Origin of the sequence: Pseudonocardia sp. ICBG162 (assembly GCF_020496225.1) — a bacterium.
Classification (GTDB): domain Bacteria; phylum Actinomycetota; class Actinomycetes; order Mycobacteriales; family Pseudonocardiaceae; genus Pseudonocardia; species Pseudonocardia alni.
Genome location: NZ_JAHLJD010000031.1, coordinates 795,213 through 852,883, shown reverse-complemented (window position 1 = coordinate 852,883; position 57,671 = coordinate 795,213). Strand labels below are relative to the sequence as shown.

Here is a 57,671-nt window from a genome sequence, read left to right as displayed (position 1 = left end):
CGGCCGACGCGACGGCGTCGATCGAGCGGAACTACCCGGCCGACATCGTCGTGTTCGCCGGCGACGACGGTCAGGACGCGACGCTCGCGACCCGGCTCGACGCCGCACCCGAGCTGACCGCGCGGCCGTCCGACGGCATGGTGCTCGTCGACCCGGCGCCGGGGGCCGACCCGGTCGCGGTGCGCACCGCGGTGGTGCGGGCCGCGGGCGAGGCACCCGTCACCTTCACCGCGGAGCTGCGCGAGCAGACCGAGGTCGCGGTCGGCGCCGTCCGCTGGGTCGGGCTGGGGCTGGTGGGGATCACGCTGCTCGTCGCCGTCGTGGGGGTCGGGGTGACCCTCGCACTGTCGGTCAGCGAGCGGACCCGGGAGATCGCGCTGCTGCGCACGCTCGGCCTGTCCCGGGCCGCGGCCCGGCGGGCGGTGGCGTTCGAGGCGGCACTCGCCGGTGCGGTCGCGGCGGTGCTCGGCGTGGTGCTGGGGGGTGTGTACGGCCTGCTGGCGCTGAGGGCGACCGGCATCGGGGCGCTCACGGCGCTGCCGCTGGGCCAGCTCGCCGGGCTGGCCGCGGTGGTGGTCGGTGTCGCGGTGGTCGCCTCGGTGGGGCCGATGCGCCGCGCCGGACGGGTCGAGCCCGCGCACGGCGTCGCCGCCGCCTGAGGGCCGCCCGCGTGCCCGGTTCGGACCGGGCACGCGGGCGCCGGGCTCAGCTCGCGGGCTCCAGCACGAACACCGGGATGACCCGGGAGGTCTTCTGCTGGTACTCGGCGTAGGGCGGGTAGGCCTCGACGGAGCGGTCCCACCACTCCTGGCGCTCGTCGCCGGTGACCTCGCGGGCGACGAAGGTGCCGGTCTGCGTGCCGTCCTGCACCTGGACCTGCGGGTTCGCGACCACGTTGTGGTACCAGGCCGGGTGCTCCGGGGTGCCGCCCTTTGACGCGATCATCGCGTAGGAGCCGCCGTGCTCGACGCGCATCACCGGCACGTAGCGCTGCTTGCCGGACTTCGCGCCGGTCGTCGTGACCAGGATGATCGGACGGTCCATGACCGTGACGCCCTCGGTGGTGCCGTTCTCGAGGATCTTCTCGGTCTGCTCGCGGACCCAGTCGGTCGGGGAGAGCTCAGCGTTCTGCGTCATAACGGTGGGGAACCCGATACCACCGGTGATCATTCCTCGCAGCCGGGTGAGGGGCTGGTGCGCGTCGCCGGACGGTGCCTACGGTGCGGGTGCACGACCAACTGAACACGCGGGAGCTCCGTCGCGCGGGGCTGAGAGGGCGACTCGCCGGTCGCCGACCGCAGAACCGGCCGGGTAATGCCGGCCAGGGAGGACCGTCATGACAACGGCACCAGTGCGTCCGCAGCAGGTCACCACCGGCCCGATCCAGGGGTCGGCCAAGGCCTGGATCGAAGGACCCGACGGCATCACCGTCCCGGTCCGGCGGATCGCCCTCTCCAACGGTGAGCACCACGACGTCTACGACACCTCCGGCCCGTACACCGACTCCCACGCGACCGTCGACCTGCACACCGGGCTGCCCCGGCTGCGGGAGCCGTGGGTCGGGTCACGGGAGCCGGGGACCCAGATGTCCTGGGCGCGGGCCGGGACCGTCACCCCCGAGATGGCCTACATCGCCGTCCGTGAGCGGTGCGACGCGGAGCTCGTCCGCTCCGAGGTCGCCCGCGGCCGGGCCGTGATCCCGGCCAACGTGAACCACCCCGAGTGCGAGCCGATGATCATCGGCAAGCGGTTCCTCACCAAGGTCAACGCCAACATCGGCAACTCCGCGGTGACCTCCTCGATCGCCGAGGAGGTCGAGAAGATGGTGTGGGCGACGCGGTGGGGCGCCGACACGGTCATGGACCTGTCCACCGGGCGCGACATCCACGAGACCCGCGAGTGGATCCTGCGCAACTCGCCGGTCCCGATCGGCACCGTGCCGATCTACCAGGCGCTGGAGAAGGTGGACGGCGACCCGTCCCGGCTGAGCTGGGAGGTCTACCGCGACACCGTGCTCGAGCAGTGCGAGCAGGGCGTCGACTACATGACCGTGCACGCCGGGGTGCTGCTGCGCCACGTGCCGCTCACCGCGAAGCGGGTCACCGGGATCGTCTCCCGCGGCGGGTCGATCATGGCCGCGTGGTGCCTGGCCCACCACGCCGAGTCGTTCCTGTACACCCACTTCGACGAGCTCTGCGCGATCCTGCGCCGCTACGACGTCACCTTCTCCCTCGGCGACGGGCTGCGGCCCGGCTCCATCGCCGACGCGAACGACGAGGCGCAGCTGGCCGAGCTCGCCACGCTCGGCGAGCTGACCCGCATCGCCCGCGGCCACGACGTCCAGGTGATGATCGAGGGCCCCGGCCACGTCCCGATGGACAAGATCGTCGAGAACGTGCGGCTGGAGGAGGAGTGGTGCGACGAGGCGCCGTTCTACACCCTCGGTCCGCTGGCCACCGACATCGCGCCCGGCTACGACCACATCACCTCCGCGATCGGCGCGGCGCGGATCGCCGAGGCCGGCACCGCGATGCTCTGCTACGTCACGCCGAAGGAGCACCTGGGCCTGCCGAACCGCGACGACGTCAAGGTCGGCGTGATCAGCTACAAGATCGCCGCGCACGCCGCGGACCTGGCCAAGGGGCACCCGCACGCCCAGGCCCGCGACGACGCGCTCTCGCAGGCCCGGTTCGAGTTCCGCTGGCGTGACCAGTTCGCGCTGTCGCTCGACCCGGACACCGCGACCGCCTACCACGACGAGACCCTGCCGGCCGAGCCCGCGAAGACCGCGCACTTCTGCTCCATGTGCGGGCCGAGGTTCTGCTCGATGAAGATCACCCAGGACGTCCGGGACTACGCCGAGGCGCACGGGCTGACCAGCGTCGAGGCGATCGAGGCCGGGATGGCGGAGAAGTCCGGGGAGTTCCGTGACGAGGGCGGCCGGGTGTACCTGCCGATCGCGGCGACGGAGTAGCGGCACGACGCCGGGTGCCGCGGGTGGCGTCGCCCGCGGCACCCGGCCCGCCGGTGACGTGGCCGGCGCCGCGCCGGCACGGGCTACCGTCTCCGGCGACACGCACGACGCGGGAGCTCGCGGAGCGAGCGGGCTGAGAGGGCGGCTGGGTCCCACCGGGACCGGCGCCGCCGACCGCGGACCGGCCGGGTAATGCCGGCCAGGGAGGACACGTCCATGGAACCCACCGTCGGCACCACACCCCCGCGGGTCATGACGATCGCCGGCACCGACTCCGGCGGCGGCGCGGGCATCGCCGCGGACCTGCGCACCTTCGCCGCCTGCGGGGTGCACGGCTGCCTCGCCGTCTGCGCGGTGACCGTGCAGAACTCGGTGGGCGTCACCGGCGTCCACACGGTCCCGGTCGACACGATCGCCGGCCAGATCGCCACGGTCGCCTCCGACATCGGGCTGCAGGCCGCGAAGACCGGGATGCTCGCGAACGCCGAGATCATCGAGACCGTCGCGCGGGCCTGCGACGAGAACGGCATCGGCGCGGGTCTGGCGACGCCGTTCGTCGTCGACCCGGTGGCGGCCTCGATGCACGGGGACCCGCTGCTGGCCGCCGAGGCGCTCGACGCCTACCGGCACACGCTGTTCCCGCGGGCCACGCTGGTCACCCCGAACCTCGACGAGATCCGGCTGCTCGTCGAGCACGACGTCCACGACCGCGCGGGCCAGTACGCCGCGGCGAAGGCGCTGCACGCGCTCGGCCCGCGCGCGGTCCTGGTGAAGGGCGGCCACCTCGCCGAGGACACCGAAGGCTGCCTGGACCTGCTCTACGACGGCGAGACCGCCGTCGAGCTGCCCGGCCCGCGCTTCGACACCGGCCACACCCACGGCGGCGGGGACTCCCTGGCCGCCGCGATCGCGTCCGGGCTCGCCCGCGGGATGGAGCTGGAGGCGGCGGTCCGGTTCGGGAAGCGCTACATCGTCGAGGCGGTCCGCCACGCCTACCCGCTGGGCGCCGGGCACGGCCCGGTCTCGGCGCTGTGGGCCGTACGGCCGTGGTGGGACGAACGCGACTGACCCTCGCCGTTCCTTGGATACGAGATGGATGCGATCTCAACAGATCCGAGGTCGGGGACGACCGGCCCCCGGCGTGCCGCAGATGCGGCGATCCGCCGGCGCGTCGCTCCGCGAAGGGTGCCCTGACCTGGGGATCGGGCGCTGTGGTCTGCATCGCACAGGTCGGTGGAGATGTATACGCTCGCGTCCGATGAGCATCTTGGGCACCCGCGTCGTCCGCACCGAGGATCCGGTCTTCCTCACGCGCGGCGCGACCTACACCGACGACCTGACCGAGGAGCGGCTGACCGGGGCGTTGCACCTGACGCTCGTCCGCTCCCCGCTCGCCCACGCGACGATCACGTCGATCGACACCTCGGCGGCGCTCGCGTCGCCCGGCGTAGTCGCCGTCGTCACCGGGGCCGACCTCGACATCGCACCGGCACTGCTGTTCCCGGGCGCGAACAAGGCCATGACCCGCCCGTTCCTCGCGACCGACCGCGTGCGGTTCGTCGGCGAGCCGGTCGCCGCGGTCCTCACCGAGGAGTTCTACCAGGGTGAGGACGCGGCCGAGCTGGTCGACGTCGAGTACGAGCCCCTGGACGTGGTGATCGACCCGCTGGCCGCCGCCCGCGACGAGACGCTGCTGTTCCCCGAGGCCGGGACCAACACCGCGGCCGCCTACGGGCACGACGAGGAGCAGGACGCCTCGTTCTTCGACGGCTGCGAGGTCGTCGTCACCCGGGACCTGGTGAACCAGCGCCTGGCCGCGGCCCCGCTGGAGACGCGTGCCGCGAGCGCCTTCTGGGAGGGCGACCACCTCACCGTCTACATGTCCAACCAGAACGCCCAGGGCGGCCGCGACGAGATCGCCGGCTGGCTGGGCCTGGACAAGGACAAGGTGCGGGTCGTCCTGCCCGACGTCGGCGGCGGCTTCGGCGCGAAGATCGGCTCGGACCCCGAGTTCGGGCTCGTCGCCTGGCTCGCGCGCCGGCAGGGCCGTCCGGTCCGCTGGAACGAGTCCCGCTCCGAGAACATGACCGGCATGGTGCAGGGCCGCGCCCAGCGTCAGACCGTCACGATCGGCGGCACCCGCGAGGGCCGGGTCACCCACTACCGGATCGACGTCGTGCAGGACCTGGGCGCCTACCCGCGCCTGGGCACCTTCCTGCCGATGTTCACCCGCATGATGGCGCCCGGCACCTACGACATCGCGAACGTCGACTCCCGGGCGCGCACCGTCGTCACCAACACGACCTCGATCGCCGCCTACCGCGGCGCCGGGCGTCCGGAGGCGACCGCCGCGATCGAGCGGGCGATGGACCTGTTCGCCGCCGAGATCGGCAAGGACCCGGCCGAGGTCCGCAGGATGAACGTCGTCTCGCCGGACAAGTTCCCGTTCCAGACCAAGGGCGGCGTCGAGTACGACTCCGGCGAGTACGCCAAGGCCATCGACCTGGCCCTGGAGAAGTCCGACTACGCCGGGCTGCGCGCCGAGCAGAAGGCCCGCCGCGAGCGCGGCGACGCCCGTCAGCTCGGCATCGGCGTCTCCTCCTACGTCGAGATCACCGGCGGCGGCGCGTACGCCGAGGACGCCTCGGTGGAGGTCCACCCGGACGGCTCGGTGACCGTGCTGACCGGCACCTCCCCGCACAGGCAGGGCCACGCGACGGCGTGGGCGATGCTCGCGTCCGACCAGCTGGGCGTCCCGATCGAGAAGATCACCGTCAAGCACGGCGACACCGACCTCGTCCCGCGCGGCGGCGGCACCATGGGGTCGCGGTCGCTGCAGACCGGCGGCGTCGCGGTGCACCAGGCCTCGGCCGAGCTGATCGACCTGGCCAAGCAGCGCGCGGCCGACCTGCTCGAGGCGAGCGTCGAGGACCTGGAGCTCGACCCGGCGAACGCCGCGATCACCGTCAAGGGCGTCCCCGGCGCGAAGTCGGTGACCCTGGCGGAGCTGGCGGCCGCCGAGCAGCTCAAGGTCGACACCACCTGGGACGGCAAGAAGCCGACCTTCCCGTTCGGCTCGCACGTCTGCGTCGTCGAGGTCGACACCGACTCCGGCAAGGTGACGGTCGAGAAGATCGTCGCCGTCGACGACGCGGGTCCCATCCTCAACCCGCTGCTCTGCGACGGGCAGCGGCACGGCGGGATCGCCCAGGGCATCGCGCAGGCGCTGCTCGAGGAGGTCATCTACGACGAGGAGGGCCAGCCCCTCACCGGCACCTTCGCCGACTACGGCATCCCGTCGGCGGCGGAGCTGCCCAGCTTCGACCTGGTCGAGATGACGACCCCGACGCCGGTCAACCCGATGGGCTACAAGGGCATCGGCGAGGCCGGGACGATCGGCTCCACCCCCGCCACCCAGAGCGCGGTCATCGACGCCCTGTCCCACCTCGGCGTCACGCACATCGACATGCCCCTGACCCCGATGCGGGTCTGGGAAGCCATTCAGGAGGCCTCCAAGTGAAGGTCGAGATCACCGTCAACGGTGAGCCCACCAGCGCCGACGTGGAGCCCCGCCAGCTGCTCGCGCACTACCTGCGGGAGACCGTCGGGCTGAAGGCCACCAACATCGGCTGCGACACCACGTCCTGCGGCGCGTGCACCGTGCTGCTCGACGGCGACGCGGTCAAGTCGTGCACCGTGCTCTCGGTGCAGGCCGACCAGCAGTCGGTCACCACCATGGAGGGGCTCGACGGCGCGTCCGAGGGCCGCCCCGAGCACCCGGTCACCGCGGCGTTCCGGTCCGAGCACGGGCTGCAGTGCGGCTTCTGCACCCCGGGCATGGTCATGTCCGCGGTGTCGCTGATCAGCCACGACGACGACCTGGACGAGCGGAAGGTCCGCGAGGGCCTGGAGGGCAACCTCTGCCGCTGCACCGGCTACCACAACATCGTGCGCGCGGTGCTCGTCGCCGCGGGCAAGGACCCGGACGCCGCGCAGAAGGCCGAGGCCGAGTCCGACGCGCTGCGCACCGCGCCCGCCTTCTCCCGTGGGGAGGCCGGCGCATGATCCCCCTCGCGTTCGACTACGCCCGTCCCGACACCCTCGACGACGCCATCGCGCTGCTCGCCGAGAAGGGTGAGGACGCCAGCGTCCTGGCCGGCGGGCACTCGCTGATCCCGGTCATGAAGGTGCGCCTCGGCGCGCCGGAGTTCCTGATCGACATCGGCCGGCTGCCGGAGCTGAGCTACATCCGCGTCGAGGGCGACGAGCTCGCCGTCGGTGCGGCGACCAAGCACCGCGACGTGGTCGACTCGGCCGAGGTCGCGAAGGAGGTCCCGCTGCTCGGGGCCGTCGCCCGCACCGTCGGCGACCCGCAGATCCGGGCCCGGGGCACGCTGGGCGGCACCGTCGCCCACGCCGACCCGGCCGCGGACCTGCCCGCCGCGCTGCTCGCGCTGGACGCCACCGTCGTCCTGCAGGGGCCGCGCGGGAAGCGGACCGTGCCGATCGGCGAGTTCTACACCGGCGTGTTCACCACGGTCCGCGAGCCCGACGAGCTGATCGTCGAGATCCGGATCCCGCGCTGCGGGGACAAGGGCTGGGCGTACGAGAAGTTCACCCGTCGCAGCAACGACTGGGCGATCGTCGCCGTCGCCGTGTCCGACGACCGGATCGGCCTGGTCAACATGGGATCGACGTCGCTGCGGGCGTCCGCGACGGAGCAGGCGCTGAAGGACGGGAAGTCGGTCGCCGAGGCGGCCGCGCTGGCCGCCGAGGGCGCCGAGCCGCCTGCCGACACCCACGGGTCGGTCGCCTACCGCACCCACCTGGTGCAGGTGCTGACCCGGCGCGCGCTCGAGACGGCGCGCGGCCAGGGCTGAGCCGGCACGCCGAGCCACCTCCGGGGGGCCGGGCTCACACGAGCCCGGCCTCCTGGGCGGCGATCGCGGCCTGGGTGCGGGAACGCAGGCCCAGCTTCGCCAGCACCCGGGAGACGTGCGTCTTCGTCGTCCCTTCCGAGATCACCAGCTCCGCGGACAGCTCCGCGTTCGAGAGCCCGCGGCCCAGCCCGGCGAGCACGTCGGTCTCGCGTGCGGTGAGCCTCTCCAGCCCCGGCACCGACGACGGCCGCGGCGCCCCCGCGTAGCGGCGGATCACCCGCCGGGTCACCTCCGGCGCCAGCACGCCCTCGCCGCGGGCGACCGCCCGGACCCCGTCGGTGAGCCGGGTCGCGTCGACCGACTTGAGCAGGAACCCGCCTGCGCCCGCCGCGAGCGCGCCGTCGACGAGCTCGTCGAGGTCGAACGTGGTCAGCACCAGGACCTGCGCAGACCCCTCCGTGAGGATCCGCCGGGTGGCCTCGATGCCGTCGATGCCGGGCATCCGGATGTCCATCAGCACCACGTCGGGCCGGTGCTCGGCGGCGGCCCGCACCGCGGCGAGCCCGTCGGCGACCTCGGCGACGACGTCGATGTCCGGTGCCGAGCCGAGGATCAGCACGAGCCCGGTGCGGACGGCCTCCTGGTCGTCGGCGACGACCACCCGGATGCTCATCGCTCCACCTCCGCCGGGATCTCGGGGCCGAGGGGCAGGTCGGCCCGGACCAGCCAGCCGTCGTCGTCGGGGCCCGCGTGCAGGGTGCCGCCGACGGCCCGGGCGCGCTCGCGCAGGCCGTCGAGCCCGGTGCCGCCGTGCAGCCCCGGGCCCGCCGCGGGACGCCGGCCGGGACCGTTGCGCACCTCGACGAGCAGCCGGTCGTCGACATCGGGGGTGAGAGCGAGGCGCACCGTCACGTCCGAGCCGGGCGCGTGCTTCGCCGCGTTGGTCAGCGACTCCTGCACGATCCGGTACCCGGCGAGGTCGACCGGGGCGGGCAGCGGGGCCGCGCCGCGCCCGTCGCGCAGGACGGGGGACAGGCCGGCGGCGCGGGCCTCGTCGAGCAGGGCGTCGACCTCGGACAGCCGGGCGGGCGCCCCGGGCGGGTCGGCGGTGTCGCCGTCGCGCAGCAGCCCGATCATCGTGCGCATCTCCCCGAGCGCGGCGACGCCGGAGGACCGCACCGTCCCCAGCACCCGCCGGACCAGCGCCGGGTCGGCGCCGGGCTGCAGTGCCGCCTCGGACTGCAGCGCGATCGCCGACAGCCGCCCGGCGACGACTTCGTGCAGGTCGCGGGCCATCCGGGCACGCTCGGCGGCGACGGCGGCGTCCCGCTCCCGGGCCGCCGTCCGCTCCACCGCGACGGCCCGCTCCCGCTCGACGGCCGCCAGGTCCCGGAACCGGCGCACCTCCAGCCCCCAGACCAGCGGGAGCCCGACCACCAGCGTCAGGTTGAGCACGGCGTAGGTGCCGGTGCGGGTGCCCGCCACGAGCAGCGCCGTGACACCGAGGACGGTGGCGACCCCACCGGCGGCGACGGCGACCGCCCGCGCGGTGCGCCGCGGCGGGAACACCACGGCGCAGTAGAGCAGGTCGGTGAACACGAGCACGGTCCCGATCTCGGTGCGGCCGCCCAGGACGGGGCCCGCGACCAGGGCCGCCGTGCCGACCAGCAGCCCGGCGGGCACCGCGATCCGGCGCACGGTCGACGCGGCGCAGCCCAGCCCCATGACCAGCAGCGACGCCGCCGTCGCCCCGGTGTCCGCGCCCCACCAGGTGATCCCCGCGTCGGGCAGTGCCCAGATCAGCAGCAGCCCGACCACGAACCACACCACGCCGGTACCGGCGTCCCGCAGCACCGAGGGTGCGCCGCCGTCGCGGTTCACCAGGTACGTGATCACACCCCATCCCAGCACGCCCGGCGCCCGCGCGGCGTCCGTCGAAGGTGGTATGCGCGGATCGGTCGCACGCCGGACGCGTCGCCGCGGCCGGGTCGGCACGATCACCGGCCATGGGGGAGTCGTTGTTCGCCGAGCCGCTGCTGTGGCTGATCGTCGGTGCCGAGATCGGGTTCTGGGTGTTCCTGCTGGCCGGGCTGGGGGCGCGCTACGTGCTGCGCCGCCGGGGCCTGGGGGCGGTGCTGCTGCTGGGGGTGCCGCTGATGGACCTCGTGCTGGTCACCGCCTCGACGGTGGACCTGGCGACGGGCGGCGCACCGTCGCGGGTGCACGGGCTGGCCGCGCTCTACCTCGGGATCACCGTCGCGTTCGGGCACTCGCTGGTGCGCTGGGCCGACGTCCGGGTCGCCCACCGCTTCGCGGGCGGCCCGGCACCGGTGCGCCCGCCGCGGGGCGGGGTCGCCCGGACGCGGTACGAGTGGCGCGAGTACGGCAAGGTCGTCGCCGCCTGGGTGGTCACGGCGGCGGTGCTGGTCCTGCTGTCGGTGGCCGGCGGCCGCGCGTTCCCGGCGCCTGGTGCCTGGCCGGAGGACCCGATGTGGTCCTGGCTCGCGACGGCGTCGCTGGTCGCCGGGATCTGGTTCGTCGTGGGGCCGCTGTGGGCGACCGTCTTCCCCGGCACCGGGGACCGGGAGCGCACCGGTGTCCGGTGACCGCCTCGCCGCCCCGGACGTGCTGCGCGGCCTCGCGATCGCCGGGACCTTCGCGACGAACGTCTGGGTGTTCGCCGACCCGCGCGGGCCGGGCGCGGTGTTCGCCGGGTTCGCCGGGGGCTGGTGGCTCGACACCGCGCTCCGCGCCGTCGCGAACGGGAAGTTCCTCGCACTGCTCACGCTGCTGTTCGGGATCGGGATGGAGCTGCAGTACCGCTCCGCGGTGCGCCGCGGGCTGCGGTGGCCGGGCCGGTACCTCGCCCGCGCCGCGATCCTGTTCACCGAGGGACTGCTGCACTACGTGCTGGTCTTCGAGTTCGACGTGCTGATGGGCTACGCGATCGCCTCGGTGCTCGTCGCATGGCTGGTGGGGCGGTCGGCGCGGGTGCGGGTGGCGGCCGCCTGCGTCGCCGGGGTGGTCACGGTGCTGCTGGTGGGCGGTGCGACCGCCGCGACGGCCGGGAGCACCGGCGCCGACGTGCCGCTCCCGCCGTACCCGGCGACCTGGACCGGGCAGGTGGCCGCACGGCTGGCCGACCCGCTGCTGTACCGGGTCGAGCTGGTGCTGATCGTCCCGTCGGCGGTGGTGCTGTTCCTGGCCGGATCCGCGCTGCTCCGCGCCGGCCTGTTCGACGCCGGCGCCGTCACCCTGCGCCGACGGCTGATCGGCACCGGGGTGGCCGGGGCGGTGCTCACCGTGCTCACCACGCTCGGCGGCGGCCCGTGGTTCCTCGTCGAGCGCTACCTGGTGGCCCCGCTGGTCGCGCTGGGGCTGCTCGGCCTGGTCCCGGAGGTCCTGGCCCGGCTGCGCGGTCCGGCCGGCCCGGTGCGGCGCGGGCTCACCGCGCTCGGCCGGACCGCGATGACCTGCTACGTCGGCCAGAACGTCGTGGCCGCGGTGCTGTTCGGCGCCTGGGGGCTCGGCCTGGCCGGGGCGCTCGCCGGTGTCGCGGCGCCGCTGCGGACCGGGGCGGTGGTCGGGGTGTGGGCCCTCGTCGTCGCCGGGTCCGCCGCGACGGCGGGGTGGTGGCTGCGCCGCCACGACCGCGGGCCGCTGGAGGCGCTCACCCACGCCCTGCTCAGAGGTCGATCACCAGCCAGCCGCCGTGGTGCTCGGACACCGTGAACGGATGGCCGGTGCGCTCCCCGATCCGGGTCAGGACGCGCTCGTCGAAGACCCGGACGTGACCCCAGGCGGGGTTCGGCTCGTCCTCGAACGGGACGGCGACGACCACCCGTCGCCGGGCCAGGCGCAGCATCTCGCCGACGACCTCGTCGCCGTCGGACTCGGACAGGTGCTCGACGAGGTGCACGGCGAACACGGTGTCCGCGCAGCCGTCGGGCAGGGCGACGGCACGCGCGTCGGCGACGTGGGTCTCGACATCGGCGCCGAGCTGTGGCGCCATCCGGGTCAGCAGCTCGACGGTGCCGCCGGTCAGGTCGGTGGCGGTGACGCGGTGGCCGTCGCGGGCCAGCTGCAGCGACAGGAAGCCGAAGCAGCAGCCGAGCTCCAGCACCTCCTCGCCCAGCACGAGGGAGCGGGCGCGGGCGTGCACCGGCGCCATCTCGGCGTTGGTGCCGCCCGGCTCGGGCTCACCGGCCAGCGCGTCGAGGGTGTTGCGGTAGAAGGCGAGCCACGCGTCGTCCGGGAGGTCGGGGTCCTTCGCGGCGCTCGCGACGCAGGCGACGAACGCCTCCTCGAAACGCTCGGCCGGCAGGATCCCGGGCTGCACCAGGGTGCGGTCCAGCCAGCCGGCGAGGTCGTTGGAGAGCCGGTCGGTTCCGATCATGGATCGCTCCTGTGCGTGCGGGGGCCCGTTCCACGCTAGGCGGTCACGGGCACGCCGCACCACGTCCGACGGCCGGGGCCCTCCCCGTCCGGACGGTGGGGGTGGGCTCCGGTGCCGGCCGGGATGCTCAGGCGCCCTGGGCGGCGAGCAGCCGGGCCTTCAGCGCGGCGTCCTTGTTGACCGGGTCGTGGGCGCCGTCCGGGACGGTCCCCGCGGCGACGGCGATCGCGTTCATGGTGCCGACCATCCGGCACAGGTGGGCGATGCGGCGCTCGTCGGCGTCGACGGGCGGGGCGCCGTCGAGCATGGCCAGGGTGCGGTCCACCCAGATCACCTCGGCGTGCATCCCGGCCTCCTCGAGCACACCGCGCAGCCGCAGCCCGATCTCGCGGCGGGACAGCCCGTTCCAGCTCGCCAGGGTGCGGGCGTCGAGCGGGAACAGCAGGTCCCGGTCGCGCAGGTGGATCAGCTCCAGGGCGTGTGCGCGACCGTAGGCGCAGTACGTGCACCCGTTCACCAGGGAGATCGTGAGCCCGGCGAGGTGGGTGCGCACGGGGCCCAGCACGCGCAGGGTGACCAGGAAGCGCGGGAAGTTGGACGCGAACCAGCGCAACGCGGGCCCGCTGCCCATCGTGGCGACCATCGCCGGGATCACGCCCGGCGTGTAGCCCCACAGCGCGGTGCACACGCGGCCGACGATCCGGAGGACCGCTCCGCCACCGTCCGACATCCGGCCCTCCTTCCCGAAGGGGACGCCCGATCGTACTCCGGGCGGCCCCCGCGGCGGCACGAAATCGGCCGATCGGCCCAGCCGGGGTCGTCGGTGCGGCGGGCGGCGGCCCGGTGGCGCGGATAGCGTCCGGTCATGGCTTCCGTACCCGCCGTCGTGGCGCCCCGGCCGCTGCCCGTCGACGACCCCGAGTGCCTCGTCGACGCCGAGATCGAGGTCGGTGCGCCTGGCCCGCACGACCTGCTCGTCGACGTCCGCGCCGTCTCGGTGAACCCGGTGGACGGCAAGGTCCGGTCGTCGTTCGACCCGGCCGACGGGCCGAAGGTCCTCGGCTTCGACGCCGCGGGCGTCGTCGTCGAGGTGGGCGACCGGGTGCAGGGGTACGTCCCCGGCGACGAGGTCTACTACGCCGGAGCGATCGACCGGCCCGGCAGCAACGCCCACCGCCAGCTCGTCGACTCCCGCATCGTCGGGCGCAAGCCGTCGACCCTGGACTTCGCCGCCGCGGCCGCGCTGCCGCTGACCTCGATCACCGCGTGGGAGTGCCTGCACGACCACCTGCGCGTCACCGCCGACACCACCGGGACGCTGCTCGTCGTGTCCGCCGCGGGCGGGGTCGGGTCGATGGTCCTGCAGCTCGCCCGGCGGACCGGGCTGACGCTGGTCGGCACCGCCTCCCGCACGGAGTCCGCGGACTGGGCGCGGCAGATGGGTGCGCACGAAGTCGCCGACCACCACGACCTCGTCGGCACGGTGCGCGAGGTCGCCCCGGACGGCGTGCAGTACGTGTTCTCGCCGGTGTCGGCGGGCAACGTCGAGGCCTACGCGGAGCTGATGACCCCGCGCGGGATCGTCGTCGCCATCGACGAGCCGGAGGGCCTGGACACGCTCCCGCTGAAGACGAAGTCGCAGGCCTGGCACTGGGAGCTGATGTTCACCCGGCCGCTGTCGGAGCCGGGCTCGACGGTGCAGCGGGAGATCCTGGACGAGGTGTCCCGGCTCGTCGACGCCGGGGAGCTGCGGACCACCGAGACGCGGCGCCTGCAGGGGCTGACCGCGGCGTCGCTGCGGGCGGCGCACCGGCTCGTCGAGTCCGGCGGCACCGTCGGGAAGATCGTGGTCGAGCGGTAGGCGGACCCCCGGTGGGTGGCCCCGGTGCGGACACCGGCACCACCCACCGGCGGGGTCAGCGGCCGATCAGCTCGCCGGCCATCTCGTTCGTGGTCGCCTCGAAACCGGACAGGTCCCGGACCACGCGGACGCGGTCGCAGTACTCGGCGTAGGCGGGCAGGTCGCAGCGGCCCAGCCCCCACGAGTACCGCGGCTCCGGGGTGAGCCAGATCGTCTCCCGGGCCCGCCGGGTGATCTCGACGAACGCCTCCATGTTGGGGTCGTTGCCGTTCCCGCGGCCGTCGCCGAGCACCAGCACCGTCGTCCGGCGGGTGACCGCCGAGCCGTGGTCCTCCAGGAACTGGCCGAAGGCCAGGCCGTAGTTGGAGTTGGCGTCGACGTCGAGCTGGTCGCCGCCGAAGATCAGCCCGAGGGCGTGCTCGACGGGGTGGTCGGCGAACAGGTCGGTCACCTCGACCAGGTCGGCCACGAACGCGAACGAGCGCACCTGGCCGAACAGGTCCTGCAGACCGTGCACCAGGTGCAGGGTGAACCGCGCGGTGGCCCGGACCGACAGCGACACGTCGGCCAGCACCACCAGGCGCGGCTTGTCCTCCTGACGCTGCACGGTGACCGGGGAGAACGGGACGCCGTCGTAGCGCATGTTCTTGCGCATGGTGCGGGCCGAGTCGATCCGGCCCCGCGGCGAGACCCGCCTGCGGTGGGTCAGCGCGCCGTGCAGCGACTTCGCGAGCCGCCGCAACGAGTCCTCCAGCTGCATGCGCTCGGTCTCGCTGGCCCGGTCGACCTCGGCGACCCGCTCCGCGTCGTCGTGGCCCTCGACGATCCGCTGCTCGATCGCGAGCAGCTTCTCCAGGTGGGCCTTGAGCAGCTCGGGGAGGTTGTCGAGCACCCCGGTGAGACGCCGGCGCAGCGCGGCGGCGTCGTCCTCGGTGCCCTGCTCCTCCTCCGAGAGCCGGTCCTCCTCGGAGTTCAGCCAGCCCAGCAGCGCGTCCTGCTGGGCGACCGAGAGGTCGGCGTCGACCTTGGTGCCCTGCTGCTGGGAGATGTCCCCGGGCTGACCGCCGCCGGAGAACCGGTCGGTCTCGATCTGCACGCGCTGGCCGTCGGTGACGTCGTTGGATTGCTCCTTCGAGAGCACGATCTCGTCCGTCATCGAGGCCATGTCGATCTTGTTGGCCTCCTGGTGCAGGTTGTACTGCTCGGCCAGGTCCTCGGGATCGAAGAACTCCTTGATGTCGACCGGGGAGCCGTGGTCGTGCCCCTCCTGCGGGGTCTCCGACGGCTCCTCGGACAGCGTGAAGTTCTCCAGCGGGGTGTCGTCGCTCAGGTCCCCGTGCCCGTGGCCGTGCCCGTGGCCGGTGTCGGCCTCGCCCACCCTGACCAGGGAGAAGAACAGGTCGAAGACCTCGTCGTAGGTCGCCTCGTCGCGGCGGTCCTTGACCAGCGCGATGCGCAGCGCCTCCTTCAGCACCGACTTGTCGGACAGCACCCCGGGCTGGGCGGCGCAGGCCATCGCGTCGAGCGCCTCGGAGACCGAGATGCGCACCGACCGGATCCGCAGGAGCCGGACGAAGCGGTGGATGCTCGCTTCCACGCCGACGCCCCGATCAGACCGGGCGCTTGCGGGAGCCGCCGAAGGAACGGGCGCCCTGGCCCGGACTCACGGTGCGCACCTTCTGCGCCGCGTTGGGGTTGCCGGCCGCGGCCTTGTTGCCGTAGCCGTCGTGGTGGCGGCCCGCGTTGTCCTTGCCGGTCCGCTTCCCGCGGCCGTCCACGTCACCGTCGTCGGGATCCGTGGTGTCGTGCCGGGTGGAGCGCGCCGCGGGCTCGTCGTGGCTGTGGTCGCCGTCGTGCCCGTGTCCGTGGCCGTGTCCGTGTCCGTGGCCCTGCTCGGCGACGACCGCGTTCGGGTCGACCAGGTTCGGCAGCGCGTCCAGCGCCTTCTTGACGTCCTTGTCGTACTTGACGACGACCGAGACGGTGTCGGACAGGATCTGCGAGCTCAGCTCGTCGACCCCCAGGACGGCCAGCGTGCGCGCCCAGTCGATGGTCTCCGAGATCGAGGGCGACTTGCGCAGCTCCAGCTCGCGCAGCCCGCGCACGACGTTGACGAGCTCCTCGGCCAGCTGGTCCGACAGCCCGGTCTTCTTCGACTTCACGATCTCCAGCTCGCGCGAGGCCGACGGGTAGTCGAGGAACAGGTGCAGGCAGCGGCGCTTGAGCGCGGCGGCGAGGTCACGGGTGTTGTTCGAGGTCAGCAGCACGTACGGGCGCTGCTCGGCGACGAAGGTGCCGATCTCGGGCACGGAGATCTGGAACTCGCCCAAGGTCTCCAGCAGCACGGCCTCCAGGGCCTCGTCGGCGCGGTCGACCTCGTCGATCAGCAGCACGACGGGCTGTTCGGAGCGGATGGCCTCCAGCAGCGGGCGCGGCGCGAGGAAGCGCTCGGAGAAGAACACGCTCTCCTGGGACCCGATGCGGTCGACCGCGGAGGCGAGGTCGGGGGCGTCCTCGACGAGCTGCCCGATCTTCTCGCGGAGGATCTGGGTGTACATGAGCTGCTTGCCGTAGTCCCACTCGTACAGGGCCTTGGTCTCGTCCTGGCCCTCGTAGCACTGCAGACGCAGCAGCCGGCGTCCGGTGGCGACGGCGAGCATCTTCGCCAGCTCGGTCTTGCCGACCCCGGCGGGCCCTTCCAGCAGCAGCGGCTTGTCCAGCCGGGTCAGCAGGAACACCGTCGTGGCCAGGCGGGTGTCGGCGATGTAGCCCTGCTCCCGCAGGGTCTCGATCACCTGGTCGACGGACTCGAACGGACCGGTCGAGGCGACGGCGTCCGCCGCCTCGGTCACAGTGGGGACGACAGCCTCGGACACGCGGGTATCTCCTTCGCGGGCCGCACCGGCTCTGGTGCGGAGAAGAGCGGGACCGCAGCCAGCGGGCCCACCCATCCGAGTATCACCTCGGATGGCTGGGCCCGCTGGTGCGACGGTGGACGTCCTGACCTGCGGATCAGGTCAGCAGGTCGTCCAGGTCACCGTTGATGGAGTGGTCGACGACCGGGCGGACGGTCTCGAACGTGCACTCCTTCGGGTTGCCCGGGGTGCAGGCGTCGCCGAGGACGTGGTTGGTGATCCGGTCGACGTCGGCCGCGTCACCGATGATGGTCGGCGCGTTCTCGTAGAACTTGGTCGGGCCGATGCCCAGCCGGTTCTTCGAGTAGGTGTCCTGCTTGACGTCGGCGAACTTCTCCGGGATGCCCACGTCGCGCAGCAGCCGGATGGAGGCGGCGAGCGCGGCGTCGGCGGCCTGCGGCTTGGTCATGCCGCGGGTGTCGACACCCATCGCCTCGGCGATGTCGGCGAAGCGCTCGTAGACGACCGGCATGTTGAACGCCCACACGCGGGGCAGCGCGATGGCGTTGTTCAGGCCGTGGTGGGTGTCGTAGAACGCCGACACCGCGTGGCTGATCGAGTGGATGATGCCGAGGCCACCGGAGTTGAACGCCTGGGCGGCGATGTACTGCGCGTACATCATGCCCTCGCGGCCGGAGAGCTCCTGGCCGTTCCAGACGGCCTTGCGCAGGTTCTGCGAGGTCAGCTTGATGGCGTGCAGGGCGTTGCCCAGCGACGGCTGGAAGTCCAGACGCGAGACGTAGGGCTCCGAGGCGTGCGCGAGCACGTCGAACCCGCACTGCGCGGTGTAGTCGATCGGGCAGTCGTAGTACAGCACCGGGTCGTCGATCGCGAGGGTGGTGACCGACTGGTCGTCGAACGCGACGTACTTGTGCGGGTTGTCGGGGTCGGTCGTGGTGTCGGTGATGACGTAGGCCCACGAGGTCTCCGAGCCGGTGCCGGCCGTGGTGGAGACCGCGATGTGCGGCGGGTTGGACGGGTTCTCGGACTTGTTGAAGCCCTCGAACTCGTTGACGTTGCGGCCGTCGTGCGCGACCGAGATGCGCGCGCCCTTGCAGGCGTCGTGCGAGGAGCCGCCGCCGATGGAGACGAAGGAGTCGCAGTTGTTCTGCTGGTAGAGGCCCACAGCGTCCATGACGTTGTAGTCCTTGGGGTTCGACTCGACCTTGTCGTACAGCACGACCTCGAGGCCGTGGTACTTCATCGACTCGACGATCTTGTTGACGATGTCGGTGCCGCGCAGGCCCGACGTCATGACCAGGGTCTTCTTGAAGCCCAGCTTCAGGGCCTCCGGGCCGATGAGCTCGTGCGACCCCGGACCCATGAGCGCACGGGGGAACGGGTGGAACTCCTTGATGGGGAACGGCTTGAGCAGCTCGTCTACCTGCATGTCAGCCCTTTCTGAGGCAGGTGGATGGGTCGAGACCGCACGCTATGACCCCTGTGGCCGCGGGCACAGGGGTGATCGCCATTACCCCTCGGGAGACCGGGCAGGTTCCCCCTCCGAACGGAGGGGCGCAGGGTGAGGTCGCCCTCGACCCGGGTGACGGGGAGGGTGTGAAAGTAATGCCAAGCTATGGCAACAAGGATCATTCGGCAACAGTTCGGCCGTCGGGCCCGGGGTAGTGTCGGGTCGCCGACGGTTCGTGCCGGCCCGGGAACGGGGCGTCACGAGGCAAGAGGGAACCCGGTGGGAATCCGGGACTGCCCCGCAGCGGTGAACGGGAACGACCGCCGTCAACAGCACTGGGAGCCATCCCGGGAAGCGACGGCCAGTAGGTCTGAGCAGTGTGCCCGTGAGTCCGAAGACCTGCCGCCGGTGCGTGCGCCGTCCGGCGTGCGCGGATCCGTGGCCTCGCGGGAGGGCCGGGCGGACGACCGGGCACCGTCGTGCCCGGCGGTCGCAGGCGCCCCGTGCCGGCGACGGGTCCTCCACCGCACTCGCGAGGAGAGAGGGCCGTGAGCATTCCTTCCAGCAGCACCATCGGCAGCACCGTCCTGGGGTACCCCAGGATCGGACCGGACCGGGAGCTCAAGCGGGCGACCGAGTCGTACTGGGCCGGGCGGACCGACGCGTCCGCACTGCACGACGTCGCCGCCGGGCTGCGCCGCGACACCTGGACCGGGCTGCGTGACGCCGGGCTCGGCTCGGTGCCGGGCAACACGTTCTCGTTCTACGACCACGTCCTGGACACCGCGCTGGCGGTCGGGGCGGTGCCGGAGCGCTTCGCCGGCGTCACCGACCCGCTGGAGCGGCTGTTCGCGATGGCCCGCGGCCGCACCGGCGCCCCGGCCTGCGAGATGACCAAGTGGTTCGACACGAACTACCACTACCTGGTCCCCGAGGTCGGCCCGGACACCCGGCTCGCGCCGGGCAGCCGCAAGGCCCTCGACGAGTTCCGCGAGGCCCTGCGCAGCGGGATCACCACCCGCCCGGTGCTGGTCGGGCCGGTGACCTTCCTGCTGCTGTCCAAGCCGGCCGACGGCGCACCGGAGGGCTTCCGCCCGCTGGACCTGCTCGGGCCGCTCGTCGAGGTCTACCGCGACCTGCTCGCCGAGCTCGCCGAGGCGGGTGCGGAGTGGGTGCAGCTCGACGAGCCCGCCTTCGCCGCCGACCGGACGCCCGAGGAGGTCGCGGCGCTGCGCCGGGCCTACGACCGGCTCGCCTCGGCGACCCGGCGGCCCAAGATCCTCGTCGCGTCGTACTTCGGGGAGCTGGGACCCGCCCTGCCCGCGCTCGCCGCCACGGCCGTCGAGGGGCTGGCGCTCGACCTCGTCGCGGGGGCCGCCGACCTCGACGCCCTCGACTCCGGAGGCCCGGTGGTCCCGGGGCTGGACCGGAAGGTGGTGCTGGCCGGCGTCGTCGACGGGCGCAACGTGTGGCGCACCGACCTGGACCGGGCGCTGGCGACGGCGCAGCGGCTGGTCGGCGCCGCGGGGCGGGTCGAGGTCTCGACGTCGTGCTCGCTGCTGCACGTCCCCTACGACCTGGCCGCCGAGACGGCCCTGCCCGGCGACGTCGTCGACATGCTGGCGTTCGCCCGGCAGAAGGTCACCGAGGTCGTGCTGCTCGGACGCGCCCTGCACGAGGGACCCGACGCGGTCGCGGCGGAGCTCGACGCCGCACGGGCCACCCGGGAGCGGGTCGCCGCCACCGCGCGCCGCGACGAGCGGGTGCGGTCCCGGCTCGACGCGCTCGGCCCCGACCACTACCGGCGCAGCCACGGCGACGTCCGGGCGAAGGTCCAGCGCGAGGCGCTCGGCCTGCCCGTCGTCCCCACGACGACGATCGGCTCGTTCCCGCAGACCGCGCAGATCCGGCGCGACCGGGCCGCGCACCGCTCCGGCACGATCGACACCGGCACCTACACCGAGCGGATGCGCCAGGAGATCGTCCGGGTGGTGCGGCTGCAGGAGGACATCGGGCTCGACGTCCTGGTGCACGGTGAGCCCGAGCGCAACGACATGGTCCAGTACTTCGCCGAGAACCTCGACGGCTTCGCCACCACCGACCACGGCTGGGTGCAGTCCTACGGCTCGCGGTGCGTGCGCCCGCCGATCCTGCACTCGGACGTGTCCCGGCCCCGGCCGATCACGGTGGAGTGGGCGCGGTTCGCCCAATCGCTGTCCGACGCGCTGGTCAAGGGGATGCTGACCGGCCCGGTGACGATCCTGGCCTGGTCGTTCGTGCGTGACGACCAGCCGCTGGGCGACACCGCCCGGCAGGTGGGGCTGGCCCTGCGCGACGAGGTACTCGACCTGGAGGCCGCCGGGATCCGGATCATCCAGGTCGACGAGCCCGCACTGCGCGAGCTGCTGCCCCTGCACGAGCGGGACCGGCCCGCGTACCTGGACTGGGCGGTGGACGCGTTCCGGCTGGCCGTCGGGGCCGTCACCGACGCCACCCAGATCCACACCCACCTCTGCTACTCCGAGTTCGGCGAGGTGGTGGGGGCGATCGACGGGCTCGACGCCGACGTCACCACCGTCGAGGCGGCCCGGTCGCGGATGGAGGTGCTGGCCGACCTCGGGCCGGGGGTCCCGCGCGGGCTCGGCCCGGGCGTCTACGACGTCCACTCGCCCGAGGTGCCCGGCACCGACGAGCTGGTCGAGCAGCTCGGCGCGGCCCTGCGCCACATCGGACCGGACCGGCTGTGGGCCAACCCGGACTGCGGGCTGAAGACCCGCGGTGAGACCGAGACGGTGGCGGCCCTGACCAACCTGGTCGCCGCCGCCCGCCGGGTCCGGGACTCGGCGACGACCGGCTGAGCCCGTGTCGCGACGCCCCGCGGCTCCCGGCCGCGGGGCGTTGCTCACGCTCCATTGAATGAACAGGTGGTCAGATGTAGTCATATGGGGTGATCGCACGAAAGATGGCCGCGCTGCTCGCGGCCGCCGCCCTGGTGCTGACCGGCTGTGGAGCCGGCGGTGGCGGCACCGGGACCCCGGACCCGGCCGGTGAGCTGACCGTGGCCCTGCAGTTCCCGCCGCGCGCCGACTACGCCTTCGACGCCGACGACGGCGCCCGGCTGCAGTCCCTCGGCGTCGCCGAGACCCTGACCACGGTCGACGCCGACGCCCGCCCGGCGCCGATGCTCGCGACGGCCTGGGAGCAGCAGGGCAACGCCTGGCGGGTCACCCTGCGCCAGGGCGTGCGATTCCACGACGGCACCCCGCTCACCCCGGACGCCGTCGTCACAGCGCTGCGCTACGTCGCGGGCGTCGAGGCCCCGCCGCGGGCGATCCGGGGCATCGGCTTCGCCATCGCCCCCGACGGCGCCGACGCCGTCCGGATCACCACCACCGAGCCCGACCCGGTGATGCCGCTGCGGCTGTCCAGCGGCAACCTCGGCATCCTCGCGCCCGCCGCGTACGCCGGCGGCGGGGCGCCGGCCTACCTGCGCACCGCGACCGGCCCGTTCGTGCTGGACTCCGTCAGCGGCGCCGACTCCGCGCAGCTGGTCCGCAACGACGACTACTGGGGCGAGCCGGCGGGCGCCGCCCGGGTCACCGTCCGCTACGTCGAGGACCCGCAGGCCCGTGCGCTGGCGGTCCAGTCCGGCGACGTCCAGTTCGCCGAGGGCCTGCCCCAGGCCCAGCTCGACCAGGTCCGCTCGGCCGGGGCCGAGGTCGTCGAGTACCCGAACGCGCGCACCGTGCCGCTGCAGCTCAACCAGTCCGCGGCGCCGTTCTCGGACCTGCGGGTCCGCCAGGCCGTCACCGCGGCGATCGACCGCCCGGTGCTGGCCCAGCAGGTCCTCGCCGGGGGCGCCGCGCCCGCGGCCGACCTGTTCGGTGCGGCCGTGCCGTGGGGCGAGACCGCGCCGCCGCCCGGCGCCGACGTCGCCCGCGCCCGGCAGCTGCTCGCCGAGGCCGGCTACACCGAGCAGAACCCGCTGACCGTGCGGCTGTGGACCTTCCCGAACCGGCCCGAGCTGCCCGCGCTGGCGAACGCGATCCAGGCGATGCTCGGTGCCGCCGGGGTGAAGGTCGACATCACCGTCGGGAACTACGAGGCCCAGGAGCCGAAGGTCCTCGCCGGTGACTACGACATGTTCCTCAACTCGCGCAGCTACCTGTCCGACTTCCCGGACGCGGCGAGCACGCTGACCTCGGACTACACCTGCGACGGCAGCTACGCCATCGACCAGTACTGCAGTCCCGCCTACGACGCGCTGGTAGACCGCCTCAACGCCACCGTCGACCCGGCGGCCCGCCAGCAGCTGTTCGGAGAGGCCGCCGCGATGCTGACCCGCGACGCCGTCGGCGTCATGGTCGTGCACCCGCGCAACACCGCCGTGCTGCGCGGTGCCACCGGCTTCGTCCCCGACCCGCTGCAGATCCGCCCGGTGCTGCCGCAGCTCTCCCCGACCACGGGGTGATCGGGCTCCTGCTGCGCCGGCTCGTCGTCGTCGGGCCGGTGCTGCTGGCCGCGTCGGTGCTCGTGTTCGCGCTGCCGCGGCTGGTCGGCGTCGACCCGGCGCGGGCGGTCCTGCGGGCCCGCAGCGCCGAGGCGGTGCCGGACCCGGCGACCGAGGCGCGGCTGCGGTCCTCACTGGGGCTGGACGCGCCGGTCACCGAGCAGTACCTGCGCTGGCTGGGCGGGGTGCTGCGCGGCGACCTCGGCTACGGCTACGTCGCGCGGACCCCGGTCGCCGGGCAGGTCGCCGACGCCGCGGCGGTGTCCGGGCTGCTCGCGGTGCTCGCGCTCGCCCTCGCGGCGGTCGTCGGCATCCCCGCCGGGGCCTACGCGGCGCGCCGTCCCGGCGGGCTGCTCGACCGGTTCCTCGGGCTGGGCACGGTCGCCGGGGTCGCGGTGCCGGAGTTCGTGCTCGCGCCCTGGCTGGTGCTGGTGTTCGCGGTGTGGGCCGGGGCGCTGCCCGCGCTCGGCTGGGGCGACCCCGCCCACCTCGTCCTGCCGGTGCTGACCCTCGCCGCCTACCCGGGGGCGCTGGCCGCGCAGCTCGTCCGCGCCGAGACCGCCGGGGTGCTGACCCGGCCGCACGTGCTCGTCGCCCGGGCCAAGGGCCTCGGTGAGCACCGGGTCCTGTGGCGGCACGGCGCCCGGCTCGCGACGACGTCGGTGACCGCCCTGGCCGGGATGTTCGTCGCCGGACTGCTGGGCGGCTCGGTGGTGGTCGAGGTCGTGTTCGGCATCCCGGGGCTGGGGCGTCTGCTGCACCGGGCCGTCGTCGCGCAGGACCTGCCGGTGGTGCAGGCGGGCACGCTGCTCGTCGTCGCGGTCGCGGTGGTCGCGGGGGTGCTGGTGGAGGTGCTGGCGACGGCGCTGGACCCGGTGCTGCGCTCGGCGGGGTCACGGTGAGGCCCCGGGTGCGGACGGCGTGGTGGGTCGCGGCCGGGGTGGCCGCCCTGGCCCTGGCCGCGCCGGCACTCCTGCCCGACCCCGACGCCGTCGACTTCGCCGGGATGCTCGCCGGGCCGTCCGCGGCGCACCCGCTGGGCACCGACCAGCTGGGCCGGGACCTGCTCGCGCGCACCGTCCACGGCGGACGGCTGACGGTCGGGCTGGCGCTGTCCGCGGTGCTGGTCACCGGGGTGTTCGGGGTGGCCGTCGGGTCGCTCGCCGCGGTCGTGGGCCCGGTCGGGCGGGCGGCGATGCGGGTGGTCGACGTCCTGGCCGCGATCCCGGTGGTGCTGTTCGGGCTGCTCGCCGCGGTCGCACTGGGTCCTGGCGTCGGGTCGCTGCTGGTGGCGGTCACGGTGATCGCCTGGACCCCGTTCGCCCGGCAGGCCTACCTGCTCGCGCTCGCCGAGCGGCAGCGGGAGTACGTGACGGCGGCGGTCGCCCTCGGCGCGGGGCCCGCGCGGGTCCTGACCCGCCACGTCGCGCGGAACCTCGTCCCGCCGCTGGCCGCGCACGCCTGCGTCCGGTTCGCGAGCACCCTGCTCACCGTCTCCGGGCTGTCGTTCCTCGGGCTCGGCGTCCAGCCACCGACCGCGGAGTGGGGCGCGATGGTGGCGGAGGGCCGCGAGTACCTGTTCGGCGCGCCGCAGGTGGTGCTCGTGCCCTCGCTGGCGGTCGTGCTGACGGCCGGGACGGCCCTGTGGTGGGGGCGCCGGTGGGAACGGGTGGGTGCCCGGTGAGCTCAGGCCGCGTGGACCTGCCCGGCCGCGGGTTCGAGGGGCCTGCCCAGCTCGGGGAACCAGCGGAACGCCTCCGGCCTGCCCTCCCAGTCGCAGCCGGCGCACTCCGGGCCGTCGTGCGGGTGCTCGTCCACGATGCCTCCCGATCGTTGTTGCCATCACTGTGCAACAGAGTGTGTCGGGGTGTGAACCCTCCGGTCGGAGGGGCAGGGTGAGGGACGTGGGTGATGGGGACGACGTGGACGACGTGGCCGGGCTGCTGAGCGCGTACCTGGCCGACCCGTACGCGGGCTGGAGCATGGGGGCGCCCGGCGCGATCGCCGAGTTCGTGCGGACCCCCGACGAGCCGGTCGGGCCGTCCGGGCCGGGTGCGGTCGTCACCGCGCGCGGCGGGATCCGGATCGAGCCGCACCCGGCGACCCGGCCGCTGGCCTACCGGACGCCGGTCGGCCCGCACGAGCACTGGAACCACGCGGTCGCGCTCTGCCTGCCCGCGACCGCGGCCCGCGGGGCCGCGCGGAGGGCCGTCACCGTGCTCGGGCCCGACCGCTCCGCGCTGCGGCGGGCCGACCGCGACGCCGTGCTCGTCGACCTCGGGCTGGGCACGACCACGGTGGACGCCTGCGTGCGCACGGCCGATCCCGACCTGCTCGGGCTGCTGCACCGTGCCGCGGGCGGCCCGCTCGACGGCGCGCTCACCGCCGCACTGGTCGCGGCGGGCCCGCACCGCGTGTTCACCACCGCGCTCGGCCGGGTCGAGGTGTACGCCGCGATCCCGCCGCCCGAGGGCCGCTCCCCGGACGGACCGCACACCCACCTGCTCCCGCACGTGCTGCGCGAGGGCCGCACGCACGCGGCGACCGTGCCCGTGCCCGCCGGTCACCTGCCCTGCGCGCACCTCTACCCGGCGCACCCGCTGACCGACCTCACCGGGCGTCCGATCCCGTTCGACCCGACCCGGGCGGCCGCCTTCGACGGCCTGCTGGAGCGGTTCGGCGACCCGGACCAGTGGGCGGTGACCGCCGGGGTGGTCCGGGCGGTCGCGGCGGGGGAGGCGCCCGGGCCGCGTCCGGCGACGGCGCCCGGCCGGGCCGCGCAGGCGGTCGCGCTGCGGGTGCTCGCCGTCGCCGGTGGGGCGGACCCGGCCGTGCTCGACGCCTGGCGCGGCCGGACCGGCGCGGACGGGCTCCTCGACCCGAGCGGCGACCGCAACGCCGGCTGACGGCCCTCAGCCGATCCCGGCGTACCCCGGCCTGCCGGTCGCCCGCCGGTGCTCGACGCCGTCGAGCACCAGTGCGACCTTGTCCAGCACGTGCTCGCGCGGCTCGTTCATGATCGCCTCGACGCCGGGGCGGACCTGCTCGTCGAGCGAGTCGAGATAGGCCCGGGCGGGGTCGGACAGATCGCCGGGGCCGCCGCCGGGCCCGCGCACCCAGCGGGTCTGGTGGGCGCCGTCGGCGACGATGTCGAGCACGGCGTCGGCCACCCGCACCGCGGCCGACGTCCCGAAACCCGCGCCGTGCAGGGCCGCGACGATCCGCCGCATCCGGTCCCCGGCGACCGCGCTGAGGTCCGCCCCGAGGTCCTGGATCAGGCCGGAGTAGCGGAGCAGCAGGTCGAACGCCAGCGCCGCCTCGGCCTCCAGGAACGCCCGCCAGCCCTGTGTCGTGTCGGGCAGGGCGGTGCGGGCGAACACCAGGGCCACGGCCGCGGCGGCGATCTCCTCCAGGCCGTCGACGTAGCGGTAGAGCGTGCCCGGCGCGACGCCGAGCCGGTCGGCCACCGCCGCGACCGACAGCCGGTCGACGCCGACCTCGACGGCCGCCTCGACGATCTCCTCGCGGGTCAGACGGGGCTTGGGTCCCGGACGGTTGCCCGCCCGCGCACCGGAGGTGGGTGTCACCCAACGACCGTACGACGGAGGGGATTGCGAATGCGATTCATGGATAGCTAAGGTTTACCTTACTGAACGGAGGTGGGCCGTGCTGATCCGATCGACCGTCCTGGTCGTGGCAGGGGTACTCGTGCTCGCGGGGTGCGGGGCCGGTGACTCCGGTGCACCCGTCCGGGGCGCGGCCGCGGACGCCGCATTCCCGGTGACGGTGGTGCACGGGCAGGGCGAGGCCGTCGTGCCCGCCGCGCCACGGCGCGTCGTCGTGCTGGGGGCGGGCGATGCGCAGATCGCGAGTGCGCTGGGTGCCCCGGTCGTCGGCGCGGTGCGCAACCCCGCGTCACTGGACGGGTCGTGGCGCGGGGTCGACCTGCCGCTGTCGGCCGCGGTGTCCACGCTGGACTCCCTGGAGCCGGACCTGGAGGCCGTCGCCGCACTGCGGCCGGACCTGATCCTGATGACGACCGCCCAGCCGACGTTCGCCGCGGCCTACCCGCGGATCGCGGCCATCGCGCCGACCGTGTCCTACCGGACGGCGCTGCTGCAGGACCCGGGGGAGGACCTGACCCGGATGATCGGCGCCGCGCTCGGCCGTCCGGAGGCGGCGGCGGAGCTGATCGCACGCTCGGACGCGCAGCTGGCGCGGTTCCGGGCCGAGCTGCCCGCCGGGCGCAGCTACGTCTTCGGGCAGTACGTCGGCGGGACCGCCTACCTGGTGACGGCCGCGGACGGACCCTCGGTGCGGTTCTTCGACCGCATCGGACTGCGGCTCCCACCCGCGGTCGCCGCGCTGCCGCCGTGGCAGGCCGGCATCTCCCAGCTGCCCGACGAGCAGCTCGGCCTGCTCGACGCCGCCGACGTCGCGCTGGTCGGCGTCCCGACCGGGGCCGACGGCGCCGCGCTCACCGCGCGACCACTGGTCGCCCGCGGACCGCTCGTCCGCGAGGGCCGGTTGCACCTGGTGTCCACCGATGTGGCCGCCCTGTTGCTGACGCCGAACCCGGCCTCCACCCCCGCCCTGATCGAGACCCTGCGTCCGCTGCTGGAGGCATCGTGACCACCCTGACCGACCAGGTCGCCCCGCCGGCGCCCGCACCGCCCGATCCGCCGTCCGGTCCCCGGGCCGAGGCGTCGGCGCTGTCCGAGCTGCTGCGCCCGGTCGCCGTCCGGATCCGGGTCGCGCAGGTGCTGGCCGCGGTCGGCGCCGTCGCGGGGCTGGTTCCGTTCGCCGCGCTGGCCGGGCTCGCCGACGCGCTGCTCGCGCCCGGGCCGGTGGACCGCGGGGCGGTCACCGGGGCGGTGTGGCTGATCGTCGTCGGGCTGGGGGCCCGCGGCGGGATCACCGGGCTGGCCCTGGCGATCACCCACTTCGCCGACGTCCGGCTGCAGGCGGTGCTGCGCCGCCGGATGACCGCCCACCTGGGACGGGTGCCGCTGGGCTGGTTCTCCGAGCGCACCTCGGGGGTGGTGCGCAAGGCCGCCCAGGACGACGTGCACGACCTGCACCAGGTCGTCGCCCACCATCCCGTCGAGTGGGTCGCGGCCTGGGTGCTGCCGCTCGCCGGCGTCGGCTACCTGGCCTGGCTGGACTGGCGGCTGGCGCTGCTCGCGCTGGTCACGGTGCCGTTCTACGCCGCGGCCTACGCCTGGATGATGCGTGGCTACGCCGCCAAGGTCGAGCAGATGAACGCCGGGAACGCCCGGATCAGCTCCGCGGTCGTCGAGTTCGTGTCCGGCATCGCGGTGGTCAAGACCTTCGGCCAGGCGCGGCGCGCGCACCGCGGCTACGCCGACGCCGCCCGCGACTTCGGCCGCTTCTACGCCGAGTGGGTCGGCCCGATGCTGCGGCTCGAGGCGCTCTCCACGATGGCGATCTCCGCACCCGTCGTGCTGCTCGTGTCGTGTGCGGGGGTGCTGTGGTTCGTCGACGCGGGCTGGGTCACCCCGGTCGAGGCGATGACCGGGATCCTGGTCTCGCTGGTCGTCCCGACGACGATCACCGCGCTCGGCTTCGGCGCCGCGAACCGGCGCACCGCCGCCGCGGCCGCGCTGCGCATCCACGACCTGCTCGCCACCCCGGTGCTGCCGGTCCCCGCCGCGCCGCGCGTCCCGGACGGGCACCGCGTCGAGCTCGACGGCGTCCGGTTCGCCTACCCCGGCGGCCCGGAGGTCCTGCGCGGGATCGACCTCGACGCCCCGGAGGGGACGGTGACCGCGCTGGTCGGGCCGTCCGGTGCGGGCAAGTCCACACTGGCCACGCTCGTCGCCCGGTTCCACGACGTCACCGCGGGTGCGGTGCGGATCGGCGGCGTCGACGTCCGGGAGATCGCGCCCGAGGTGCTGTACCGCCACGTCGGCTTCGTCCTGCAGGACGTGCAGCTGGTGCACGGCACGGTCGCCGACAACGTCCGGCTCGGCAGGCCCGACGCGACGGAGGACGAGCTGCACGCCGCCTGCCGGGCCGCGCGGATCCACGACCGGGTCCTCGCGCTGCCCCGCGGCTACGACTCCGTGGTCGGGCAGGACGCGCTGCTGTCCGGGGGCGAGGCGCAGCGGGTGTCCATCGCCCGCGCGCTGCTCGCCGACACCCCGGTGCTGGTGCTCGACGAGGCGACCGCCTTCGCCGACCCCGAGTCCGAGGCCGAGATCCAGGACGCGCTGTCCGGGCTCGCCCGCGGGCGGACGGTGATCGTCGTCGCGCACCGGCTCTCGACGATCGCCGGCGCCGACCGGATCGCCGTGGTCGACGGCGGGGTCGTGTGCGAGTCGGGCGCGCACGACGCGCTGCTGGCCCGAGACGGCCGTTACGCCGCGATGTGGGCCGCCCACCGGGCGGGGGAGGAGCTCTCGTGATCACCGACCTGCTGCTGATCCTCGGTCCCGCCCACCGGCGGCGGCTGTTCGGCTACCTCGCGTGGGTGACCGCGTTCGGGGTGGTCCAGGGCGTCGCGACGGTCCTGCTGGTGCCGTTCCTGGAGGCGCTGCTCGCCGGGGACACCGCGGCCGCGCTCGTCTGGACCGGGGCGCTGCTGGTGGCCGTCGTGGCGGCCTGCGTGCTCTACCACGTCCAGGCCATGGCGGGGTTCGGCGTCGCGCTGGTGGTGCTGACGACACTGCACGAACGGCTCGGCGACCACGTGTCCGCGCTGCCGCTGGGCTGGTTCTCCGCCGAGCGGGTCGGCAGGCTGTCCCGGATCACAACCGGCGGAACGATGACCGTCGCCGGACTGTTCGCGCACCTGCTCACGCCGCTGGTCGTCGCGGTCGTGACCCCGGCGACGATCGTGCTGGCGATGCTGCTGTTCGACCCGCTGCTCGCGCTCGCGGCGCTGGTCTGCGTGCCGGTGCTGTGGCTGGCGTTCCGGGCGTCGGCGTCCTGGGTGGGGCGCGGTGACGCCCTCGACGACGCGGCCGCGGTCGAGGCGGGCAACCGGGTCGTCGAGTTCGCACGCACCCAGCGGGTGCTGCGGGCCTTCGGCCGCGGCGCCGCCGGGCACCGGCCGCTGGAGGACGCGATCGACGCCCAGCAGCGGGCCGGCCGCCGGTCGGTGTGGCTGGCGACGGCGGGCATCGTCGCGGGCGGGTTCGCGGTGCAGGTCGCGTTCAGCGCGCTGATCCTCACCGGCACCCACCTCGCGCTCGGCGGCTCGCTCGACCCGGTCCGGATGGTCGCGCTGCTCGCGCTGGCCGCCCGGTTCACCGGCCCGCTGGCCGAGGTCGGCGACTACGCGGGCGTCGTCCGGATCGCCCGCAACGACCTGGGCCGGCTGGTCGCGGTGCTGCGCGAGGAGCCGCTGCCCGAGCCGCGGTGGTCGGCGCAGCGGCACGAGCGGGGCGCCGTCGAGCTGGACGGGGTCGGCTTCGGCTACGACCCGTCGACGCCGGTGCTGCGCGAGGTCACGCTGCGGGTCGCGCCGCGCGAGACGGTCGCCCTGGTCGGGGCGTCCGGCTCGGGCAAGACCACCGTGACCCGGCTGGTCGCACGGTTCTGGGACGTCGGCTCCGGCACCGTCCGGGTCGGCGGCGCGGACGTGCGCGACCAGACCACCGAGGACCTGATGGCCCAGCTCGCGCTGGTCTTCCAGGACGTCTACCTGTTCGACGGGACCCTGGAGGACAACGTCCGCCTCGGTCGCCCGGACGCCTCCGCCGCCGACGTCGCGGAGGCGGCCCGGCTGGCCGGGGTGACCGAGATCGTCGAACGGCTCCCGGACGGCTGGGCCACCCGGGTCGGCGAGGGCGGCACCTCGCTGTCGGGCGGGGAGCGCCAGCGGGTGTCGGTCGCCCGCGCCCTGCTCAAGGACGCCGACATCGTGCTGCTCGACGAGGCCACCGCCGCGCTCGACCCGGAGAACGAGCGGTTCTTCACGGAGTCGATGCGGGTACTGGCCCGGCGCAGCACCGTGCTGGTGATCGCGCACCGGCTGCCGACGGTCGTCGCGGCGGACCGGATCGTCGTGCTGCACGACGGTGGGATCGCCGAGGCCGGGACGCACGCCGAGCTGCTGGAGCGCGGCGGCCGCTACGCCGCCTTCTGGGAGTCCCGCCGCCGCGCCCGCGGCTGGCGGCTGATCGGATCGGAGACCCCGTGAGCCAGGACCTGCCCTCGTACGCGCTCTGCCGGGTGGTCGGCGTCGAACCGCTGACCCCGCGGATGCGCCGGATCACCCTCGCCTCCGACGACCTGCTCGGCGCCCGGCCGGTCGCACCCGACCAGCAGGTGAAGATCTTCCTGGCCCGCGACGGCGGCGTGCCGGAGATCCCGGCCGCGCCGGAGGACGGCAGCGGCGTCGCGGGCTGGTACGTCCGCTACCTGGCCGTGCCGGAGGAGCGACGGCCGTGGATGCGGTCCTACACGGTGCGGGCGCTGGACCCCGACGCCGGCCGGATGGTGGTCGACTTCGTCCTGCACGGCGACGGCGAGCCCGGCGGCGGGCACGCCGGCCCGGCGAGCCGCTGGGCCGCCCGCGCCGCGATCGGCGACGTCGTCGGGGTGCTGGGGCCGGCCGTCGCCGGGTACCGCAGCCCGGACGGCGAGCCGGTCCGGCTGCTCGTCGGGGACGAGACCGCGCTGCCCGCGATCGCCGCGATCGTCGAGCAGCTGCCGCCGGGGACCCGGGCGGTCGCGGTGGTCGAGGTGGACGGCCCGGCCGAGGAGCAGGAGCTGCCCGGGGCCGACGTGCACTGGGTGCACCGCGGCGGCGGCTCGCTGCCCGACGCGGTGCGCGCGGTCGAGCTGCCCGAGGGGCCGGTGTTCGCCTGGGTCGCCGGGGAGGCCTCGGCGGTGCGGGCGGTCCGCCGGCACCTGGTCGGCGAGCGGGGGCTGGACAGGCGGCGGGTCGCCTTCACCGGGTACTGGCGTCGCGACCTCACCCAGGACGACGCCCCCACCGAGCAGGACATGGCCGACGTGGCCGAGCAGCTGCCCGCCCCGGACGGTGCCGCCGCCGGGTGAGCGAGGACTCCGGGCCGGTCGGCGCGGGCGGCCCTCAGGCCTCCGCCGCCGGTTCGGGGGCACCGGTGGCGGACCACCGCTGCTCGACCCGGCCGAAACGCCACACCGCGATCGCGACCAGCCACGCGACGACGAACAGGCCCACGATGCCGTAGCCGGCGTCGTCGAGCGGGACGTCGGCGATCGCGACGAGCGGCCCGGAGGTGGTGCCGGTCTCCTGGACGAGCACCCCGACGAGCTCGATGGTGCCGATGACCAGCGCGACCGCGACGGACAGCCCGGTGATCGTGATGTTGTAGTAGACCTTGCGCACCGGCCGGGCGAAGGCCCAGCCGTAGGCGACGTTCATGAACACCCCGTCCACGGTGTCGAGCAGGCTCATCCCGGCGGCGAACAGGACCGGCAGGACGAGTACCGCGTAGAACGGCAGCGCGAACGCCGCGGCGCCCCCGGCGAGGACGAGCAGCGTCACCTCGGTCGCGGTGTCGAAGCCGAGGCCGAACAGGAAGCCGATCGGGTAGATGTGCCACGGCCGGCGCACCGCGCGGGTCAGGCCGCCGAGGAAGCGGTTCATGACGCCGCGCTTCGCGAGGTGCTCCTCGAGCTCGGCCTCGTCGTACTCCCCGCGGCGCATCCGGCGGAACACCCCGACGATCCCGACGAGCACGCCCAGGTTGACCAGGCCGATGATCCACAGGAACACGCCCGAGACCGAGGACCCGACGACGCCGGTCACGGCGTGCAGCACCGAGCTGTCGTCGCCGACCTGCCCCGCCAGCGCCCGTACGCCCACGCCCAGCAGGAACGTCAGACCGAACACGACGGTCGAGTGCCCGAGGGAGAACCAGAACCCGACCGACAGGGGCTTGCGGCCGCCGTCGGCGAGCAGCTTGCGGGTGGTGTTGTCGATGGCGGCGATGTGGTCGGCGTCGAAGGCGTGCCGCAGCCCGAGGGTGTAGGCGAGCACCCCGATCCCGATGCCGAACACCCCGGTGGCCCCGAGGCTGTAGTGCGCCGGGGCGACGAGGAACACGAGCACCCCGAACCCGGCGAGGTGCAGCAGCGCGACGAACGCGGCCATCCCGGCCAGGGAGCGGCGGTCGTGCCGGTCGAGATCGGCCCGGAAGCGGCGGGCGGGGGCGGAGCGGGGGGCGGACATCGGGGGCTCTCCTGGGCTCGGCGGCCGGCCGGAGCGGTCGGCGTCGTGACCCCGTGACGGTGCGCCGTCCACCCCGCGTTGTCATGGCTGTTGCCCGGGAATGGCGACAGAGGTCCGCGTCTGTCGGGTTGATCCCTCCCCGAAAGGTCAGGTCCGCGGGCCGGGCCGGTCACCCGGCCCGGCCCACCCCCTCAGTCCCAGTCCAGCGACCCACCCGTCCGGTACTCGGTCACCCGCGTCTCGAAGAAGTTCTTCTCCTTGCGCAGGTCCATGGCCTCGCTCATCCACGGGAACGGGTTCTCCGGCTCCCCGAACAGCGGGGCGAGCCCGATCTGCTCGGCGCGCCGGTCGGTGATGAACCGCAGGTAGCGCTCGCAGGACTCGGCGGTCAGCCCGAGCATCCCGCGGGGCATGGTGTCGCGGGCGTAGGCGACCTCCAGCTCACACGCCTCGTGCAGCATCGTCCGGATCTCGGCGGCGAACTCGGCCGTCCAGAGGTGCGGGTTCTCGATCTTGATCTGGTTGATGCAGTCGATGCCGAAGTTCAGGTGGATCGACTCGTCGCGCAGGATGTACTGGTACTGCTCGGCGATGCCCACCATCTTGTTGCGCCGGCCGAGCGAGAGGATCTGCGCGAACCCGGTGTAGAACCACATGCCCTCGAAGACCACGTAGAACGCGACGAGGTCACGCAGGAACGCGCGGTCGTTCTCCGGGGTGCCGGTCCGGAAGTCCGGGTCGGACAGGGCCCGGGTGTAGCGCAGCGCCCAGGCGTCCTTCTCGGTGATCGAGGGGACCTCGCGGTACGCGTTGAACAGCGCCCCCTCGTCGAGCCCGAGCGACTCGCACACGTACTGGAACGTGTGGGTGTGCACGGCCTCCTCGAACGACTGCCGCAGCAGGTACTGGCGGCACTCGGGGTTGGTGAGGTGGCGGTACACCGCGAGCACGATGTTGTTCGCGACCAGCGACTCCGCGGTGGCGAAGAACCCGAGGTTGCGGGTGAGCATGAGGCGCTCGTCGTCGGTGAGCCCGCCGGGGGAGCGCCACAGCGCGATGTCGGCCTGCATGGCGACCTCGGTCGGCATCCAGTGGTTGGCGCAGCCGGCCAGGTACTTCTCCCAGGCCCAGGTGTACTTCAGCGGCAGGAGCTGGTTGACGTCGGCGCGCGCGTTGATCATGCGCTTGTCGTCGGCGTCGATCGGGGCGGCGCCGCGGGCGATCTCGCCCAGGCCGCTGGCGTTCTCGGTGCTTCCGGTGGGCTGCAGAGTGGTCACTGGCAGGCCTCGCAGTCGGGGTCGTCGATCGAGCAGGCACGGCCCGGATCGAGGTCGGGGGCGGTGGCGGGCACGGCTGTGGCGGGCACGGCGGTGGCCGGGACCGCGGGCACGGTCGCCGCGGGCGACGCGGTGGGGGCGGCGGCCGGGGTGCTCGGCACGCCGGTCAGCCGGCCGTCGGTGCCGGTGAGGGTGGACTTCTCCACCGACGTCGCCGCGCGGGTGCGCAGGTAGTAGGTGGTCTTGAGCCCGGAGCGCCAGGCGAGGCGGTAGAGCTCGTCGAGCGCCCGGCCGCTGGGGGCGGCGAGGTAGAGGTTCAGCGACTGCGCCTGGTCCAGCCACTTCTGCCTGCGCGACGCGGCGGCCACGAGCCAGCGCGGCTCGATCTCGAACGCGGTCGCGTAGAGCTCCTTCAGGTCGGCGGGGACCCGGTCGATCTCGGCCAGCGACCCGTCGAAGTACTTGAGGTCGGCGACCATCACCTCGTCCCACAGCCCGCGGTCCTTGAGGTCGCGGACCAGGTGCGGGTTGATCACCGTGAAGTCGCCGGACATGTTGGACTTCACGTAGAGGTTGAGGTGGATCGGCTCGATCGACTGCCCGACCCCGCAGATGTTCGAGATCGTCGCGGTGGGCGCGATCGCGAGGACGTTGGAGTTGCGCATCCCCTGGGCGACGACCTTCTCCCGCAGCGACGCCCAGTCCAGCGTGGACGACCGGTCGACGTCGAGCTCGCCGTCGCCGCGGGCCGCGGCCAGCAGCTCGACCGAGTCCAGCGGCAGGATCCCGCGGCTCCACAGCGACCCGTCGAAGCTGGCGTAGCGGCCGCGCTCGACCGCCAGGTCCGACGACGCGGTGATCGCGTGGAAGGACAGCGCCTCCGCGCTGCGGTCGGCGAACTGCACCGCCGCGTCGCTGCCGGGCGCGATGCGCTGGGTGAACAGCGCGTCGGAGAAGCCCATGAGGCCCAGGCCGACCGGGCGGTGACGCAGGTTGGACCGGCGGGCCTCGGGGATCGTGTAGAAGTTGATGTCCACGACGTTGTCGAGCATCCGCACCGCGGTGGTCACCGTGCGGCGCAGCTTGTCGGCGTCGAGCCCGTCCGCGGTGACGTGCGCGGCGAGGTTCACCGAGCCCAGGTTGCAGACCGCGACCTCGCCCTCGTCGCCGGCACGGGTGTTGAGGGTGATCTCGGTGCACAGGTTCGACGAGTGCACCACGCCCGCGTGCTGCTGCGGGCTGCGCAGGTTGCACGGGTCCTTGAACGTGATCCACGGGTGCCCGGTCTCGAACAGCATGGTCAGCATCCGCCGCCACAGCTCGACCGCGCGCACCGTGCGGTGCACCCGGACCTCACCGCGGGCCGCGGCCGCCTCGTAGGCGCGGTAGCGCTCGGCGAACGCGGTGCCGTAGAGGTCGTGCAGGTCGGGGGCCTCGTCCGGGGAGAACAGGGTCCACTCGCCGTCGGCCTGCACGCGGCGCAGGAACTCGTCGGGCACCCAGTTCGCGGTGTTCATGTCGTGGGTGCGGCGGCGGTCGTCGCCGGTGTTCTTGCGCAGGTCGAGGAACTCCTCGATGTCGACGTGCCACGTCTCCAGGTAGGCGCACGCGGCGCCCTTGCGCTTGCCGCCCTGGTTCACCGCGACCGCGGTGTCCCCGGCGATCTTGAGGAACGGCACCACGCCCTGGGAGACGCCGTTCGTGCCCCGGATGTGCGCGCCGAGCCCCCGGACCGGGGTCCAGTCGTTGCCCAGCCCGCCGGAGTACTTCGCCAGCAGCGCGTTGTTGCGGTAGCCGCCGAAGATCGACTCCAGGTCGTCGTCGACGGTGGTGAGGAAGCACGACGACAGCTGCGGGCGGGTGGTGCCCGAGTTGAACAGCGTCGGGGTCGAGGCCATGAAGTCGAAGCTCGACAGCAGCTCGTAGAACTCGACCGCCCGCGCCTCGCGGTCGACCTCGCGGACCGCCAGCCCCATCGCGACCCGCAGGAAGAACGCCTGCGGCAGCTCGAAGCGCACGCCGCGCTCGTGCAGGAAGTAGCGGTCGTAGAGGGTCTGCAGGCCGAGGAACCCGATCTGCAGGTCGCGCTCGGGGCGGATCGCGGCGGTGACCCGCTCCAGGTCGAAGGTCGCCAGCTCCGGGTCGACCAGGCCGACCGCGATCGCGTGCCGCAGGTAGTCACGGAAGTAGGAGGCGTAGGCCGCGCCCATCTCCGCGTGGTCCGGGGTGGACGGTGTGCCGGCCAGGTGCGACACGGCCTCGGCGCGCAGCCGGTCCAGCAGCAGCCGCGAGGCCACCAGCGAGTACGCGGGCTCGCGCTCGACCAGGGTGCGGGCGGCCAGGACGAGGGCCTGGGCCAGCTCGTCGGCGGTGATGCCGTCGTAGACGGTGCGGTCCAGCTCGGCGAGCACCGGCTCCGGGGTCACGTCCTCGACGCCGGCGCAGGCCTCGTCGAGCACCGCGGCGACGCGGGCGCGGTCCAGCGGGGCCCGGCTGCCGTCCGGGTGGGTGACGTGCACGACCGGGGCGTCCGTGGCGGCGGTGCCCCCGCCGTCGTGCGCGCGGGCCTGGGCCTGCTGCTCGCGGTAGAGCACGTAGGAGCGGGCGACCCGGTGGTGCCCGCCGCGCATCAGGGCGAGCTCGACCTGGTCCTGGATCTGCTCGACGTGCACCGCGTGCGCGGGGTGGCGGGCCAGTGCCGCGACGACCTGGTCGGTCAGCCCGGCGACGAGGTGGTGCAGCCGCGACGACGACGCACCGGCGTCCCCCTCGACGGCGAGGAAGGCCTTGGTCATCGCCACCGAGATCTTGGTGGCGTCGAAACCGGTCTCCGACCCGTCGCGCCGGATGACGCGCAGGGCCGGGGGTGCTGTTGCCGGTGCAGCGGTGGAAGCCGTCACGGGCTCTCTCCTCGCGAGTCGCCGTCGTCCCCGGGGGCGGAGCGGTGCGAGGAGGCGGTGGGACCGAACGACCGCGATGGCCCACCACACCCTGGCGCCGTCCCACGAGGCCCCGGAGCAGCGCGCACCGGTCGGCACGCGCACCGGTGGCAGGTCTTCGGACTCACGGGCGCACTGCACAGACCTACTGGCCGTCGCTTCCCGGGAGGAGCTCCCAGTGCTGTTGACGGCGGTCGTTCCCGTTCACCGCTGCGGGGCAGTCCCGGATTCCCACCGGGTTCCCTCTTGCCTCACCGGCCCGTGCGGACCGGTGAACCACCAGCGCCCCGGACACTACATCTGGGGTCCGGACACGATCGACCCCCCTATCGGTTCCGGTTTCGACGACCGTTGAGTCACGCACGGTGAACGTCGCCGGTCACGGGCCCGGCGGTCCCTTCCGTTCGGCGGGTCCGCGCGGATACCGTCGGCCGCACTGTTGCCACCGCTGTGCAGGAGAGTGTGATGACCACCGGAACGGACCTCGACGCCGAGCACTGGCTGCGCCGGTGGGACGCCCAGCAGGAGCGCTACATCCCCGACCGCGAGGAACTGTTCGCGCTGGCGCTCGACGTCGTCGACCGGCTCGCCGGCACCCCCGCACGGCTCCTCGACCTCGCCTGCGGGCCCGGGTCGTTCGCGGCCCGCGCGGCGGCGCGCTGGACCGGTGCCGAGGTGGTCGGCGTCGACGTCGACCCGGTCATGCTGGAGCTGGCCCGGCGGACCACCGGCGAGCGCGTCCACTGGGTCGACGCCGACCTCTCGCGTCCCGGGTGGACCGACGCCGTCGGCGGGCCGTTCGACGCCGCCGTCTCGGCCACCGCCCTGCACTGGCTGCCCGAGCCCGCGCTCCCCGGGCTCGCGCAGCGCCTCGCGTCCGTGCTGCGCCCCGGCGCGGTGTTCGTGAACGTCGACACCGTGCTCGCCGACCCGGAGCAGCCGCGCCTGGCCGAGCTGACCCGGGCCCTGCGGGTCGAGCGCACCGACCGGGGACTGGCCACCGGCGAGGACTTCCGGACCTGGTGGGACGCGCTCGCCGACGAGCCGGCCCTGGCCGACGGGTTCGCCGAGCGGGAGCGCCGCTTCGCCGGCCGGGTCACCGGGGGGTCGTCGCTGCCGGCCTGGGAGCAGGCGCTGTACGGCGCCGGGTTCGCCGAGGTCGGGACGCTCACCCAGACCTTCGACCGGCGCACCCTGGTCGCGATCCGCTGATCACCCGAGCCGGGCGCGCGCGAAGTTCGCCCAGGCGAACGTGTTCGGCCGGGCCGCCTCCAGTCCGGTGAGCCCGGCCGCCACGCCGACGTTCCAGTCCCGCACACCCCACACCAGGGCGCCCGAGTCGGCGCGCAGCAGACCCAGGATCCGGGCGAACGCGTCGGTGCGCGCGGCGTCGTCGGTGGTGGCGACGGCGGCGTAGTAGAGGCGGTCGATCTCGGGGCTGCGGTAGCCGGTGAAGTCGTAGGTCGGGGTGCTGGTCAGCATCCGGCGTCCGATGTAGTCCGGGATCGGCAGCGAGCCGGTGCTGTTCTGGGAGAACACGCCCTGCTGCCGGATGGCCCGGAAGTAGCCCGACGACGGCAGCGGCCGCGCCGTGACCCGCAGCCCGACCTCGCCGAGCTGGCGCGCGACGAGCGCGGTGGCGGCGTCGAAGGTCGGGTCGGCGCCGCTGGTCTGCAGCTCGATCGCCGCCCCCTGCGCCCCGGCCTCGGTGACGAGCGCGCGGGCCCGTGCGACGTCGCGCGCCACCGGGCTCACCCCCGCCGGGTGGTAGCGCAGCCCCTGGCCGAACATGTCGTCGCCGACCCGGCCGCGCCCGAGCAGCACGACCCGCACGAGCTCCTCGCGGTCGATGCCCAGCCGCACCGCCTCGCGCAGCCGCGGGTCGGAGAACGGTGCCCGGTCCACCCGCATCACCAGGAACTGGCTCGCCGAGGCCGGCGCGGACAGCGCCGAGGCGCGCTGCTCGCCGTCGAGCCGGGCGGCGCCGGTGGGGGTGAGGTCGTGGGCGTAGTGCACCTGGCCGGACAGCAGTGCGCCGATCCGGGCGGCCTCGTCGTCGACGGGCAGGAACTCCAGCTCACGCACGCCGGGCGCGCCGTCCCAGTGGTCCTCCGACGCGGTGTAGACGGTGGACCCGCCCGGGGTGAACGACGCGAGCCGGAACGGCCCCGTCCCGTTCGGACGGTCGAACGACGTCGTTCCGGCCTTGACGATCTCGGTGCCGGGCGCGCCCCAGGCCAGCGGGAACAGCGTGTTCGGCCGGGTCAGCACCAGCTCGACCTCGGTCGGCGACACCGCCCGCGAGGCGGCCGCGTCGAGGTCGCGGAACAGGGTCGCGGCGATCGCGGTGGTCGCCGGGTCGGTGATGCGGGCCAGGGTGGCGAGCACGTCGTCGGCGGTGAGCGGGGAGCCGTCGTGGAAGCGGGCCGCGCGCAGCCGGATCCGCCACCGCCGCCCGGTCGCGTCGCTCTCCCAGGACTCGGCCAGCCGCGGCTCGGGGGTCATGTCCTGCGACCACCCGGTGAGGGTGTCGAAGCACGCCTTGGCCCGGGCCTGGTCGACGTAGAGCGGCAGGACGTGCGGGTCCAGCGACTCGCGCGAGCCACCGGTCGCGAAGGCGACCCGCAGCCGCTCCTGGCCCGTCCCGCCGCCGGAGCAGCCGGTGAGGGCGAGCGCGGCGACGCCGAGCGCGCCGGTCAGCACCCGGCGCCGGGACAGCTCGGGCGGGGTCATCCGGCGGCCCGCCCGGTGTCCGAGGCGCGCAGGCCGGGGGCGAACACGTGCCCGTCGAGGACGGCCGGGCGCGGCGCCGTACCCGGCCCGCCCGCGCGGACCCAGTCGGCGACGGCGTCGGTCGTCGCCGCGTCCAGGACCGCACGCAGCCACACGGGCCGCGCACCGGCCCGTCGCGCGGCCGGGGTGGGTCCGACCACGACGACGTCGGAGTCGGCACACGGGCCGAGGCACTCGCTGGTCCGCAGCCGCGCGTGGCCCTCGGTGCCCCGGGTGAGCCGGTCGAGCAGCCTGTCGTGGTGGGGCCGGTCCAGGCCCGGGTGCTTGCGACCGGAGCCGCAGCAGCACCCCCGGCAGACGGTGACGGCGGACAGCGCAGACATGATCCGACCCTACGTGACGTATGACGGGTTGTTCAGACGTCGAGGTCGACGATCAGGTGAGTGCGGCCACCGCCACGCGGGAACCCTCCGGTCCCACACCCCGGACACCAGGAGATCCCCATGAGCCACCACGTCCTCGAGGCCGCCGGCGTCGCCACCCCGGCCACCGTCGTCGAGAAGCTGCACGACGCCGCCCGCGCGAGCACCGCCTGTGCCTCGGCCATGGTCGCCTCCGGCGGCATGGAGACCGAGGTGCTCCTCGCCCTCGACGCCGCCGACCTCTGTACCGCGGCCGCGAGCGTGCTCGGCCGCCGGACCGGGGACAAGGCGGTCGGCGAGGCCGCCGCGTCGGCCGCCGCGCTCGCCTGCGAGGCCAGCTCGGCCGCCTGCGGCGCGCACGCCGACCACCACGAGCACTGCCGGCTGCACGCCGAGATCACCCGGGAGACCGCGCAGCTGCTGCGCGAGCACGCGGGCGCCTGAGCGGTCCGGCTCAGCCGGCCGGGACCGGCTGCGGTGCCGCGGCCACCCGGCCGTCGAGGAGCGTCACGATCCGGTCCGCCGACGCGACGGCGACCGGGTCGTGGCTGATCAGCAGCACCGCGGTGCCGTCCTCGCGGCAGGAGCGCCGCAGCTCGGCGAGCAGCAGCGCGCGGTGCCCGCCGTCCAGCGCCGAGGTGGCCTCGTCGGCCACCAGCACCGCGGGCCCGGCGAGCAGGGCCCGCGCCACCGAGGCGCGCTGGAGCTGACCGCCGGACAGCCCGCCCGGGCGGCGCGCGGCCGTCGCGGCGGGGACCCCGAGCCGCTCCAGCAGCGCGACGGCGGCGGCCCGGGCGTCGGCCGGGGACCGCCCGCGCAGCAGCACGGCCGGCCGGGCGACCTGGTCGAGGACGGGGCGGTGGTCGAGGAAGGCGGACCGGCAGTCCTGGTGGACGTACTGCACGGCGCGCCGGTCGCCCGCGGGGTCCCGGCCGCCGACCCGGACGGTCCCCGAGCAGGGGGTCAGCCCGGCCAGGGCCCGGCCGAGCGTCGTCTTGCCCGCCCCCGACGGCCCGGTCAGCGCGACGAACCCGCCCCGCCCGACGGCGAGGTCCACCCCGGACAGCAGCTGCGCCCCGCCCGCGGCCCGGACCCCCAGGTCCGTCACCTCGAGCAGCGCCCCGACCGCCGCCGGTGGTGGCGGGGGCGCGGTCGGGACGGGTGCACCGAGCAGCGCGGCGGCCGGGCCGGTGCGCACGACCCGGCCCGCGGCCAGCTCCAGCAGCGTCACCGGGACGGCGGCGGCGAGCCTGCGGACCACGTCGAGGTCGTGGGTGAGCAGCACCAGCGCCGTCGAACCCGCGGCCAGCGCCGCGAGCCGGTCGGTCACCGCGCGGGTGGCGGCCGGGTCGAGCCCGGTGGTCGGCTCGTCGAGCACGACGACGTCCGGGCCGGTCACCAGCGTCCCGGCGAGCGCGACCCGCTGCTGCTGACCCCCGGAGAGCCGGTGCGGGTGGCGGCGGAGCAGGTGCGGCTCGGCGCCGAGCCCGGCCCGCTCGCACGCCTCGGCGACCGCCCGGGCCCGGGCGGCCCGGTGCCGTCGCCCGCGGCCGTGCACGGTGGCGGCGAGCTCGTCGAGGACCGGTCCGACCCTGCGCACCGGGTCCAGGACCTGGCCCGGGTGCTGGGGCAGGTACCCGACCCGCCTGGCCCGGCGCGCCCGCAGCTCCCGCGGGCCGACGCCGAGCAGCTCGGCCGCGCCGACCCGGACCGACCCGGCGAGCTCCACCCCGGTCGCGGTCCCGCCGAGCAGCGCCAGCCCGAGCGTCGACTTCCCCGCCCCGGACGGCCCGGCGACGGCGAGCACCGCGCCGGGCGCGAGGTCCAGGTCGACGCCGTCGAGGAGCACCGTCCCGTCGGCGGTGCGCGCGGTCAGCCCGCGGACCGTCAGCGCGCTCACACGACCGCCCCCGTCCGGTCCGCGAGCCGGTCCACCAGCACGTTCGTCCCCGCGGCGAGCGCGACGAGCAGACCCGCCGGCACCAGCAGCGCGTACGGGGCGAGGAACAGCGACGACGAGTTCTGCTCGATCACCACCGACCAGTCGACGGTGTCCGGTGGCAGCCCGACCCCGAGGAAGCTCGCGCCGGTCAGCACGGTCAGCACGAGCACGCCGCGGGTCCCGGCGTCGACGAGCACCGGCCCGGCGACGAACCGCCCGGTCTCGACGAGGTGCACCCGCCACCACCGCTCGCCGTTCTGCGTCATCGTCTCCAGCGCCACCCGCCGCGCCGGGGCCCCGGCGGCCCCGCGGACCACCCGGACGACCGCGGGCAGCTGCAGCAGCGCCGTCGCGACCAGCATCGGGCCGACCCCGCGCCGCCCGGTCCCGGCCAGGACCAGCAGCACCAGCAGCGACGGCAGGACCAGCAGCACGTCCAGGGCCCGCTGGGTGAGCAGCACCGCCCACCGTCGCCCCGACGCGGCCAGCAGCAGCCCCAGCGGGACCCCGGCGGCGTAGGCCAGGACCAGCGTGCCGACGGCGAGCGCGACGACGGTGGTGCCGCCGGTCAGCGCGAGCGTCAGCACGTCGCGGCCCAGCGCGTCGGTGCCCAGCGGATGCCCCGGCCCGGGCGGGAGCAGCGCGCCGGCGCCGTCCGGGGCCGGCAGCAGGGGCGCGAGGAACGGCCCGGCGAGTGCGCACAGCAGCGGTACCCCGGCGAGCACCGCCGCGATCGCTGTCCCCACCGGCACCCGGCTCACGCCCACTCCTCCCGCACCGGGCTCAGCCGCGCGACGGTCACGTCGGCCGCCAGGTTCACCGTGATCGTGACGACCGCGGCGAGCACCGCGTAGCCCTGGACGAGCGGGATGTCGCGGTTCTGCACCGCGTCGACCACCCCGGCGCCGACCCCGGGCAGCGCGAACAGCGACTCGACCACGACGACCCCGCCCAGGGTCCCGCCGACGATCCGGGCGAGCTGCTGCACCGACGGCGCGAGCCCGCCGGGCAGCACGTGACGCAGCAGCACGTCGCGCTCGGGCAGGCCCAGCCGTCGCAGGTGGGTGACGTGCGGGGCCCGGTCTGTCTGCAGGACGCCCTGGCGGACCTGCCGGGACAGCCTGCCCAGCTGGGCGAGGACCAGCACGGCCACCGGCAGCACGAGCACCGCCGGGGTGAGCAGCGACCCGCCGCCCGCGGTCGCCGGGAGCCACCCGAGCTGCAGCGAGAACAGGCCGACCAGCAGCAGCCCGGTCGCGAACTGCGGGGCGGCCGCCAGTGCGGACACCGTCGCCGTCGAGACCCGGTCGAGGGTGCTGCCGGGCCGCCGGCCGGTCGCGGTGCCGATCGCGACGGCCAGCGCGACGGTGAGGACCAGCGCAGGCACGGCGAGCAGCGCGGTGCTCGCGAGCCGGCCCGCCACCTCGTCGACGACGGGACGGCCGGTCACCAGCGACCGGCCGAGGTCCCCGGTGACGAGCCCGCCGAGCCAGCCGGCGAGCCGCTCGGTCGCGGGGAGCCCGGTCCCCAGCTCGTCGCGCAGCCGCGCCACCTGCTCGTCGGTGGCGTCCGGTCCCAGGACGACGTCGGCGGCGTCGCCGGGCAGCAGCGTGGTCAGCGCGAAGATCGCCACGACGGCGGCGAGCAGCTGCCCGGCCGCGACGGCGGCCCGCCCGGACCGGCCGACGCCACGCAGCACTCCGCCCCTCCGTCTCCTGGTCACCTGAACAGGATCACAGTCGTCGGGGCCGGGACAAGTGCCGCGCCGGAGGCGGTCAGCCGAGGCGGGCGCGGTGGAACCGGGCCCAGGTCCCGGTGTCCGGGCGGGCGGGCTCGACGCCCGACAGGTCCGCGGTGACGCCGACGTGCTCGTCCCCGACCGACCAGGCGGTGGCGTCGTCGCGCAGCAGGAGCTGGGCGCGGCGCAGGGCGTCGGTCCGGCGCGCCTCGTCCGGGGCCCGGGCGGCGACGGCGAGCAGCGCCCGCACGTCGGGGCGGCCCCCCGCGGCGTCCCGGCTCCCGGCGGCCCCGCCGGTCACGGGACCGGCCGCGCCGTCGGTCGCGGTGTCGTCCCCGGTGTCGCCCGCGGTGTCGTCCCCGGGTGCCCGGGGCGCCGCGGCCACGGCCTGCAGGTAGAGCGGGATCGGCTGCGCCGCGGCACGGCGGAACCGGATACCCGGGGTCGGCTCGACGTCCGGCGGCTCCGGCTCGCGCGGCTCGCACCGCAGCCCGACCACCGCCAGCTGCTCCACGACCAGGTCGGCGGTCGGCCGCGACATCGGGTCGAACGGGTCGAAGAACAGCGGCACCCGCGCCCCGTCCGCCCCCGCCGCGACGACCAGCTCCCGGGCACGCGCGACGTCGCGCACCACCGGCGCGACCCCGTCCGGGTGGTGAGCCAGCCCGGCCCCGAACAGGTCGTCGCCGGGCTGCGCGAGGTCCAGCAGGATCTCGTGCACCAGCTCCACCCGGTCGATCCCGAGCCGCACCGCCTCGCGCAGCCGCGGGTCGGCGAGCGGGCCGGGCCCGGTGTCGAGGAACCGGGTCACCGAGCCCGGTGCGGACAGCACGGTCGTCCCGGTCCGTCCGAGCAGCCGTCGTGCGCTGTGCGGGAACAGGTCGTGCGCCCAGTGCACGTAGCCGTCCACCAGGGACTGGTAACGGTTCTCCTCGTCGTCGTCGACCAGGAACTCCACCGCGGGCGCGGGCGGGCGGCCGGCCAAGTGGCCGTCGTGCCGGTAGAGGGCGTCCGGCGAGCCGGGCAGGAAGCGGAACGCGCCGGTCCCGACGGGCACGTCCCCCCGCCCGCCGCGCACGATGCCGGTCCCCGGCGCGGCCAGGGCCAGGGCGAACAGGAAGTCGGGACGGCCCAGCACGAGCTCCACCTCGGTCGCCGACACCGCGCGGCTGGCGGTCAGGTCCAGGTGCGCGAGCAGCGGCGCGGCCGTCGCCCCGGTCGCGGGGTCGAGCACCCGGCGCAGCGACGCGAGCACGTCGGCCGGGGCCAGCGGCCGCCCGTCGTGGGCGACGGCGTCGCGCAGCCGGATCCGCCAGCGCGTCCCCGTCCGGTCGGGTGCCGCGGAGGCCGCCAGGTGCGGGCGCGGGGTCATGTCCTGGTCCCACACCAGCAGCGTGTCGGCGACGGCGGCCGCCCGCGCCCGGTCCACCGGCCGCCACACCCGGTGCGGGTCGGGTGCCCCGAGCGGGCCGGTCCCGGCGAACGAGGTGACCAGCCGCGGCGACGCCGCGTCGGCCGGCGCGCCGCACGCCGCGAGCGCCGGGATCCCCGCGAGCGCCGCGGACGCACCGGCGGCCCGCAGGAACGAACGACGGCTCAGCTGCACGACATCAGGGTGCCGGGTCGGGCGGCGGCTAGGGTCGCCGGGATGGATCTCCTCGCGATCTCCGGCAGCCCGTCCGACCCGTCGAAGACCGCGCTGCTGCTGGAACTGGCGGTGGCCAGGGCCGCCGCGCACGACGGCGTGTCGGCGGAGCTGCTCGCCCTGCGCGACCACGACGTCGTCTTCTCCGATGGCCGCGACCCCGCCGACTACACCGGCGACACCCGCGCGGTGATCGACCGGGTCGTCGCGGCGGACGCGCTCGTCGTCGGCACCCCGATGTACCGCGGCAGCTACACCGGCCGGCTGAAGAACCTGTTCGACGTGCTCCCGAACGACGCACTGGCGGGCAAGCCCGTCGGGCTCGTCGCCACCGGGGGCACCGACCACCACTTCCTCGCGGTCGAGCACGAGCTCAAGCCGCTCGTCGGGTTCTTCCGGGCCTGGGCGGTGCCCGGCGCGGTGTATGCGAACAACACCCACTTTACCGGCGGCGACCTCACCGACGACGGCGTCCGCGAGCGGCTGCACGACCTGGCCGACGCCGTCGTCGCGTTCGCGCAGGCGGTGCCGCGCGGTGCCGCGGGACCGGCCGCCCCGGACATCCCGCGCCGCTCCCTGCGCGAGGGGTGACCGCCCCGTCCGGACCGGGTCAGGACAGGGCGTGGCCGAGCTCCCCGGCCCCGGCGCGGAGCTCGTCGGCGTCGCGGGCGACGAGCACGTGGTCGAGCACCCGGGCGTAGTCGCGCATCGCGCACGACGCCTGGTCCCAGTACCGCTCGGGTTCCGGGGTGATCCACCCGACCCGGTGGGCCCGGCGGGCGAGGGTCTCCAGCTCGGCGGTGCCCGGGGGCAGGCCGTTGGACCGGCCGTCGCCGACGACCAGCACCGCGGTGCGGCGGTCCACGGCGTCGCGGTGCCGCTCGTTCAGCTCGTGCAGGACGCGGCCGTAGTCGCTGCTCGCGTCCAGGTCGATGCCGGGCGCGGCCAGGACCGCGGCGAGCGCGTGGTCGTCGTGGGCCCGCAGCAGCAGGTCGGTGACCTCGACGGGGGAGTCGGTGAAGGCGACCACCCGGCAGCGGAACGCCTGCCGGTGCAGCGTCCGGGCCAGCTGCAGCACGAACGCGGTGATCGACCGCACCGACAGCGACACGTCGACGACGACCAGCAGCCGGACCCGGTCCGGGACCCGCGCCCGGTGGTACAGGTGGAACGGGACGCCGTCACTGCGCATGCTGCGCCGCATCGTGTGCCGCGCGTCGAGCGGGCCGTGCGCGTGCTCGCGCGGCCGTCGCCGCGGGGCGCCCCGCATGCGGTGCAGCAGCTCGTGGCAGGCCGACGCCATGTCCGCGGAGCCCGTCGTGTCGGGGCCGGTGCCGTCGGGTTCCGGGCGCCGGGACCCACCGGCCCCGACCCGGTCGGCGAGCCGGCCCACGAACTCGGTGATCGCCTCGACGAGCCGGTCGAGCTGGACCGCGGACAGCTCCTCGCCCGGCGGACCGTCGGCGTAGACGTCGTGCGGGTCGTACGCGGCCAGCCAGGCCAGGACGGTCTCCGGGTCGTCGAAGGAGATCGACCCCGAGACCGGGGTGCTGGTCCCGGAGGTCAGCTCCCTCCCGACGGCGGCACCGGCCCGTTCCAGGTCGACGGTGTAGGTCGTGCCGCGCCGGCCCCGGTCCTCGCCGGAGGACACCGACAGGTCCCTGTCCGACCCGCCGAGCGAGACGTCGTCGTCGTCGCGGTGGGGGTTGAAGCCCTTCTCGGTCTCCTCGGCGTCGAGCAGGTCGCCGACCTCGGCCGCGGACGGGTCGTCGTCGGCGGAGCGCCCGAGTGCGTCGCCCTCCTCGGCCAGCTCCAGGGCGTCCGGCAGCCCCTCCGCGCCCGGCCCGCGCAGGCCGGGACCGCCGCCCCGCCCGGGGGGCCCGTCGTCGGGGAGCAGGCCGAAGAACGCGTCGAAGGCCGCCTCGAACCCGGGGCGCTCGTGGGCGTACTTGACGGTGACCGCGCGCAGCGACGCCCGCAGCCGGTCGGTGTCGGCGCCCCCGACCATCGCCAGCACCCGGTGGACCTCGATCGACTCGGCGGGCGAGACCCGGACCCGCCGGGTGCGCAACACCCGGCAGAACGCCGCGGCGAGCACCGGGAGCAGCCGGGCCGCGACGCCCCCGGGGGGCGGGCCGCTCATCGGAGGCCGCGCCGGGCCCGGTCGGCCTGTGCGCGGGCGCCGGTGGTCGCCCCGCCCGCCGACGAGGCCGCGCGTCCCCGCCCGAACGCCCCGGACGTCGTGTCGGCCGGGCGGCCCGGCCGGGGCTCCGCCGCGGGGCCGCCCGCCCCGTCGTCGCCGTCGAGCCGGGCGAGGGCCAGCTCGCGGTCCGAGCCGTACTTGAGCAGGGCGGCGAGCAGCGCGGACCGGACCTTCGCGGCCTCCCCGGCCGACCCGCACCCGAGGACGGCGGCGGCGCGGGCGGCGTCGATCACCTCCGAGATCGAGGGGGCCTTGCGCAGCGGGAGGTCCCGCAGCCGCCGGGCGAGCTCGACGACGTCGGCGACGACGTCGTCGGCCACCGCGGGTGCGCGCCGGGACACGATCGCGGTCTCGCGTTCGGGCGTCGGGAAGCCGACCCCGAAGTGCAGGCAGCGGCGCTTGAGCGCGGGGGACAGCTCTCGGGTGTCGTTGGAGGTCAGGACCACCCACGGCGTCGAGCGGGCGGTGAAGGTCCCGATCTCGGGCACCGTCACCTGGCGTTCGGCCAGCACCTCCAGCAGGAGTGCCTCCATCGACTCCTCGGTGCGGTCGACCTCGTCGACGAGCAGCACCACCGGCTCGGGCGACAGCAGCGCCTCCAGCAGCGGGCGGGGGAGCAGGAAGTCCTCGGTGTAGAGACCGGTGTCCTCGGCGCGCAGCCGGGCGGAGGCCTCGGCCATCGTCGCGGTGCCCGACAGGAGCTCGCCGATGCGGTCGCGCAGCATCTGGACGTGCATGAGCTGCTTGCCGTAGTCCCACTCGTACAGGGCCCGGCCGTCGTCGAGGCCCTCGTAGCACTGCAGGCGGATCAGGGTCCGGCCGCTCGCCGCGGCCAGGGACTTCGCCAGCTCGGTCTTGCCGACACCGGCCGGGCCCTCCAGCAGCAGCGGCCGCTCCAGCGCGGTGGCCAGGTGCACGACCACGGCGAACTCGGGGTCGATGACGTAGTTCTCGCCGGCCAGGGCCTCGGTCAGCGTCTCGGGGCTGTCGAACACCGGTCTCCTCAGCGGGTGTGCACGGACAGGGACCCGCCGCGCCCGGGGGCTGATCCGGGCGCGGCGGGGAGCTCCTGCAGGTCGTCCTAGTAGGACTTGTTGAACGCGTGGTCCACCAGCGGGACCAGGGCGTCCACCGTGCACTCGCGGGGATTGCCCGGGGTGCAGTAGTCGCCCATCATGTGCTCGGCGATCCGGTGGACGGTGTCCCCGTCGGTCGGGATCGTGTCGCCGACACCGGCGTACTTCCCGGTGTTCATCCGGTTCTTGTCGTAGCTGTCGGACCGCAGCACACCGAAGTTATCCGGGATGCCGACGTCCTTGGACAGCCGGATGGCCTCTTCGACCGCGGCGTCCGCGGCCTGCACGGTGGTCATGTTCCGGGTGTCGACGCCCAGCGCGGTCGCGATCTTGGCGTAGCGCTCGTAGCGGGAGGGGAGGTTGTACTCCCAGACCCGGGGCAGGGCGATCGCGTTGTTGAGCCCGTGGTGGGTGTCGAAGAACGCCGACACCGCGTGCGAGGTCGAGTGGACCAGGCCCAGACCACCGGAGTTGAACGCCTGCGCGGCGATGTACTGCGCGTGCATCATCTTCGAGCGGGCCTGCAGGTTGCGGGGCTCGTAGGTGGCCTCGCGCAGGTACTGCCCGACCAGCTCGATCGAGTACAGCGCGTTGCCCAGCGACGGCTCGAAGTCCAGCCGCGAGACGAACGGCTCGGAGCCGTGCGCGAGCACGTCGAAGCCGCAGTACGCGGTGAAGTGCTGCGGGCAGCTGTAGTAGAGCAGCGGGTCGTCCAGCGCCAGGGTGGTGACGACGGCGTCGTCGAACCCGACCCACTTCTTCGGGTTCTCCATGTCGCTGGTGTTCGTGATGACGTAGGCCCAGGATGTCTCCGAGCCGGTACCCGCGGTGGTGGAGACCGCGATGTGCGGCGGGTTCTCCATGGTCGTGGACTTGGAGAAGCCCTCGAACTCGTTGATGTTGCGACCGTCGTGGGCGATGACGACGCGGGCGCCCTTCGCGGCGTCGTGCGAGGAGCCGCCGCCGATCGAGATGATGCCGTCGCAGCGCTCGCTCGTGTAGAGCGCGGCGGCGTCCATGCAGTTGTAGTCCTTGGGGTTGGACTCGACCTGGTCGTAGACGACCACGTCGACGCCCTGGTACTCGACCTTCCCCTTGAGCTCGTCGATGATCCCGGAGCCGCGCAGCCCGGTGGTCACGAACAGCGCCCGCGTCATGCCGAGGTTCTTCGCCTCGACCCCCAGGATGTCGTGCGCGCCCACCCCCAGCAGGGCCCGGGGGAACGGGTGGAACTCCTTGATCGGGAAGTCCCAGATCTGGTTGAGCTCGATGGCCATTGGCTCTCCTCGACGGCGTCGTCGGCTGGCGGACGAGCACAACCATGGTTGTTGCGAACTACTGGCAACAGCTACAGATGGGTACTTGACCACCCGGCCGTTCGCCGGGGCAGGTCCACCCTCCGTCCGGAGGGGTCACCGGCGTGGGGCGGAGGCCTCGAGGTGGGTGCCGACCGGGGTGAACCCGCTGCGCCGGTACCAGTCCCGCGGCCAGTCGGCGGCGTCGGCGCCGAGCGCGAGCAGGTCGCAGCCGTACTCGGCGGCGAGCTCGCGGGAGCGGGCCAGCAGCGCCCGGCCGTGCCCGCGGCCGCGGTGGGCCGGGTCGGTCTCCAGGGCGTCGAGCCAGGCCGTGGCCCCGTCGCGGCGGAGGGTCGCGGCCGCCACCACCCGGTCGTCGGCGACGACGGCGAGCCGGTGCAGGGCCAGCACCCGGTCGTCGCCGGTGTCGCGGTCGACCAGCTGGTCGAGGTCGCCGGGGCCGGTGCCGGGCAGGTCCCGGGCCCAGGAGGCGCGCCGGAACCCGCGGAGCTCGTGGTGGTCCAGCTCGGTGACCGTCGGCGCGCCCGCACCCGTGGCCGTGCCGGTCGCGGTGGGGGCGGTCATGGCCTCGTTCGCCGAGACCGACCACCCGGCGGCGCGGAGGCCGTCGGCGAGCTCGTCCGCGCCCGGGCCCCACATCAGCGCCCCCGGGTGCAGGCCGTGCGCGGTGAGCGCCCGGTCGGCCTCGGTGAGCACGGTGGCCGGGTCGGTGCGGTCCGGGCGGCCGAGCAGCAGCTGGTTGTGCATCCGCGACACCGGCCAGGCGTCGGTCCGGACCGCGACGCCGCCGGTCACCGGCTCCTCCGCGGTCGCGCCGCGCCGCAGCATCGACGGCTCGAACCCCATCGCCCGCGCCGCCGCGCCGGGCTCGGGGACCTCCGGTGCGGCGAAGCCGTCCGGGCCCGGGCGGTAGGGCAGCACCATCAGCACCGCCGACGCCGGCACCGCCCCGTAGGCGTGCGGGAACCGCATCGACGACGGGTCGGTCGGCACCCCCGGCTCCCACCGGACGTCGACCCCGGCGACGTCGATCCGGGCCGGGTCGAGGACGAGCAGGACCAGGTCGGTCCGGCCCGCGAACAGGCGCTGCGCGGGCAGGGCGACCTGTCCGGGCGTCGACAGGTGCACGAAACCGACCTCGTCGAGGGAGGGGGGCGCCACGGCTCCCGTGCCGAGCCACCTCCGCCACTCACCAGGGGTGCAGAGGTGCAGCAGGACCGTCCCGACCGTCATGGGAGACAGCCTGCCCGCCCGTCCGATCGGACGGGCGTGGACATCGAGTATTGATTTCCGGCACCGGGTGCCAATAGCGTCCGATCCGCTGCCACCGCCGGCCGGCGGGGCGGTTCACCACCTCTCTCGCCGAGAGTCGGATCCAGCGGAGGTTGCGCATGAGCGAGCACCAGAACGAGGACGCCCTGACCGAGGAGACCCTCGTCGAGGAGGTCTCCATCGACGGCATGTGCGGTGTCTACTAAGCCCCTCGACACCACGGTTCCGGACGGCGCCGCGGGGGCTTTCGACCCCGCGGCGCCGTACCGGCTCAGCGAGAGCGTCTCGCTGCGTCCGGAGCCCTTCGGCGCCCTGGTGTACGACTTCGTGACCCGCAAGCTCTCCTTCCTCAAGACGCCCCAGCTGGTCTCGGTCGTGCGCGACCTGGAGAACCAGCCGGACGCCCGCTCGGCGGTCCGTGCCGCCGGCGTCGAGGAGCCCCAGCACGACGCCTACTTGCGTGCCCTCGCCGGACTGCTGAAGTCCCGCACGATCGTCGCCCGTTAGTCCCGCCCGCCCCGCCGACCACCACAGTGAGGTGCCCGTGAAGCTGGTCGACCACTTCCAGTACGGCCTGAACTCGCCCATCTGCCTGACCTGGGAGCTCACCTACGCGTGCAACCTCGCGTGCGTGCACTGCCTGTCCAGCTCCGGGCGGCGTGACCCGCGCGAGCTGAGCACCGCCGAGGCCAAGGCCGTCATCGACGAGCTGCAGCGCATGCAGGTCTTCTACATCAACATCGGTGGTGGCGAGCCGACCGTGCGCCCGGACTTCTGGGAGCTGCTGGACTACGCCATCGCCCACGACGTCGGCGTCAAGTTCTCCACCAACGGCGTCAAGCTCGACAAGCAGCGGGCCGCGCAGCTCGCCGCGACCGACTACGTCGACATCCAGATCTCGATGGACGGCGCGACGGCCGAGGTCAACGACTACGTCCGTGGCCCGGGCTCGTTCGACACCGCGATCACCGCGCTGGAGAACCTCGCCGAGGCCGGGTTCAAGCACCCCAAGATCTCGGTCGTGATGACCCGGGAGAACGTCGACCAGCTCGACGAGTTCAAGGCCATCGCCGACAAGTACGGCGCCCAGCTGCGCATCACCCGGCTGCGCCCGTCCGGCCGCGGTGCCGACGTCTGGGACGAGCTGCACCCGACCCAGGCCCAGCAGAAGCAGCTCTACGACTGGCTGGTCGCGCACGGGGACCAGGTCCTGACCGGTGACTCGTTCTTCCACCTGTCCGCCTACGGCGAGGCCCTGCCCGGGCTGAACCTGTGCGGCGCGGGCCGCGTGGTCTGCCTGATCGACCCGGTCGGCGACGTCTACGCCTGTCCGTTCGCCATCCACGAGAACTTCCTGGCCGGCAACGTCCGCGACGAGGGCGGCTTCAAGGAGGTGTGGGAGCACTCCGAGCTGTTCACCGAGCTGCGCCAGCCGCAGACCGGCGGGGCGTGCGCGTCGTGCTCGCACTACGACACCTGCCAGGGCGGGTGCATGGCCGCGAAGTTCTTCACCGGCCTGCCGCTCGACGGCCCGGACCCGGAGTGCGTGCAGGGCTACGGCGAGGCGATGCTGGCCGCGCGGGACGGCGGGACGGTCATCCCGAAGTCCGACGTCGACCACTCGCGCTCCGCGCCACGCAACACCCGTGCGCCCAAGCAGCCGACGATGCTCTCGCTCACGCCGCCGCCGCCGCGCCGGCCGGACCGGGCCTGCGACGAGAACCCGCTCGCCGGGTTCGCGCCGGACGCCGTGCCCGCCGCCCAGCCGGTCGCGGGGAGCTGACCACGGACCTGCTGCTGACGGGGCCCGTCGACCTGCGTGGTCGGCGGGCCCCGTCGCGTGTGCTGTTCGGGCCGCACGAGACCAACCTCGGCGACGCCGCACGCGGGATCACGCCCGACCACGTCGCCTACTACGCGGCGCGGGCCGCGGGGGGTGCGGGGATCGTCGTGGTCGAGCCGGCGTCGGTGCACGCCTCGGACCACCCCTACGCCTACGCCCCCGCCGCATTCCCCGCTGTCCCCCACGCCGCGTCGCCCGCCCCTGCCGCGCCGCCCGGCTCGGCGGCGGCGTCGGGGCGCGTCGAGATGCAGCTCAGCGGGAGTCGTGGATCTTTCGCGCCCGCTGAGCTGCATCTCGGCGACCGGGACGGCGCGCGGGTGCCCGCCGTGGCCGGGTGGGCGGCGGTCGTCGCGGCGTGCCGGCCGTACGGGACGCTCGTACTGGCCGGGCTCGCGCACGCCGGTGGGCAGGGCAGCTCCGCGCACTCCGGGCACCCGCTGTGGGCGCCGTCGCCGGTCCCGGACGTCGTGTCCCGCGAGGTCCCGGTCGCGATGGGGCCCGCGGAGATCGGCGCCGTGGTCCGCGGCTTCGCCGACGCCGCCCGCGCGGCTGTGGACAGTGGTGTGGACGGTGTGGAGATCTCCGCCGGGCAGCACTCGGTGCTGCGCCAGTTCTGCTCCGGCCTGACCAACCACCGCGGCGACGCGTACGGCCGCGACCGCACCCTGCTGCTGCGCGAGGTCCTCGACGCCGTGCGCTCCGCGATCGGGCCGGACCCCCTGCTGGCGCTGCGGCTGTGCGTCGACGAGCTCGCCCCCTGGGCCGGCATCACCCCCGGCGACGGCCTCGCCCTCGCCCGGGCCGTCGCCGACCGGGTGGACCTGCTCGTGCCCGTCGTCGGGAGCGCGCTGTCGGTCGCCGCGACCCGGCCGGACCTGCACACGCCCGAGGCGTTCCTGCGGGCCCGGTGCGGCGAGCTGCGACGTGCCCTCGGCGGCGCGACGACGGTCGTCCTGGCCGGCAGCGTCGTCACCCCGGCCCTCGCCGAGGACGCGCTGAGCAGCGGCGACGCCGGTATCGTCGAGATGACGAGAGCGCAGGTAGCGGACCCGCGGCTCGTCGCGCTGACTCGGGCCGGGACGCCGGAGCGCATCCGGCCGTGCCTGCTGACGAACGCCCTCGCCGCGGCCCGGGACCCGCGCAACTCCGTGGTCGGCGACGAGCTGGAACCGCGGTCGGGGCACGAACGGACCGACCCGGACCCGGATACGTCGCGTTCCGCGGAACGCGGTCCGGACGCCGCGGCGGGCCCCGAACACCTCGATGCGGAACGCGACCGGGACGCCGTCGCGGGTGCCGGGGCGCGTTCCGCGGAACGCACCGCAGGGGCGCGACGACCTGTGCTCGTCGTCGGCGGCGGGCCCGCGGGGCTCGAGGCGGCCCGGACACTGGCGCTGCGCGGGCACCCGGTGACGCTGCACGAGCGCACCGACCGGCTCGGCGGCCTGCTCCCCGCGGCCGCGGTACTGCCCGGCCGGTACCGGCTCGCGCTGCCGGTGCCGTGGTGGGCCGCGGAGCTCGACCGGCTCGGCGTCCGGGTCGTGCTGGGATCCGAGGTGGACACCGCCGTGCTCGACGCGGCCCGCGCGCGCGGCGACGCGGTGGTGCTCGCGACGGGCTCGCGGCCGTCGCCGTCGGTGCGGGACACGGACGTCCCGGTGCTCACCGCGGCGGAGCTGTGCGCCGGGGTGGCGCGGTCAGCCCCGTCCCTGGCAGCCCCGGTCGGTGGTGGCGGTGGCGCGGACCGCGCGGCGGAGCACGGAGAGGAACGCGAACGCCACGACCGGGAGGAGCAGGACGACGACCTCCGTGCCGGGCACCGTGACCCGGTCGTCGCGGTGCTCGCCGCCGCGGGCGTTCCGCGGAACGCGCCGGTGCTCGTCGTCGACCCGCTCGGGGACTGGACCGGACCGGGGGTCGCGGAGCTGCTCGCCGCAGCCGGGCATCCCGTGGTCCTGGCCACGCCGGACGCCGTCGCCGGGCACCAGCTCGGCCGCTGCGGCGACATGGCCGCGGCGAACGCGCGGCTGGAACGGGCCGGGGTCCGCCGGGCGTTGTTCACCCGGCCGGGGGCCGTCCGTGGCGGCGTCGCGGAGCTGGTGGACGTCCACACCGGAGCGGTGACGACCGTGCCGTGCGCGGCCGTCGTCGACTGTGGACCGCGGCTGCCGCAGGACGCGCTGCCGGCGCTGCCCGGCTGCGCGGTCGCGGGGGACCGGGTGGCGCCGCGGACGCTCGCCGAAGCGGTGCGCGAGGGGCGGCGGGCCGGCGTCGCCCTGGCCGACGCCGACGCGGGCAGCACGGCCGGTCCCGCGGCCGACGCCGCGACCGCCGCGCTCCCGACCGCCGCGCTCCCGACCGCCGCGCGCTCGGCCGCCGCCCCACCGGAGCCCGCGTCCCCGGAGTCCGCGCTCCCGTCGCGCGTGCCCCCCGGGACCCGCAGCAGCGTGACACCGCATCCCGGGCCCGTCGCGGTCGCGAGGCAGGAGGCGGCGGACCGGGAGAATTCGCGGCCCCGGCTCGGCGACCCCCTGCGCCTCGGCCGCGCCACGCTGCGCAACCGGATCGTCTTCACCGCCCACCTCACCGGCTTCGCCGAGGGCGGCATGCCGACCGACCGGCACACCGCCTACTACGCGGCCCGTGCCGCGGGCGGCGCCGGACTGGTGATCACCGAGGAGCACGCCGTCCACCCCGGCGACCGGCCCTACGAGCGGCTGATCCGCGGCCACGACCCGGCCGTGCTGCCCGGCTACCGCGCCCTCACCGACGCGGTGCACGCCCACGGCGCCCTCGTGCTCGCCCAGCTCAACCACAACGGCGCGCAGGGGTCGGGGATGTACTCGCGCACAGCCGTCGTCGGGCCGTCGCCGGTGCCCGACCCGATGTTCCGCGAGGTCCCCGCCGAGCTCGACGCGGCCGGGATCGGCGCGATCGTCGACGCCTTCGCCGACGTCGCCGCGCGCTGCGTCGAGGGCGGGTTCGACGGCGTCGAGCTGCAGTGCTCGCACGCCTCGCTGCTGCGGCTGTTCCTGTCCCCGGCCACCAACCGTCGCACCGACGCCTGGGGGCGCGACCGGGCGAAACTGGTGCTCGACGTCGTCGCCGCCGTCCGCGCGGCCATCGGCCCGGACCCGGTGCTGGGCCTGCGGATCGGCGTCGACGAGCGCATCGAGGGCGGCATCACCCCCGCCGACGGCGCCGACCTCGCCCGCCGTCTCGCCGCGACCGGGCAGGTGGACCACCTCAACACCTCGATCGGCGTCGCCACCTCGACGCTGCACCTGATCGAGCCGTCCATGCACACCCCGCCGGGCTACGCCGGGCACCTCGCCGCGACCCTGCGCCGCGCCGTCCGTGCCGCCGGGGCGGACCTCCCGGTGATCGGGGTCGGCCGGTTCACCACGCCCGACCAGGCCGCCGCGGCGCTGGACCGCGGGGAGTGCGACCTCGTCGGCGTCGCCCGCGGGCAGATCGCCGACCCCGGCTTCGCGCACAAGGCCCTCACCGGACGCCCGGTACGCCGGTGCGTCGGGTGCAACCAGGACTGCATCGGCCGGGTCGGGCTGAACCTGCCGCTGGGCTGCGCGGTCGACCCGGCTGCCGGGCGCGAACGGCTCGTCCCGCCCGCCCGGGCCGCCGATCCCGGCGCGGGGCGGGTGCTCGTCGTCGGGGCCGGGCCGGCCGGGCTCGCCGCGGCCGCCTCGCTCGCCGGGCGCGGGCACCGGGTGCTGCTCGCCGAACGCGCCGGCACCCCCGGTGGACGGCTCGCCCTCGCGGCGACCGCGCCCGGGCGGGCCGAGCTCGGCCACGTCGTCGCCGACCTGCTGCGCGAGGCGCACGCGGCCGGGGTCGAGATCGGGTACGGCACGACCGTCGACCGCGGGTTCGTCGAGGAGCTGGAGCCCGCGGCGGTCGTCGTCGCCACCGGGTCGGTGCCCGCCGTTCCGTCGTGGGACCCGGAGCGGCTGACCGTCCCCGTCGACGACGTGCTGGCCGGGGTGCGCCTGCCCGCGGGCCCGGTGCTCGTCGTCGACGAGCTCGGGTTCCACCAGGCCACCTCGGTCGCCGAGCTGCTCGCCGCCCGCGGGCACACCGTCGAGGTCGTCACCCCGGCGCTGGTCGTCGG

Annotated in this window: 48 protein-coding genes and 2 riboswitches (2 of these 50 cut by a window edge); of the genes, 25 read left to right on the top strand and 23 right to left on the bottom strand. The window is 74.8% G+C overall.

Going from position 1 to position 57,671, the window contains the following annotated elements; all coding sequences use genetic code 11:
- Positions 1-659 carry the 3' portion of an FtsX-like permease family protein gene (locus tag KPL60_RS28805; RefSeq protein ID WP_226367755.1) on the top strand. 1,456 nt of this gene lie to the left of the window's left edge, so only the last 659 of its 2,115 coding nucleotides appear in the window; the start codon falls outside the window, past its left edge; it ends in the stop codon at positions 657-659.
- 46 nt (positions 660-705) lie between these two features.
- Here KPL60_RS28805 and KPL60_RS28800 read toward each other — a convergent pair whose 3' ends face one another.
- A complete protein-coding gene (locus KPL60_RS28800) occupies positions 706-1,137 on the bottom strand; it encodes a nitroreductase family deazaflavin-dependent oxidoreductase (RefSeq protein WP_226354023.1) in 432 nt (143 codons plus the stop codon).
- A 199-nt stretch (positions 1,138-1,336) separates the two neighbouring features.
- On the opposite strand from KPL60_RS28800, the gene thiC reads away from it, so the two are divergent.
- The 5 genes from thiC (at position 1,337) to KPL60_RS28775 (ending at position 7,854) form a co-directional block, all read left to right on the top strand.
- A complete protein-coding gene (gene thiC / locus KPL60_RS28795) occupies positions 1,337-2,974 on the top strand; it encodes a phosphomethylpyrimidine synthase ThiC (RefSeq protein WP_226367754.1) in 1,638 nt (545 codons plus the stop codon).
- 216 nt (positions 2,975-3,190) lie between these two features.
- A complete protein-coding gene (gene thiD, locus KPL60_RS28790) occupies positions 3,191-4,042 on the top strand; it encodes a bifunctional hydroxymethylpyrimidine kinase/phosphomethylpyrimidine kinase (protein ID WP_226367753.1) in 852 nt (283 codons plus the stop codon).
- A gap of 190 nt (positions 4,043-4,232) precedes the next feature.
- Complete coding sequence (locus KPL60_RS28785) at positions 4,233-6,494, top strand: xanthine dehydrogenase family protein molybdopterin-binding subunit (protein ID WP_226367752.1); 2,262 nt, start codon at positions 4,233-4,235, stop codon at positions 6,492-6,494.
- Positions 6,491-7,039: a (2Fe-2S)-binding protein gene (locus tag KPL60_RS28780; RefSeq protein WP_073576649.1), complete on the top strand. Its 549-nt coding sequence runs from the start codon at positions 6,491-6,493 to the stop codon at positions 7,037-7,039. The genes KPL60_RS28785 and KPL60_RS28780 overlap by 4 nt, the downstream gene beginning before the upstream one ends.
- Positions 7,036-7,854, top strand: a complete 819-nt coding sequence (locus tag KPL60_RS28775; protein ID WP_226354020.1) for a xanthine dehydrogenase family protein subunit M — start codon at positions 7,036-7,038, stop codon at positions 7,852-7,854. Before KPL60_RS28780 ends, KPL60_RS28775 begins: the two co-directional genes overlap by 4 nt.
- Before the next feature lie 34 nt (positions 7,855-7,888).
- Here the strand turns inward: KPL60_RS28775 and KPL60_RS28770 are convergent, their stop codons facing one another.
- On the bottom strand, positions 7,889-8,527 hold the full coding sequence (locus KPL60_RS28770) for a response regulator transcription factor (protein ID WP_226354019.1): 639 nt from the start codon (positions 8,525-8,527) through the stop codon (positions 7,889-7,891).
- A complete protein-coding gene (locus tag KPL60_RS34930) occupies positions 8,524-9,750 on the bottom strand; it encodes a histidine kinase (RefSeq protein WP_226367751.1) in 1,227 nt (408 codons plus the stop codon). The genes KPL60_RS28770 and KPL60_RS34930 overlap by 4 nt, the downstream gene beginning before the upstream one ends.
- A 110-nt stretch (positions 9,751-9,860) precedes the next feature.
- Between KPL60_RS34930 and KPL60_RS28760 the strand changes: the two genes are divergently transcribed.
- Positions 9,861-10,460 (top strand): hypothetical protein, encoded by a 600-nt coding sequence (locus KPL60_RS28760; RefSeq protein WP_226354017.1) that lies wholly within the window; start codon positions 9,861-9,863, stop codon positions 10,458-10,460.
- On the top strand, positions 10,450-11,586 hold the full coding sequence (locus tag KPL60_RS28755; RefSeq protein ID WP_226354016.1) for a DUF418 domain-containing protein: 1,137 nt from the start codon (positions 10,450-10,452) through the stop codon (positions 11,584-11,586). Before KPL60_RS28760 ends, KPL60_RS28755 begins: the two co-directional genes overlap by 11 nt.
- On the opposite strand, the gene mftM is transcribed toward KPL60_RS28755, so the two are convergent.
- Together mftM and KPL60_RS28745 are read right to left on the bottom strand one after the other, a co-directional pair.
- A complete protein-coding gene (mftM, locus tag KPL60_RS28750; RefSeq protein WP_226367750.1) occupies positions 11,540-12,250 on the bottom strand; it encodes a mycofactocin oligosaccharide methyltransferase MftM in 711 nt (236 codons plus the stop codon). The two genes, KPL60_RS28755 and mftM, sit on opposite strands and share 47 nt — an antisense overlap.
- A gap of 127 nt (positions 12,251-12,377) precedes the next feature.
- Positions 12,378-12,980 (bottom strand): hypothetical protein, encoded by a 603-nt coding sequence (locus KPL60_RS28745; protein WP_226367749.1) that lies wholly within the window; start codon positions 12,978-12,980, stop codon positions 12,378-12,380.
- 135 nt (positions 12,981-13,115) lie between these two features.
- On the opposite strand from KPL60_RS28745, the gene KPL60_RS28740 reads away from it, so the two are divergent.
- The gene (locus KPL60_RS28740) at positions 13,116-14,111 is read left to right on the top strand and encodes a zinc-binding alcohol dehydrogenase family protein (protein ID WP_226367748.1); all 996 of its coding nucleotides are present in this window, start codon (positions 13,116-13,118) and stop codon (positions 14,109-14,111) included.
- Positions 14,112-14,166: 55 nt separating this feature from the next.
- On the opposite strand, the gene KPL60_RS28735 is transcribed toward KPL60_RS28740, so the two are convergent.
- The 3 genes from KPL60_RS28735 to mdo (KPL60_RS28725) all read right to left on the bottom strand — a co-directional run bounded on the left by KPL60_RS28735 (position 14,167) and on the right by mdo (KPL60_RS28725) (position 18,416).
- Positions 14,167-15,708 (bottom strand): VWA domain-containing protein, encoded by a 1,542-nt coding sequence (locus KPL60_RS28735; RefSeq protein WP_226354012.1) that lies wholly within the window; start codon positions 15,706-15,708, stop codon positions 14,167-14,169.
- 13 nt (positions 15,709-15,721) lie between these two features.
- A complete protein-coding gene (locus KPL60_RS28730) occupies positions 15,722-16,987 on the bottom strand; it encodes a MoxR family ATPase (RefSeq protein ID WP_226367747.1) in 1,266 nt (421 codons plus the stop codon).
- A 136-nt stretch (positions 16,988-17,123) separates the two neighbouring features.
- Positions 17,124-18,416 (bottom strand): NDMA-dependent methanol dehydrogenase, encoded by a 1,293-nt coding sequence (mdo, locus tag KPL60_RS28725; RefSeq protein ID WP_226354010.1) that lies wholly within the window; start codon positions 18,414-18,416, stop codon positions 17,124-17,126.
- Positions 18,417-18,649: 233 nt separating this feature from the next.
- Positions 18,650-18,859: riboswitch (cobalamin riboswitch) on the top strand.
- Positions 18,860-18,985: 126 nt separating this feature from the next.
- Between mdo (KPL60_RS28725) and metE the strand changes: the two genes are divergently transcribed.
- From metE to KPL60_RS28705, 4 genes are all read left to right on the top strand, one after another.
- Positions 18,986-21,295 (top strand): 5-methyltetrahydropteroyltriglutamate--homocysteine S-methyltransferase, encoded by a 2,310-nt coding sequence (gene metE, locus KPL60_RS28720; protein WP_226367746.1) that lies wholly within the window; start codon positions 18,986-18,988, stop codon positions 21,293-21,295.
- Between the two features lie 89 nt (positions 21,296-21,384).
- Positions 21,385-22,908, top strand: coding sequence for an ABC transporter substrate-binding protein (locus KPL60_RS28715; protein WP_226367745.1), 1,524 nt, complete (start codon positions 21,385-21,387; stop codon positions 22,906-22,908).
- Positions 22,905-23,849 carry an ABC transporter permease gene (locus KPL60_RS28710; protein WP_226367744.1) on the top strand — a complete coding sequence of 315 codons (945 nt, stop codon included), beginning with the start codon at positions 22,905-22,907 and terminating at the stop codon, positions 23,847-23,849. The genes KPL60_RS28715 and KPL60_RS28710 overlap by 4 nt, the downstream gene beginning before the upstream one ends.
- 8 nt (positions 23,850-23,857) lie before the next feature.
- The gene (locus KPL60_RS28705; RefSeq protein WP_226367743.1) at positions 23,858-24,631 is read left to right on the top strand and encodes an ABC transporter permease; all 774 of its coding nucleotides are present in this window, start codon (positions 23,858-23,860) and stop codon (positions 24,629-24,631) included.
- Positions 24,632-24,633: 2 nt separating this feature from the next.
- On the opposite strand, the gene KPL60_RS34105 is transcribed toward KPL60_RS28705, so the two are convergent.
- Positions 24,634-24,765: a hypothetical protein gene (locus tag KPL60_RS34105; RefSeq protein ID WP_255656635.1), complete on the bottom strand. Its 132-nt coding sequence runs from the start codon at positions 24,763-24,765 to the stop codon at positions 24,634-24,636.
- Between the two features lie 86 nt (positions 24,766-24,851).
- Between KPL60_RS34105 and KPL60_RS28700 the strand changes: the two genes are divergently transcribed.
- A complete protein-coding gene (locus KPL60_RS28700) occupies positions 24,852-25,853 on the top strand; it encodes a hypothetical protein (protein ID WP_226367742.1) in 1,002 nt (333 codons plus the stop codon).
- 6 nt (positions 25,854-25,859) lie between these two features.
- Here the strand turns inward: KPL60_RS28700 and KPL60_RS28695 are convergent, their stop codons facing one another.
- Positions 25,860-26,534: a TetR/AcrR family transcriptional regulator gene (locus tag KPL60_RS28695; RefSeq protein ID WP_226354004.1), complete on the bottom strand. Its 675-nt coding sequence runs from the start codon at positions 26,532-26,534 to the stop codon at positions 25,860-25,862.
- Positions 26,535-26,613: 79 nt separating this feature from the next.
- Here KPL60_RS28695 and KPL60_RS28690 point away from each other — a divergent pair, with 79 nt between their 5' ends.
- The 4 genes from KPL60_RS28690 to KPL60_RS28675 are packed head-to-tail and all read left to right on the top strand — an operon-like array spanning position 26,614 to position 31,977.
- Positions 26,614-27,579: an ABC transporter substrate-binding protein gene (locus tag KPL60_RS28690; protein WP_226367741.1), complete on the top strand. Its 966-nt coding sequence runs from the start codon at positions 26,614-26,616 to the stop codon at positions 27,577-27,579.
- Complete coding sequence (locus tag KPL60_RS28685; RefSeq protein WP_226367740.1) at positions 27,576-29,375, top strand: ABC transporter ATP-binding protein; 1,800 nt, start codon at positions 27,576-27,578, stop codon at positions 29,373-29,375. The genes KPL60_RS28690 and KPL60_RS28685 overlap by 4 nt, the downstream gene beginning before the upstream one ends.
- Positions 29,372-31,114, top strand: coding sequence for an ABC transporter ATP-binding protein (locus KPL60_RS28680; protein WP_226367739.1), 1,743 nt, complete (start codon positions 29,372-29,374; stop codon positions 31,112-31,114). The genes KPL60_RS28685 and KPL60_RS28680 overlap by 4 nt, the downstream gene beginning before the upstream one ends.
- Positions 31,111-31,977: a siderophore-interacting protein gene (locus KPL60_RS28675; RefSeq protein ID WP_226367738.1), complete on the top strand. Its 867-nt coding sequence runs from the start codon at positions 31,111-31,113 to the stop codon at positions 31,975-31,977. Before KPL60_RS28680 ends, KPL60_RS28675 begins: the two co-directional genes overlap by 4 nt.
- Positions 31,978-32,011: 34 nt before the next feature.
- Here KPL60_RS28675 and KPL60_RS28670 read toward each other — a convergent pair whose 3' ends face one another.
- From KPL60_RS28670 to KPL60_RS28660, 3 genes are all read right to left on the bottom strand, one after another.
- A complete protein-coding gene (locus KPL60_RS28670; protein ID WP_062398203.1) occupies positions 32,012-33,136 on the bottom strand; it encodes a HoxN/HupN/NixA family nickel/cobalt transporter in 1,125 nt (374 codons plus the stop codon).
- A 191-nt stretch (positions 33,137-33,327) separates the two neighbouring features.
- Positions 33,328-34,404, bottom strand: a complete 1,077-nt coding sequence (locus KPL60_RS28665; RefSeq protein WP_226356586.1) for a ribonucleotide-diphosphate reductase subunit beta — start codon at positions 34,402-34,404, stop codon at positions 33,328-33,330.
- 5 nt (positions 34,405-34,409) lie between these two features.
- Positions 34,410-37,313 carry a ribonucleoside-diphosphate reductase subunit alpha gene (locus KPL60_RS28660; protein WP_226367737.1) on the bottom strand — a complete coding sequence of 968 codons (2,904 nt, stop codon included), beginning with the start codon at positions 37,311-37,313 and terminating at the stop codon, positions 34,410-34,412.
- Between the two features lie 130 nt (positions 37,314-37,443).
- Positions 37,444-37,648: riboswitch (cobalamin riboswitch) on the bottom strand.
- A 169-nt stretch (positions 37,649-37,817) separates the two neighbouring features.
- Between KPL60_RS28660 and KPL60_RS28655 the strand changes: the two genes are divergently transcribed.
- Positions 37,818-38,564 carry a trans-aconitate 2-methyltransferase gene (locus tag KPL60_RS28655; RefSeq protein WP_226367736.1) on the top strand — a complete coding sequence of 249 codons (747 nt, stop codon included), beginning with the start codon at positions 37,818-37,820 and terminating at the stop codon, positions 38,562-38,564.
- Here KPL60_RS28655 and KPL60_RS28650 read toward each other — a convergent pair whose 3' ends face one another.
- Together KPL60_RS28650 and KPL60_RS28645 are read right to left on the bottom strand one after the other, a co-directional pair.
- A complete protein-coding gene (locus KPL60_RS28650; protein WP_226367735.1) occupies positions 38,565-40,085 on the bottom strand; it encodes an ABC transporter substrate-binding protein in 1,521 nt (506 codons plus the stop codon).
- On the bottom strand, positions 40,082-40,468 hold the full coding sequence (locus KPL60_RS28645) for a hypothetical protein (RefSeq protein WP_226353996.1): 387 nt from the start codon (positions 40,466-40,468) through the stop codon (positions 40,082-40,084). The genes KPL60_RS28650 and KPL60_RS28645 overlap by 4 nt, the downstream gene beginning before the upstream one ends.
- 120 nt (positions 40,469-40,588) lie before the next feature.
- On the opposite strand from KPL60_RS28645, the gene KPL60_RS28640 reads away from it, so the two are divergent.
- The gene (locus KPL60_RS28640) at positions 40,589-40,951 is read left to right on the top strand and encodes a hypothetical protein (RefSeq protein WP_226353995.1); all 363 of its coding nucleotides are present in this window, start codon (positions 40,589-40,591) and stop codon (positions 40,949-40,951) included.
- A gap of 10 nt (positions 40,952-40,961) precedes the next feature.
- Here KPL60_RS28640 and KPL60_RS28635 read toward each other — a convergent pair whose 3' ends face one another.
- The 4 genes from KPL60_RS28635 to KPL60_RS28620 all read right to left on the bottom strand — a co-directional run bounded on the left by KPL60_RS28635 (position 40,962) and on the right by KPL60_RS28620 (position 45,793).
- Positions 40,962-42,407: an ABC transporter ATP-binding protein gene (locus KPL60_RS28635; RefSeq protein ID WP_226367734.1), complete on the bottom strand. Its 1,446-nt coding sequence runs from the start codon at positions 42,405-42,407 to the stop codon at positions 40,962-40,964.
- On the bottom strand, positions 42,404-43,210 hold the full coding sequence (locus KPL60_RS28630; RefSeq protein ID WP_226367733.1) for an ABC transporter permease subunit: 807 nt from the start codon (positions 43,208-43,210) through the stop codon (positions 42,404-42,406). The genes KPL60_RS28635 and KPL60_RS28630 overlap by 4 nt, the downstream gene beginning before the upstream one ends.
- Complete coding sequence (locus KPL60_RS28625) at positions 43,207-44,148, bottom strand: ABC transporter permease (protein ID WP_308016849.1); 942 nt, start codon at positions 44,146-44,148, stop codon at positions 43,207-43,209. Before KPL60_RS28625 ends, KPL60_RS28630 begins: the two co-directional genes overlap by 4 nt.
- A 76-nt stretch (positions 44,149-44,224) precedes the next feature.
- On the bottom strand, positions 44,225-45,793 hold the full coding sequence (locus KPL60_RS28620) for an ABC transporter substrate-binding protein (protein WP_226367732.1): 1,569 nt from the start codon (positions 45,791-45,793) through the stop codon (positions 44,225-44,227).
- A gap of 42 nt (positions 45,794-45,835) precedes the next feature.
- Here KPL60_RS28620 and KPL60_RS28615 point away from each other — a divergent pair, with 42 nt between their 5' ends.
- The gene (locus tag KPL60_RS28615; RefSeq protein ID WP_226367731.1) at positions 45,836-46,423 is read left to right on the top strand and encodes an NADPH-dependent FMN reductase; all 588 of its coding nucleotides are present in this window, start codon (positions 45,836-45,838) and stop codon (positions 46,421-46,423) included.
- Positions 46,424-46,442: 19 nt separating this feature from the next.
- Here the strand turns inward: KPL60_RS28615 and KPL60_RS28610 are convergent, their stop codons facing one another.
- The 4 genes from KPL60_RS28610 to KPL60_RS35260 form a co-directional block, all read right to left on the bottom strand.
- Entirely contained in the window at positions 46,443-47,975 is a 1,533-nt protein-coding gene (locus tag KPL60_RS28610) for a VWA domain-containing protein (RefSeq protein ID WP_226367730.1), read from the bottom strand.
- Positions 47,972-49,030: a MoxR family ATPase gene (locus KPL60_RS28605; RefSeq protein WP_226367729.1), complete on the bottom strand. Its 1,059-nt coding sequence runs from the start codon at positions 49,028-49,030 to the stop codon at positions 47,972-47,974. The genes KPL60_RS28610 and KPL60_RS28605 overlap by 4 nt, the downstream gene beginning before the upstream one ends.
- A gap of 86 nt (positions 49,031-49,116) precedes the next feature.
- On the bottom strand, positions 49,117-50,388 hold the full coding sequence (gene mdo, locus KPL60_RS28600; protein WP_226353988.1) for an NDMA-dependent methanol dehydrogenase: 1,272 nt from the start codon (positions 50,386-50,388) through the stop codon (positions 49,117-49,119).
- Positions 50,389-50,523: 135 nt separating this feature from the next.
- Positions 50,524-51,660, bottom strand: coding sequence for a GNAT family N-acetyltransferase (locus KPL60_RS35260; protein WP_337830642.1), 1,137 nt, complete (start codon positions 51,658-51,660; stop codon positions 50,524-50,526).
- 158 nt (positions 51,661-51,818) lie between these two features.
- On the opposite strand from KPL60_RS35260, the gene mftA reads away from it, so the two are divergent.
- The 4 genes in view from mftA to KPL60_RS28570 are tightly spaced (at most 59 nt apart) and all read left to right on the top strand, a layout consistent with a single transcriptional unit that may run on beyond the window.
- Positions 51,819-51,905, top strand: a complete 87-nt coding sequence (gene mftA, locus KPL60_RS28585) for a mycofactocin precursor MftA (RefSeq protein WP_060710386.1) — start codon at positions 51,819-51,821, stop codon at positions 51,903-51,905.
- Complete coding sequence (mftB, locus tag KPL60_RS28580) at positions 51,895-52,206, top strand: mycofactocin biosynthesis chaperone MftB (protein ID WP_062398180.1); 312 nt, start codon at positions 51,895-51,897, stop codon at positions 52,204-52,206. The genes mftA and mftB overlap by 11 nt, the downstream gene beginning before the upstream one ends.
- A 37-nt stretch (positions 52,207-52,243) precedes the next feature.
- Entirely contained in the window at positions 52,244-53,482 is a 1,239-nt protein-coding gene (gene mftC / locus KPL60_RS28575) for a mycofactocin radical SAM maturase (RefSeq protein ID WP_226367728.1), read from the top strand.
- Positions 53,483-53,541: 59 nt separating this feature from the next.
- On the top strand, positions 53,542-57,671 hold the 5' portion of the coding sequence (locus tag KPL60_RS28570; RefSeq protein ID WP_226367727.1) for an FAD-dependent oxidoreductase. 430 nt of this gene lie beyond the right edge of the window; the window shows 4,130 of its 4,560 coding nt (coding positions 1-4,130); it begins with the start codon at positions 53,542-53,544; its stop codon lies beyond the right edge, outside the window.

Bases quoted from the DNA above. Each gene is read 5' to 3' on its own strand.
- KPL60_RS28800 (WP_226354023.1), bottom strand. From the start codon at position 1,137: ATGACGCAGAACGCTGAGCTCTCCCCGACCGACTGGGTCCGCGAGCAG.
- thiC (WP_226367754.1), top strand. From the start codon at position 1,337: ATGACAACGGCACCAGTGCGTCCGCAGCAGGTCACCACCGGCCCGATC.
- thiD (WP_226367753.1), top strand. From the start codon at position 3,191: ATGGAACCCACCGTCGGCACCACACCCCCGCGGGTCATGACGATCGCC.
- KPL60_RS28785 (WP_226367752.1), top strand. From the start codon at position 4,233: ATGAGCATCTTGGGCACCCGCGTCGTCCGCACCGAGGATCCGGTCTTC.
- KPL60_RS28775 (WP_226354020.1), top strand. From the start codon at position 7,036: ATGATCCCCCTCGCGTTCGACTACGCCCGTCCCGACACCCTCGACGAC.
- KPL60_RS28770 (WP_226354019.1), bottom strand. From the start codon at position 8,527: ATGAGCATCCGGGTGGTCGTCGCCGACGACCAGGAGGCCGTCCGCACC.
- KPL60_RS28760 (WP_226354017.1), top strand. From the start codon at position 9,861: ATGGGGGAGTCGTTGTTCGCCGAGCCGCTGCTGTGGCTGATCGTCGGT.
- mftM (WP_226367750.1), bottom strand. From the start codon at position 12,250: ATGATCGGAACCGACCGGCTCTCCAACGACCTCGCCGGCTGGCTGGAC.
- KPL60_RS28745 (WP_226367749.1), bottom strand. From the start codon at position 12,980: ATGTCGGACGGTGGCGGAGCGGTCCTCCGGATCGTCGGCCGCGTGTGC.
- KPL60_RS28740 (WP_226367748.1), top strand. From the start codon at position 13,116: ATGGCTTCCGTACCCGCCGTCGTGGCGCCCCGGCCGCTGCCCGTCGAC.
- mdo (WP_226354010.1), bottom strand. From the start codon at position 18,416: ATGCAGGTAGACGAGCTGCTCAAGCCGTTCCCCATCAAGGAGTTCCAC.
- KPL60_RS28670 (WP_062398203.1), bottom strand. From the start codon at position 33,136: ATGTCCGCCCCCCGCTCCGCCCCCGCCCGCCGCTTCCGGGCCGATCTC.
- KPL60_RS28655 (WP_226367736.1), top strand. From the start codon at position 37,818: ATGACCACCGGAACGGACCTCGACGCCGAGCACTGGCTGCGCCGGTGG.
- KPL60_RS28650 (WP_226367735.1), bottom strand. From the start codon at position 40,085: ATGACCCCGCCCGAGCTGTCCCGGCGCCGGGTGCTGACCGGCGCGCTC.
- KPL60_RS28645 (WP_226353996.1), bottom strand. From the start codon at position 40,468: ATGTCTGCGCTGTCCGCCGTCACCGTCTGCCGGGGGTGCTGCTGCGGC.
- KPL60_RS28640 (WP_226353995.1), top strand. From the start codon at position 40,589: ATGAGCCACCACGTCCTCGAGGCCGCCGGCGTCGCCACCCCGGCCACC.
- KPL60_RS28615 (WP_226367731.1), top strand. From the start codon at position 45,836: ATGGATCTCCTCGCGATCTCCGGCAGCCCGTCCGACCCGTCGAAGACC.
- KPL60_RS28610 (WP_226367730.1), bottom strand. From the start codon at position 47,975: ATGAGCGGCCCGCCCCCCGGGGGCGTCGCGGCCCGGCTGCTCCCGGTG.
- mdo (WP_226353988.1), bottom strand. From the start codon at position 50,388: ATGGCCATCGAGCTCAACCAGATCTGGGACTTCCCGATCAAGGAGTTC.
- KPL60_RS35260 (WP_337830642.1), bottom strand. From the start codon at position 51,660: ATGACGGTCGGGACGGTCCTGCTGCACCTCTGCACCCCTGGTGAGTGG.
- mftA (WP_060710386.1), top strand. From the start codon at position 51,819: ATGAGCGAGCACCAGAACGAGGACGCCCTGACCGAGGAGACCCTCGTC.